The following is a 50,308-nucleotide window of genomic DNA, read 5'->3' on the forward strand; positions in this document are numbered from 1 at the left end:
GACTCACAAGCATCACGCACCTTGTCGATTGCAACGGTAATGCCCAGGGATGGATTTGCTTTCTTCCAGGTGGATGGGTCCGTCCAATCGTCACCCTCATCTGCACCATAGATAACGGGATAAAAGGTGTGGTCGATTTTCCTGCCCTCGATGATATCCTTGGCTTTCTGGTGAATCTCATAGCAGATGGATTTGGTATCGTTGCCCGCAGTCGTAATAAGGAAGTAAAGTGGTTGCGTACGGGCATCACCGGAACCTTTGGTCATAACATCAAACAGCTTTCGGTTCGGCTGTGTGTGCAACTCATCAAAAACTACTCCGTGGGTGTTAAAGCCGTGCTTGTTGCCAACATCTGCGGAAAGTACCTGGTAGATACTGCCGGTCGGCAAGTAGATAAGACGCTTTTGTGAATCGAGGATTTTGACCCTCTTGGCAAGAGCCGGACACATACGCACCATATCTGCGGCAACATTGAAAACGATGGATGCCTGCTGTCGGTCAGCAGCACAGCCATAAACCTCGGCACGTTCTTCCCCATCACCGCAGGTCAGTAAAAGTGCAACGGCAGCAGCAAGTTCCGATTTGCCTTGTTTTTTTGGGATTTCGATGTATGCGGTATTGAACTGGCGGTACCCGTTTGGCTTGAGTGTTCCGAAAATGTCTCGGATAATCTGCTCCTGCCAGTCGATTAGTTCAAAGGGCTTTCTTGCCCAGGTGCCTTTGGTGTGACAAAGGCATTCAATGAACCCCACCGCATAGTCCGCTGCGTCCTTATCGTAGTAAGAACCTTTCGCCATGAACTTAGTCGGTTTATACTTTTTCAGCTTTCTTATATGCGGTCACCTCCTCAAAAAGGGTATAAAAAATAGCCGTCACCGTAATCGGTGCGACCGTTATATACGAGGAACAGAGCCTCTCGGCTCAGTTCCAGGACTATTTAATCAGTGTGGGAATTTTATGTAGGTATAACCTCTCCCGTAAGGATGAAATGTACATATTCGGAGCGGTGTTCTTCCAAGTAAACCACCAATTCATAGAACTGCATCTCGCTTGCGATGTACTGAACCATCGGAATGTCAAACATATTAGTGCATCCGGTTTTGCGGATGGTAAGGATCTGATTTTTGATTTTTTCACTCATTGCCATCTGCCACCTTTCGACAAATATCAACACCGTAGACTATGTTCAAACCGCAGCCGTTATCCCAGGAAACCAGAATGCTGCCAGTGTCATCCACACCGCAAACAGTACCTTTTGTCCCGATGGGCGGTGCCTGGAAGTCATCCATCTGCACCAGTTCCACGCGGGTGCCCCTCGGAAAGCGTTCACGAAGAGTTTTTAAGGCTTCTTTCGATATCATTCGCATACTGCCGCCTCCTTCTTTTGACCGCTTCTGAAGGCAGAACTGCCCTCCAGGTTGCGGAGAAGAATTTTGCGAGTTTCCTTATACTCGTTGCCGATGAAGCCAAGGCGCAGAAGGAAGCAGCGGAATGCGTATTTTTCGTTGTCGACTTCCTTTTCCTTTACGCTGACACGCTTCTGGTTGCGGGCCATTTCACATAGCTTGCAGATGAATGAATTATAAGCATGAAGTTCTTCCGGGGTAGGCTTGCCTGTGAACCAAGAAAATGAAACCTTTGTGTCGCTTACCTCAATGGGAAGTTCTTCTGCACCGAGTGCCTTTTTGATAAGACTACCCTTGGCAGCAACGATTAATTTGAGGTTTTCCAGGCTGCTGTCGGTAAAAAGACTGCGAGGCATGGAAATGCAGACACCGCTGATTTCTTCTGGCTCATCCTTGATGTGTCTCTGGTCGATGTCAAAACCTTCATCGTAAATATGCTGCAGGAGTCTTTCAACAACCTCGCTGTCGGCACGGTCATCAAAGGTAAGACTTCCATTCTTTTCGATGGTGAAGTAATCCACCTGGTAGGCGCAGGAAGGAACTCTGAGGTACTTGGCATCGCAGCCGAGCCATTTGGAAATGGTTTGTACCAAGCGCTTGCGTTCAGCGCCGGTTGCGTTGATTGTAATCGTCATGTGCATGACCTCCTTGTTTTTGGTATGCACATATTACCTCTGAAAAGCGATTATATCCAGTCATTTCGATACATTTACAGTAGAATATGTGCCGATTTATTCGCTCCCAGATTGTGTATAGTACACGATGCCAGAAAGGACGAAAACCACGCAAGGGAGTGCTACACCGTTGCCCCACATCTTATATTCGGCGGCATCGGAATGTGGATTGTACAGCCATTTTGCAATCTGTTTCAGCGTTTTGGGCTTAGTAGAGTTTCCGACAATTTTGCGGTGAGTTTCAAACACATCGTACCAATAGCGGAGGTCATCCATCGTAGGTTCTTCCGTGCCGAGGTTATCGCACCACCAGTCTGGGAAACCTTGCAGTCTTGCACACTCGGTGGGTGTCAGCCTGCGGACGGTATATCCGCTTTGAACTGCACCGGGGCCTTTGGCAACCATCGTAGGCTGTACTTCTTCAGAGAAGCACGGAGAGAACTTTGCGTTCTTACCTTGGTTGAAAGTATCCCTACCGATGCCGTAGCAAACAGCAGTAGGGTCTTTATAATCCCTGGCAAGAACCGTGGGAGCCTTATCCTCAGCAACTTGGGCGAAGCTGCCAGTAGTCATGGTATAAACGGCATGGCGGTCAACCGTATTGAGGGTGAAACTAACATCTTCATTTATGCCGTCACCTTGGGGACCGTTCTTTTCGTTTCTGCCAATCATAGAGCCTTGGATTGCATAGCTTTCCACTACGGCAATGCCGCCTTGATTACATCCGGGATTGCCACCATTTCCATCAAGGGTGCGCGATGTATCTGCTTTATAGATACCGCTGTGGGGATTGTCGGACTTCCTGGAGTTACTGTCCTTTGAGCAAATACCATAAGCCTCGCTCACATAGTTGAAGTGGTTTTTATCTGGCATACACTGATTGCAACCAGTATTGTGCGCCGTAGGTGTGGGAGCGACCTTCTGACCATCCCAATTACAAGGCTCAAATAAAGTCTGGTCATTGTTGCAGGAAAGCGTAGCAGACTTGTTTTCCTGGATAAGTGCGCCTTTGCCTCCACCCTCGCAACCGGAACGAATCTTCATAACGAGAGGTACATTGTTTCCGCCTGTTCCCATGCGGGAAGTGAGAGTCTGTACCTTGCCGTCATCGGCAATTTTCACACGGCTGTCGGTCGGATGGTTTTCAATGGCAACAGCGGCAGGGATACTACCGGCACGAAGTGTGGGAGAGATTTCTTCCTCGTATCCGATACTGCGACTCTGGGCGGAATGTTCTGTACAGAAGCCTGCAGATTCCAGAACGCAAGGTGGATGATGTGCCTCTGCACGCAGTGTAGCGGTAATCTCATCGGTGATATCCATACGATTGCCGCCCTGGTCATTGAGTACAACGCCATTTCTACCGGTACTCATACCGCAGTTCACTCCGAGGGTCGAGGAAATATCCCCCGTCAGTTCTCCGTTGTATCCGTCAAAGCCTGTTGCTCCAAGGCGATTCTCAACACAGCAGGCAGTTCTTTGCCACGTGCGAAAGCCCTGCGCAGAATACCCTGACAAGCCTTCGGACTTAAAAAGTATGTCGAAGGCACGCCTGCCTGTAAAATCTGCGACAAGGTAGATGCGTTTTCTTCGTTGGGGGACTCCCCAGTATTGAGCGTCAAGAACTCGGTAAGCAACGCTCCATTTGTCTCCCATGTAGCAGTCAGCATAGGGCCATCGGTTTTTCTCAGGCATAGGCACCTGGATGTCCGGCTCTGTGATGCCGATGATTGCTTCGAGGACTGCTTTGAAGTCTTCGCCACTGTTTGAGGAGAAAGCGCCGGGGACATTCTCCCAGACACAGTATCGTGGATATTTGCCATTAGTGGCACACCTCATTTCCTTAATAATTCGGATGGCTTGATAAAATAGGACAGATTGCCGCCCATCCAATCCGGCCCGTTTGCCTGCCACCGACATATCCGTGCAAGGTGAGCCAAAAGTGATAATATCAACAGGTTCAATCTTCCCTCCATCCATTTGGGAGATATCACCGTAATGTTTCATAAAGGGTAGACGCTTGGTGGTGACGCGAATAGGAAAAGGCTCGATCTCCGATGCCCACACAGGGGTCACACCGGAAATCAAGCCTCCTAAAGGAAAGCCGCCGGAACCGTCAAACAGACTGCCCAGGGTTAAATTGTTCATTTCGTACCTCCATTTCGGAATAGCGGTTATGCCAATTCGGAGTATTTGTAGGTTAAACCATCACGCTGAACAGAAACACCATCGGAACTGCCAACCTGCTCGATGTAGCGTTTTACGATAACATCGCAGAATTTTTCGTCCAATTCAATGGTGTGGCAGATACGCTCGGACTGCTCACAGGCGATGAGCGTAGAGCCGGAACCGCCGAATGGGTCAAGCACCACAGCGTTACTCATGGATGAGTTCATAATGGGATACGCAAGCAGAGGGATGGGTTTCATCGTAGGATGATCACCATTCTTTTTCGGTTTGTCAAACTCCCATATGGTTGTTTCCTTGCGTCCGGTGTACCACTGGTGCTTACCGTTTTTCTTCCAACCGTAGAGACAAGGTTCATGCTGCCACTGGTAAGGAGAACGACCCAGCACAAGGGACTGCTTCTTCCAAATGCAACAGCCAGACAAATAAAAACCCGCATCGGCAAAAGCCCTGCGGAAGTTCAAACCCTCAGTATCTGCGTGGAACACATAGATGGAAGCGTCATCTGCCATTGCGGAGTGCATCTGCGTGTATGCCGCCAACAGGAAGTTATAAAAGGCTTCATCAGCCATGTTGTCATTCTTGATTTTTCCTGCACTGCCTTCGTAGTTGACATTGTACGGAGGGTCGGTAACCACAAGATTTGCTTTGACCCCGTTCATCAAGATCTCAAAAGTTTCAGTCTTGGTGCTGTCACCGCAGACCAGGCGGTGGCGGCCTAGGGTCCACACATCACCGAGTTTGGTGATGGTGGGATTCTTTAGTTCAGCCTCTACATCGAAATCGTCATCCTTAATGCCATCTTTAATGGTGTCCTTGAACAGAGCGTCAATTTCGGCAGGCTCAAAGCCGGTAAGAGATACATCAAAATCCTCGCCCTGCAAATCGGCAATGAGTAGAGCCAGTTTATCCGTATCCCAATCACCGCTGATTTTGTTGAGGGCAACATTCAGAGCCTTTTCCTTGGACTCATCCATTTCCACCACAACACATTCTACTTCGGTGATGCCTATATCGATGAGAACCTTCAGACGCTGATGGCCGCCCACAACCCTGCCCGTGGTCTTATTCCAGATAACAGGTTCTACATAGCCGAACTGCTCAATGGAGCGTTTCAGCTTCTCATATTCCGTATCACCGGGTTTTAAGTCTTTACGAGGATTATAGTCAGCGGGAAGTAAATCGGCCGTGTTCTTTCTTTCAACTACCATTAGTACAACCCCCATTCAGCGAATTTTTCAAAGCCACCGATGGAGTCAATATATTCCCTGGCAATGGCAACAACCTGCGCATAAGGAATATCATCAATGACTTCATCGCCGATGGCGCAGCACAGTTCCACAGGGAAACCGCACTCTTGAGCCTTGAGGAAGGCATAAATATTGACAGAAACATCAGCCTTGGAGAGGTCTTTGCCGTGTAAGCCCCCGCCGGTTACGGAGTCAGCCATATCACTGCCAAGTTTACGGTTGGTCGCACCAGTGTCCACATCTGTGCCACCCGTCCAGTCACCAAGAGGATTGACCTCGGAACCTGCGTAGCGTTCCTTGAGTTCTGCCGCGGGAGCATTGCTCTGGCAGATGATGAGACGGTTGCCATCCTTGATGTACTTGCCGTCATAGGGATAGTCGGCATAAATCTCACGGGCAATTCTGGCGAGTTCTTTCTGTTCACCCGTCAGAGGTATCCCCTTGAAGATACCGTTGTCACCACAGCGAATACCGTCTGCCTGGTTCTCAGTCAAATGAGCATCCTGGGGAATAATGACAATGTCGGTGTCTAGCTTTCCAGCAATGCGATGCACCGCATCAATGATGTCTGCTTTGCAAAGAGTAGCAGTTGTTTCAACGATAATGTGGCACACACCGTGGCCGATGAGAACTTCCGCAGCCACTTTGGGGTTTGTATCAATTGCATAAGCCAGGTCTACCACGGCTCCGGCAATTCTGTCCGCCACCTTATCCGGGTGGCATGGATTTACTTTTTCAATCATAAGTTAGCTTCCTTTCCTTGCACGAAGCAATCTTTCCATCACATCATCCTGGGGATTTGCACCGCTGTATTCTCCAGTGCAGTTCTCACGGATGATTTGGTAAATTTCAGACCACAGACGGTTCGCCTGGGTCATGTACTTATCTGCAATCGCAACATAGGGAGATTGGATAGCAGCACCAGTGGTAGGATGCTTTGCCAAAAAGCCGAGTTCGCTTGTAACGGACTCACACTGAATCCATCTGGCACTTGCCATCGCATAACGCTCGATAAGTTGCGGTGATATAATTGCGGCACATCCTCGCTCGGAGAGCCACCGCCATGTGTTTTCATAAATTTCTGCGGCACAGAGTGTAGAACCGTCTTTCTGCTTTGCGGACAAATAATCCGAAGGCTTCGGCATCGCTTGACCTTCCAAATCGGCCACGCTGTCTTTAAAGTTAATGACAGTTAGTGGTCTTTTGCCTGGATTGCCATCCGAAATCTTATCCGCCAGTGGCTTTTTCGGCCTGCCACCCGTACCGGGTTTAGGTCCTCGTTGGCCCATTTTTTACACCTCAAATCGGTCTGGGGGTATTCCCCTAAAAACTTTTGCGAATTTGCACACGCGACCCCGGCACCGTTACCCAGGCATAAGGTCACAGAGATTCGACCCGCCCCTACGGGTCAGTGGTTATGCCACCTATCACCACGCTCCGCATGGATTTTGCTGTGACAGGACTTGCACAAGGCTATGAGGTTGTCCCTTGCATGAGTTCCACCCTCAGACAGCGGTGTCTTGTGGTGTATCTCTTCGGTGGGAACGAGCCTGCCTTCCTGTTGGCACAACTCACAGAGAGGATGCTGTGCTGCATAGCTGTCGCGGATGCGTTTCCAGGCGCGTCCGTATCTACGGCGTACAGCATGGTTTCTGTCATACTTCTCGTAGCGTTTGGCTTCTTGCTTTGTGTGTTCCTCACAGAACCTTCCGTCAGTCAGCTTGGGGCATCCGGGGTGGGAACACGGTCGTTTAGGTTTTCTTGGCATTGAAGCACCTCCTTTTGGGTATAAGAAAAGCCCCACAGGATTTCTCCTGCGAGGCCACTTCCCTATTCTCTTTCGCCATTGTAATGATACCACTAATGCATAGTGTGAAATAGTGCCATTTACTGCACGGAGAAATATTTTTCAGGAATTTTTATTGCAGCAAGCGCTTCATCATGCAACTTATACAGGTGGCGCATCTTGTAACCTAAATCCACGGCAATTTCAGGCCAGGACTTATCACTGATATAACGCTTCTCCAAAATAAGCTGATACTCGATGCATTCTACAGCTTTAATGGTGGTGATGATTTCTGCCTTCAATTCCACAAGCCGTTCCATGTCCTTGGCAATTTCGTTCTCAAGGTCGATGATTTTGAGAACGGCATCAGCTATACGGGACCCGCCACAGTTAGGGCTTCTGGGCATCCCCGTCAATGTGGCGGAGCAGTCGGTAGCAAGGTCATTCAGCGAAGCAATCTGCTCTTGCTTACTACGGATACGCTGATCCAGACGGTATGCCTGGCAGAGATACTCCTTTGCGGTCATGCAGTCACCTCCTTACAAACCATAGCACGGATACGGTTCTTGAGATATTCGCCGTCAAGGTCGGTGAGCATTTCGCACCAACCGGAACGAAAGAAACCCTCCAAAGATTTAACTTCATCGGTATATTCCGTCTTGTCCGGGTGGGTATAATGACATTTCAAAGCCGTCTTGTAGTCTCTTACAGCGGTTTCGATAATTGCGTTGGCTAATGCTTGGTAAGGGTTCATATTCGTACCTCCGTATTCTGTGATTTCTCGGATTGGCACGGATTGTCAAGTAGATTGTCTCAGATTTTCAAATCGGCTTTAACCGCATCGATAAGGGCATTCTGTGTACGCTCCTTAGTATGTAAAGCCTTCATAATACGCTCGTCAATGGTGTCCTTGGTGATAATATGCTGAACCACCACAGTTTTTGAGGTCTGCCCCTGTCGCCATAAACGAGCCACGGTCTGCTGGTAGAGTTCCAGACTCCAGGTAAGGCCGAACCATACGAGGGTGGAACCACCGGACTGAAGGTTGAGTCCGTGACCGGCAGAAGCGGGATGAATCAAAGCCACAGGGATTTCCCCGTTATTCCATCTGCGGATACTGTCGGAGGTGTCCAACTTGGAATAAAGAATATGGCACTTTTTCAACCTGTCGGTAATACGGTCAAGGTCATGCTTAAACCAGTAAGCCACAAGGATGGGATTGCCGTTTGCGGATTCGATAATGTCCTCTAGAGCATCCAACTTTCTGTCATGGATGTTATGGACATCACCGTCATCGTCATAAATGGCTCCGTTTGCAAGCTGACTCAGCTTACCGGAAAGGGATGCAGCGTTGGCAGCTGTGATTTCACCCTCCGGAATATTCAGCACCAACTCACGCTTCATATCTTCATAATCGGCCTGCTCGGAATCGGAAAGGCGCACGGTGTATTCGCTGTTTATCAGTTCCGGCATCTGCAGGTGGTCGGTGGACTTCATGGAAATGGTGATGTCACCAATTTTCTTGTAGATGGCATCCTCTGCATACGGCAGCGGTTTGTAGGAGTAGATGATTTGTCCGTTGCGCTTGTCCGGCATAAAGTAGTTATTGCGATATTGGGTAATGAATCTGCCAAGGCGCTGCCCCATATCAAGCAGACGGAACTCCGCCCACAAATCCATTAAGCCATTGGAGGCAGGAGTGCCAGTAAGTCCTACGATGCGTTTAACATAGGGTCTGACTTTCATAAGAGCCTTGAAGCGTTTTGTGCTGTGGTTTTTAAAAGAAGACAGTTCATCGATGACCACCATATCGTAGTCAAACTTGATGCCACTTTCCTCAATGAGCCATTGGATGTTCTCACGGTTGATGATGTAGATATCAGCAGGACGCATGAGTGCCGCTTTTCGTTCTACTTCGGTGCCCACAGCCACGGAACAGATGAGACTCTGTAGGTGATCCCATTTATTAACTTCAGCCGTCCATGTGTCCCGTGCTACACGCAGCGGTGCAACGACAAGGACTTTATGGACCTCGAAGCTGTCAAACAGGAGATTGAAGATTGCCGTCAAGGTGATGCTCGTTTTGCCAAGGCCCATATCAAGCAGGACTGCGGCAATGGTGTGGGTTTCAATATAGTTCACAGCAAATTGCTGATAATCATGCGGTTTGTATCTCATCAAGGATGTCTCCAATCTGCGACTCATCATCCAGTACATAAACCGGGAAACCGAGTCTGCGTAATAACTTGTGCCTTGAAAGCTGAAGCGGGCGGGGCTTTTCTCCGGGAGCCTTTACTTCCACAAAGGCAAAATGGCAACCCGGCAGAAGAACAATCCGGTCGGGCATCCCATCATATCCGGGAGACACGAACTTCGGACAGATGCCGCCCTGCTTTTTTACCATCCGCACTAATTTTTGCTCGATTGCTTTTTCTCTCATAATGATTTCTCCATTCCAGCTGAGTGCAAGGTGTATCAATGTCTTTTACTAAACTTTTTCTTATGTAATTTTTTTGTTTTTTTACCCTAAGAAAACTTTTATATATGACCTTGATACACCTTGTCATTGCCACGGTTAGTTCAGAAAATCCTCGTCCTCGGACTTAAGGCAGAGGCCTTTAAAGTAACGCTTGCGGTTCACCACTAAGCGCTCGAAACCTGCGTTCTCCAGTGCCAGATAGAAGTCAGCGGTGTTACGCACATACTCGTTGCAGTCCAGGCAGTAGTTGCGGTATGCCTGATACAACGCACTGGAACTTTCCTTCAGGCCGTCACCAACATCGCATTTTTCTGCCAGGAAGTTTCCGAACCAGTCATTCTGATTGCGATAGTCGTCAATGGCTTTCTGCACGATAGCGGGAACGGCAAATTTGTATTCCAGGTCAATGACCTTTTTGGCACCCTCGATAATCCAGGCAAGAATGCTCTCCCCCGCATTTTGGTAAAGATAATCGCCGTAGTTCTTAATATCGCTCTTGCCCTCAATCTTGGCATTGAACGGAATTACAATGAGTCGACGCCAGGTACCATCGTCGGATGCACTGACTTTCGGCAGATGATTTGTATACAGCACCAAGCTGTGACTTGGAGAGAAACTGAAGGGGTCTTTGTACTTCTTTTCCGCAAAAATATCATCCACGGAGCAGAGCTGCTTGACCGTGGAATCGTTCAAACGAGCGCCTTCCTGCATCTCGGCGGCAATGAGCAGACGCTTGCCTTTAACCTCGGCCATTTCCGGCTTCACATTGCGGCGGCATCCAAAAGTGAGGGTATCGGCAGAGATATTGCCGCTGTACAGCCCCAAGACACGGGACACAGAGTTCCAGAAGGTGGACTTACCGTTTCGTCCGCAACCATATGCAATGATGAGGGCTTCCACCTCCACCTTACCGACAGCAGCAAGGCCGCAGATCATCTGTACATAGTCGATGAGTTCCTGGTCACCGCAGAAAAGCGTATCCAGGCAGTCGAGCCAGATTTGCTTGCCACGATTTCCGGGTGATACAGTGGTAGTTTTGGTGATAAAGTCCTCCGGCGAATGCTCCCTGGCACCTGCTAACCCTAAGCGAAGATCATAGGTAGCATCTGGGGTGCAAAGCAAGTACGGGTTAGCGTCCAAATCCTGGGGCGTTATTTCCAGCATTGGCCGGGACTCCTTCAGTGTGGCAGTAATGTTCTTGGATGCACGGCGCTGAATTACAAAGGACTGGTATGCCTTGGCGGCAAGGAATGCTTGGTATGTCTCCATCTGCTCCTCGTTCATCATGCCTTCGGCCTTGGCCTTACTGTTGCTATCTAAAAGGTCCTTGGCACCGCAAGTCTTGAGGGCGGAAAGAGCCTCTATCATATCCCTGGATGCCTCTCTCAACTGACGACGAGTCAGTTCATGGGCAACAGCCTGTGAACCAGGTTCGGTTTCCTGCCAGTACCGACCGTTGTAACGGATGTAGTGGGTAGCTGGAGAATAGCGCAATTCCCCGGAGAAGTACTTTGCCAGAACTTCAGCTTGTCCCACATCGGAGAAATCCTCCGGTTTATAAGAGTTGCCATCGTTATACACTTCCGGTGGGATATAGTCGTCCTGCTGCTGAACTTTGGCATAGAATCTTTGGGCGCTGTGCCAGATAGTCATGAGTTCCTGTTGTTCCAGAGGTGGAGAGCATTTGTCTGCTTCTTCCATGAAGCATTTGAAGGCAGTGTCATTGTCCCCGTACTTTTTGATGACGCGACCGGCAAATCGGGACATGGTGGCATTGCGGCTGCCTTGGGGAATCACCTGGTTTCCGCCGTGCGAACCGGCACTCATATTCGCATCAAAGTCTTCTGCAGACAGATATTCGCTCAAGGTCATCTCGCTGGGGAAAATCTCCACCTGGGGGTTCGATGTACCGAAGAAAAACCGGGCAGCATCCAAAGCCTTGGTGTCGAAATACGGAAAGATGGTATTTACCAGCTTTTTCATTTCGCTGTATGCTGTGGGATCGGTCATGTGCTCGATGGGAAATAGCACATGGAATTTAGGGCGAGCGGCTTTGCCGTTCTTCTCGCGCATATGGAAACGACTGTAATGTACGGCAAAGGTAATGCCGGGAAACGCAAACTGGACATCCGTTGGAGTAACCCAATCCTCTGGATTCTCGGAGTGATCATTGTCACAGTCCACAGGCAGGCAGTCTGAACCGAGGAAATTATCCCCACTGCGGTAATTGTTCTGATATTCCGCACAGACATAGTCGCGGCTGACAGCGGAAGCAAAATCTGCTGTGTCCATTACTGCTATTTTATGTGGATAGGAACAGTTGCCAGGTGCATTGATAAAATCGGCACTGTAAAGGGTAAACATGATTTATACCTCCTCGCAATAATCGGTGAAGTACCGCAAGCGGTAGTTTTTCCACTTGGCTCTGCAAATTTCAGATTCCATACCAGGTGAGATGTGGTCACCAAAAACCCAAACCTCACTGCACTTGCTCATCAGTGCGTTGCCAAATAATAGGCCCAGCTGGCGCTCTCTGGGATTGCGGTCATTAAGAAACTGTGGGAACAGCAGATGCGGTGCGATGGGTATGTAGCCCTGGTCTACAGCAAATCGGCTGTAAATCTGTGCCGCAGCTACATTCTTTTCCACATCTCCGGAATAGGGAGAGCAGATATACACCATTGGACGGAAGGCGGATCGTGCCCGTTCTTCCTTCTCTATGGCGGTCATTGCCTCATAAGCGGTGGGGTCGTAATACCCTTCGCTGTTAAATTTGTTGATACTCATGGAATTTACCTCGTTAGTCTTTCTTGTAGAAATCAGTCTCATAGCCATCGGCACGAAGCTGCAAGCCTTTTGCCCAAGGCGGGGTTCTGCCCATCTGATCGCAGATCGCCTGCAAGGACATCGTGCGGTCAGCTTCAATGACCACTTCATCGTGGATGTGCATCACGATGGAACAGCAGCGAAGTGTCTGCATCACATAGCAGAGGATGTCCCTTGCTGTTGCCTGCACGATGTTTTCCACAAACTTGGGTCCGTAGCTGTCAATCCGCTCCCACTTTTTCGTACTGCCGACACCCTCATAGGTGATGCAGTCACCGCCAAATTTATTGGTGCCGATTTTAGGCTTTACATAGGCAAGCTGTCTACCGGATGGGAGTGTAATAAACAGCATTCCGCTTTTGCAGCAGAAGGTGATGCCGTGTGTCTTATTGGTGTGTTTGAAGCGGACAGCCTCCATAACGGCACGGTCAACATCCCACCACAGCTTTGTGATGTTGGGGTTAGCTTGTCTCCAGGCATCCACCAGGGACGGCAGTTCCCCTTCGGTCAGCCCCATCTCCAAAGCACCCATTGCTTTCAATGCGCCGATTGATCCGCCATAACCCAATGCCAATTCTGCGATTTTGCCTTTCTGGCGGAGGTGTCCGTTGACACCGTGCTTTTCCACCGGAACTCCAAACATCTGGGAAGCAGAGGCACAGTAGATGTCCTTGCCCTCTGCAAAAACCTTTTGTCGCCATTTCTCTCCAGCAAGCCAAGCAATAACACGGGCTTCGATAGCCGAGAAGTCAGCAACGATAAGTTTGCGGTTATCCTGGGGAACGAATGCTGTACGGATAAGCTGTGACAGGGTGTCCGGAACATCCTCATAGAGCATTTTCAAGGCATCAAAGTCACCACAACGGACAAGACCACGGGCTTCAGCAAGGTCTGGAAGATGGTTCTGTGGAAGATTTTGCATTTGGATAATTCTCCCCGCCGCCCGCCCTGTACGATTGGCACCGTAGAACTGAAACATCCCTCTGGCTCTGCCGTCAGCACAGACGGCTGTCTCCATGGCTTGGTACTTTTTCACCGAGGATTTGGCAAGCTGCTGGCGGAGGGTCAGTACGGTTTGTAATTCTGGAGGTGCAGTCTTCAGCATTTCAGCCACAGCCTTTTTGCCGAGAGTATCGGTTTCTATGCCATTGAGGGACAGCCATCCCTTCATCTGCTGCACGGAATTTGGATTTTCCAATGCGGTCAGTTCCTTCATTGCTTGTGTCAGTTCCGAGCGGGAGCGCCCGTCCATCTGAATGGCCTGTCGCACCAGTTCCATATCCAAGGCAACACCACGGTCATTGATTTCTTGATCCATGTGGTATTCATTCCACACGCTATCCGGCACAGGATATTTGACAAGCCGAGCCTGGATGGACATCTCCGTTTCCACATCGCGGATATTGTACTTTTTGAAAGCTAGCCACTTTTCTGGGGCATGAGCCGGAAGGTTGCGAGTGCGCTGCCCATTGGCTTTGGTCGGTGTACATGGCTGACAGAAATACTTAATGAGGTCCTTGCCATCGGTCAGCTTCTGTTTTTCCAGACCAAGCACGGCTCCAACACCCTCCAGGGAGAGAGGAAGCCCCATCGTGGCAGCCCAGACCATAGAGCAGTGCCAGGATTTCGGGTCAAGATAATCCCCGGTAGAATACCCCAGATGTCGGGACAGGCAGATTCGTTCAAAGTTGGCATTGAAGGCCCATTTGATAACAGAATTGTCTGTTAAGGCAGATAAAACCTGGTCTGGAATCTCCTCGCCGCAGGCAAGGTCCACAAGCTGAACCGTGCCTCCGTCAATGCTGTAAGAAAATAAAAGAATTTGAAATACGGGAGACTCCACATAGCGGTATACCCCGCACTTGGCGAGGTTCTGATCACTGTAAGTCTCGATATCGATTGAGAGTGTTTTCATAATCACCGGTCCTTTCTCCATACCCAATAGGGTGGCAGATTAGTCCGCCATCCTGGGATGAGATGCTTACTTGTTCAGCAAGCTCTCCATGCGCTTGTCATGGTATTCCTTGTCGCGTTCAGCCTGGGCCAGTTCGCGCTTTTCTCTCTTGCGGTAATAGAGGAAGGACTGGATGGAAGTTACCAGAAAGCTGATGCTAATGCACAGCCAGACAAACAGAAGTACGGTGAGGAGAATAGTCTGAATCATTTCCATAATGTTTTACCTCCTTTGGCTTAGTTCAAAAAATCATCGTCGGCATCGGTTGCAAAATCGGACTCAGCACTCGCCTTGCCACCCAAAGGTTCACCGGCACGGATCAGCTGAAGATTATTTAAGCCGCAGGCAATGCCTTTGTTGCCGTTGCTGTTGAACGCATAGAAGTTGATGCTGGCACGGCCGTACACGCCAGAGTATACCGCGGAGCGGGTTAGCACAGGATTACAGTCAGCATCAACGATGCCGGGTGCGGTAGCGGAGTTGGCGTTAACGAAATAAGCATTGGCGTAGGCGGAATCATCCGGGCGCTCCACATCACCATCGCGAAGAGGATTCTTTATGGCAGCGAGAGGAGGAACGGAACGACCGTTGCCTTTCAGCTTGGCCTGACCCTCTTGGTAGGCAGCTTCGATAGCCGCTTTGATTTTGGTCACCGTCTTGGTGTCTGACTTGGGAATGATGAGGCTGATACTGAACTTAGGAGTGCCACCGTTAATGGACTTTGGTTCCCATACGTTGGCATATGACCAACGAGTATCGGGACCGGTGATAACCTTCATAGGGTTGTTGACTCTGTTTGTGTTGTTAGACATATCAAAATTCCTCCATAAAATCATTTTTTGCGGTATTAATTGCCGGTCGCTTATCACTGTCCGGCACGAGCGTGGGTTTGCCTTGTGGCTTTTCAATATAAGGGGCAAGAAGTTCTTCAAAGCGGGATTTGCCAAGCAGTTTCTGCATGGCGGTCACACCGAGAAGCTTTTTCTCATAAGGGTCGAAGCCTGCGCTCTCAACGGTGGCGGCAACAACAGCTTCACTGGTGTACTTACGGTTAGAGCGACCCTCGACCAGCTTCCAGCCGGACCATTCCCTTCCGCTAACTGCCTGCTGGAGAGCGTATTCCTTGACATCGTTGGCCCAAGCGGTCAGTGCATCGACCTTGCCCAGGATGTCGGCAATCTCATCGTCCTCTAGGAGCGCAGGAGCTTCAAACTCATAACGAGCCATTTCCAGATTGGCGGCAGCGCGTTCTCTGCACTCGGCTTTTGCTTTGCAGAAGCGGCACCATTCGCCGCAGTGGAAATCGCCTTGACCCTCATAGGCCAACTTTGCCTTTTCGGAAAGATCTCCGTCAGCCCATTCAAGCAGAGCGTCTTTTTCGATAAGGTCTGTGCTGATGTTGCCTTTCCGAGGCTGGAAGATGGTCATACAGACCTGGTCGATGTCGTAGATACCATCAAAAATCTCCAAAGCCCCCAGTGCATAAAGTCTCATCTGTGGATTGCCTACTGCGGAGACTTCGACCCCTTTGCCGTGCTTGTAGTCCACGATGTTGAGAACGCCATCGGCAATGAGAATGCAGTCGGCTGTACCGAAACCATCCTGCACCCAGCGGGAAAAATCCACTCGCTGCTCGATCAAGACCACTGGGTCGGAGCAGGTCTGCTTTACAGACTCCAAGAGTTCCATCACATAGGCGGCATACTCTTGGGCACAGTCTTCCATCTCGGTGTCATACCAGGACAGGTTTTCGATGGGATCTTCGGTGGGTATCCCCAGAGCCTGCTTCAGCCGGGCTTCTGCTAATGTGTGAACATAAGTGCCCTCGGCGGCATATTCGCTACCCTTATCCTCGTAGGCTTCGCAGAGCCTTGCGGAGGGTGGGCAGTTCAGCCAGCGTTCGGAAGATGATGCCGAGAGCGTGGCGTGTGCTTTAGGTGGCATCCGTCAGTACCTCCGCATCATGAAGCAAGGCTTCGTAGTGGGCAGAATCGATGCCAGACAACTTGGATGCACCATACTTTTGCAGCAGATTTCGAATCTCTGCGGTGAAGCCCTGTCGGGACTTGTCCGCAAGAACGGCTCTGACCCGTTCCAGCGTCAGTGCGGGTTCGGCAGGGGCAACGACATCATCAGTCGTAGTGTTGGCCATCTCTGCCAGAGTGTTTGCCACTTCATTAATAGTGGCTGCGGCACTGCGCAGTTCCTTGATTGCCAGATCCAATTCGTTGATTTTCCCCATTGATAATGTCTCCTTCCTTGATTTGCTTCTGCTTGATGGCACGGCTGACTTTCTTTGCCAGGTTGGCGGATACGATGATGAAGTCCAGAAGGATATCAACCAATTCCTCTTCCGGTGTCATCACAGTTTTTTCGAATTCGTACATTCTTTTTCACCTCCTGTAAGACGCGGTCTCGTTGTTGCTCCTTACACTGCCAAATGGAAACGAGACCTCCGTTTCGGAAAAAATCCCAGAAACTTTTTTATAAAAATTCCGGAAATTCTTTTTTGAGCATCTCCGCAGCCTTTTTAATGCGGTAAGCGAAGGTCTTTCTGCCTGTGCCGATTTCGGCGGCAATAGCATCCTCGCTCAAACCAAGCTGACGGAGTCGGCCAATTTCAATAGCCTGTGGCATGACCTCACACAGACGAGCAAGAAGCTGACGCATATAAAGGGTATCGGCCACAAAATCCTCGTTGGATGGGACTTGAAGGTCAGGCATCTTTTCTTGCAAATAGTCGAGCCAGTTCATTTCCTTTCCCTCGTCATCGGTGTGACCAGCATCAAGTGAACTCAGATCTCCCGGTGTGCGGTAAGGGCAAGTCCAACAATCCATGTCGCACATCAACCTTTTGGAAGCTGGGCATACACAGCGCCCGTGATTTTGCTGAGTGCGTCGGTATGCGTTGATGTCGCGGTAGTAGTCATCAAACTGCTCTTTGGTGCATGGTATCCACTGCTTGGTGGCGCGAAGATAAATGGAATACCGGTTTTCATTCTTTTGCATTGCTTGTCCTTTCCCGCTTTGGGAATGGAGGCGGCAGATACAATTAAAGCCGGTGCATCAGATGACACACCGGCTTTGCACACTCGTGAGAGGGCATGACAAATCAACGGTGGTACAGCGGATGGCTGACGGATGATCCGTCTCTGGTTCCGTATGTATCCACCGCTTCGTTAATGGCCACTCACAAAGCGGAGTAAAATTTATTTCGAAGGGGCTACCCTCGATGGCGATATTTTACTCCGGAATAATAAATAAAAAAATTTACATAAAAACACCCCTTACCTCGTTGCACGAAGTAAGGGGTTATATATCGTAATTCTATTATTTTTATGCTATAATTTATAGAAAACCCATGAAATAGTCGGTGGCACACAGATAAAAATAAAGGGTTATATCATTTTTTCGCGAAAGGACAGCGGTCTTTTGAGCCGATTTGGATGGAATTATGGCAAAAAAATTATCTGAAATTTTGATGAGCAGCTTTTTCAGCTGTGAAAACCTAGTTTGTAACTGCCAGAAGGATACTGTTAATGTTGCCCCTGGAGCCGATCCGCAAACAACACTTAAAATCTGCGGTATTGTGCAGCAACCGCTGAAGTTTTCTTATATGCCGCAAAAGGGTCTGAACCTCTCTGGTAACGCTGGCGGGGTTATCCAGTCAAATGTACTGGGTAAGTTGCTCGCCATCAAAGACGGAGACATTGATTCTCATATACAGTTTTTTCATCAATTTGGTTTTCTTGTTCCCATCAGCATTGAAGCGTATGAATCCGTTGATACCACCCAGATTATGGAATTTGTCAATCGTATCAAAGCAACAGTCAAACTGATGAATGCTATTGCCGGACAGATAAATTATAAAAACATTGTTATTATGGCAGCATATTTGCTGTTTTCTGACCCTATCGAAATTGCACTTTCAAGCGGGAATCTTACCTCTTGTCCACACCTTTTCACGCAGTATCTCCGTGAATATAATAGTTTTCCAGATATAAACCGTAACCGAGAAGTATTTAACACAGGAAAATTCTCTGTGGATGATACTCTTATGGGCGGTGCTAACACTGTTGAAATCTCATTTTTTAATGCAGTGAGGAGTGGTTCTGGGCTACCGACCATGCCCGGCAGCAACAGCCAGCCATTTAAGCATTTGGTGGCAATGTACACAGGACTAAATGACGGCGCTTCCGATCTTAGGCTCATTATCGATTTCTTCTATCATTATCAGCTTCAGCGTGGCATCATAAACGATGTATTCTACAACAGGGTGACCTACTATTCCAAGAATGATAATTTTGAACTTTCGGAGGAAATGAAGGTTGCCTTGGTTCGGATCGCACGGATTGTCGTAAGTGCAGAAATCAATCATTTTATTTCCACCATTCGCCCAACTATTGCCCCTGAAACACTTGAGCCGGAATGGAGGCTTGATAGCCTTTTGGAGGCAATTTACTTCTCCATTTTCTACATGAAACCCGGTGTTGAAATATATAGGGAGTGTCAAAACCCAAGCTGCAAGCGTGAAGTATACTTCCTGGTCAATGCGACCGCAACAAACAAGAAATATTGCTGTCCTGCATGTGGAAACGCAGCAGCACAGCGGAGATCGCGTAAGAGAAAAATGAACAAATAAAAAAGACCGCCGGTCAATAGCGAATTTGCTATCAGACGGCGGTTATAGTTTTATCTTATATGTGGTGCAGAAACAAGGCCCTTGGAAAGAACTTGCTCAATACACTCTGCAAGTTCTTTTTTCTGCTGTTCCGGGGTTCCGATATAGTTGTACATGAGATACCTCGTATCCATGACAATGCCTTGGATACGTTCGTAGTTCTTCATTTTCGGATTGTTGGGATCATATCGCCAATCTCCGACTGCTTCGCCGATATTAGCAATAGTACCAGTAATTCCGAAGGGGTTGTCTGCCTGGTTAAATGGCATAATAAAGCAGTTGAACAATCTCTCGTTTGGAATGCTATGCGCCCGCTCTATGTACTCGCCATATGTAATCTGCTTGTTGATGTCCGTGCTATTCGGAAGATGATCTGTGGTACCAGTCCATCCGTAGCGGTAGCATTTTGCATCAAGTACATAATAGTGGTCGCCATAAATCATTATGGAATCGGGATGAAGCGGATTTTTCTCGCGATCCTGTCCATAGTGTAGCAACCACCTTGTTCGTGGGAAATAACGCTCTTTACCCTCAATACCAAAGGCTCGGTCAATCATTTTTTCCCACACAACATCAAACCGGTCAGTACCGAAGAAGTACTGCGTGTCTGCGCTGTGCTTGTCCATATATTCAAGCATAGAACGCATCGCACCAAACAACTTTTGTTCGTTGTCATTGTTGGTTGTGCTGAGTTTCTTGGTCAGAATAGCAATGGAGGCTTTTATAGTTGGATGATTTCCGGGTTGTTCAGGCATGAATGGCACATACAGCCATCCCATTTTTTCGAAGGCCTCATAGACACAGTATTTGTGAATTTGAGTAATTTCCTTATTGGTGTTTGGCGTAGATGACCGCACGGTCATACTGGTGAAAATCAGCGAACCGTTCTTTTGAACCAAGGGACGTTGCTCCCGGATTGTTCTTGCCCAAGAGGCTCTTCCTTTGGTGTCCGTTTTGTAAATTGGATCCGTTTCTGTGTAATAGCGAGCATTGTGAAGAAAATCGCGTATGACAGTCAGATATGCGTGGATGGGAAAATCGACTGTTTGCGGGGCTTCAAATTTTGATGCCTCAATAACACGGTCTTCTTTCACAAAAGCCGCCAGCACACCGAAAAGGTTGTTGATATCAACACGCAGGTCATCGTCATTATCCGGCAACTGATACCCAATAGGAAAGTATATAACGGCATCATCGGTATCTGCTTTTACACCAACAAATGAATCACCATCTTCGTTGGTATTTACATGACAACGCTGACGAAGATTTTTCGTTAAGTCCATCGATGACCAGCTCCTTTTACGGTGTCTAAATTACTGCTGAGTAGGGTACAGCTTTTGCTGCACGGAAGACCTGAAAATCTTAAAACGCTCGCGACCTTGGCTGAGTACAAATGTACGGATTACCTTTTCCAGGCTATCCATATTGTCAGTATCAAATAGCGCCTCTGGGTTAAATTTAAAGGCATCGTCCCAAAGGTATTTGATTACTTTTTCCGGGAAGATGCGAATCTGCATAAGGGCTTCACGCACTTCGGCCAGTCGAGCAGCTTCTTCTGGCGTGCCGTTCATCATTTCAGCTTTCAGAAGTTCATTGTACTCCAAAGCAAAAACTGTATGTGGCGGTTTTGCAACGGCTCTATCATCAAACTTCAGCTCATTCTCATGAACGAAATAGACACCGAGGCGTTTGTCTTCCGCAGATGCAATTTTTGCTTTATTTCCGATGATAATTTCATTGACTGTTTCGCAGAATCTTCTCCAAGTTACCCCTGTATCGAGAATTTCGGCTTGAGCAAGAGAAGTGCGGACATTAAAGAAATCATTCTCAATGAGGCGCATTCTCCATCTACGCTGAAATGCTGTATCGAGGGTAAATACATTCTGGTCAGATGTATTCATAGTACCCAAGATAGACAGATTGGATGGAATACGAACCTTGTGGGTTTCGTCACCGTATACAACCTTTGCTACATTTCCGTTTGTAATACCGTATTCACTGGTTCCAGCAGAATAAGTAATTCCATCGGAGGTTTTAGTGGATACGGTTCTGTCGAGTAGCTGGAACACATCACCAAAAATTGCAGGAGCATTACCGCGGTTGATTTCTTCGATAACAAGAACATATCTCTGATGAGGATTTATATACGCAGCACGGAGAATATTAGTAAAGGGACCCGGAGTAAACTCGTAAGTCACCTGCTTGTCAACCGGATCTACAACAGGCAAAATTTGTCCGACAAAGTCAGCGTTGGAGTAATCCGGGTGGAATACCAAACGCTCAACATTGGTTCCTGGTTTGCAGTATTCATGTTCAATGGTCCAGCTTTTACCGCAGCCAGGAACACCGTAGAGCAAAATATTAGTGCCACTGGAAACGCGAGACTCTTCGTCAATTTCAACAACAGCATCAATATCGATATCATCTAGATCAAGGGTGCTGATTTCGATACGAGAGAGAATTTCGCCCACAGTTTTGATGGCAGGATTATGATTTGCTGCCAGCGAAAAACCGATGAGTCGTTCCAAACCAATGAAAGAACTGTAAAATCCTTTTGCACCCACAACTCCGAGGGAGTATAACATATTGGCAAAGGTAGAGGTAGTGTTTGTGAAAATAAATTTGTCGATAATGGCGTCGTCGATAGCGTCAAATAAGAACGCTTGCAGAGCCTTTCCCTCATTTTCGTAAGGCAATATATCGCCATGCGAATTGTTAAGTGGGAGGACAGGAAAGTATTTTAATATGCCAGAGTTGATTTTACCATTCAATGTGGTAAGAGGCTGTCCGTATGCATCGAGAATCCAATCTGCCAGACCTTGGTTTGCAACAGAAAGCGAACGGTCGGAATTTCTTTTCAAAATACCAGCCTGAACTAACATTTTCGCCCACACATCAAAGCCGATACTTCTTTCATTTACAACAGGAATTTGGCCGAGGCGGATAGATAGCAGGTCATCAATAAATCCACTGTTTACATCCTCCATGGAAGTACAATCAACAATTCTAGAAAAATCGTACGCAGAAATATATGCGTGTTGAGCACCTTGGTCTGCCAATTGCTTAAGACAAGAGAGAATTAATCTTGTAGGGTAGTATTCCGAATGGTTATCTTTGTAAATGTAGTTGACTATATAGTAAAAAGAAAACTCCTGAATTGAGAGGCTTCCGTCAGCATATAAGCGCCCAATGTCCGTCAGGTGTTCGTTTGCATCTAGGCAGTGATATGCTTTGAAATAAGTAAACAACGCACGGCGAACACGCCCCCTTGCAGCCTCAAAATCCTTATATACACCAGCAGCCGCCAAGTCACGCTCAACAGCCTCTATTTCTTCTGCTTCAGATTCAGATGAAATGTTGTGGTCGGACATAATCTTAAGGGCAGTCCTTGTGATTTCGCTAATATATTTATGTGTGTCCATTGACCATTTCATAATTTACATCTCCATGCATTTTATGATTTCCTTGATAAGTCCCATTAACACATCTACAGCTACGGAGTTTCCTGCCTGTTTATACATAGGGGTGTCGGCAACTTCGATTTTAAAGTCGTCTGTGAATCCCATAAGGCGAAGGCATTCTCTTGGTGCAAGGCGTCTAATTTTGCCATTCGTAGTCACATAGTTATCTTCGCCGGCCCTATGCATTTTGTGCATTGTACTCATGAGCGGGCGGGCAATTTTAAGGTCGATTTCCGGCTTCATAGAGAAACCACCGGTGCCTTCACACATAATGCCAGGGAGAATTCGTTCGGATAAGAAATATTTGTCAGGAACTTCTTGTCCGCCAGGTTTTACTACAATTTTCCCTTTATTTGCAGTTACATGACCATCAGCAGCATTTTCAAGTAAAAAATCCTGCATTGTGAAATTAAGTGGAACTGTGCTGGGAAATTTAAATTTCTCCCCGCCATACTTAAAGCCAACTACAAATATACGTCTACGCTTTTGGGGGAGCCCATATTCCGCAGCGTCCAGTACGGAAGAGTGCAATTTGTAGCCCAAAGAGTCGAATACTCGCTGAACAACTTCCCATGTCTGACCTTTATTATGTTTAATGAGTCCTTGGACATTTTCGTAAATGAATACTTTGGGTTGAATTTCGTCTACCAAACGAGCAAATTCGTAGAAGAGAGTACCTCTTGCTTCTTCGAGGCCTTTTTGGTAACCCAGCAAAGTAAAACTTTGACAAGGGCTGCCTCCAACGAAAAGATCGACTTTTCCTCGATACTCAGAACCCTCCAAAAAACGCACATTATGGTAGTAGTGACTTTCATCCATATCATAGTTTGCGAGGTAGGATTTTTTGACAGAGTTAACTCGTCTTGGAGGAACAAGGGAACGCACATACGCCTTGCGTTCTTCTAAAGCAGGGATATTCTTCAGTTCTTCGGCAATTTCCTCATCTGGTTTTAGTAAATCGATTTCTCCGTTATCGCAAGCAAAGACGACATCGTGCGGAATGCCAAGTCTACGCAAAGCAAACTCTGGAGCGCCAATGCCGCTGAATACAGTTGCGACTTGAAGTCTGTTTTCTTTGTTCATGACGGTTCTTCCTTTTCAAACACACCGGTTAATCTGATCTGTCTGACGACCTCCATCAACACATTAACCGCAATGGAATTCCCCACCTGTCTGTACATATGGGGATCCGGAACATTAATCTTAAAGCTGTCAGAAAAGCCCATAAGACGCAGGCATTCACGAGGAGTAAGGCAACGAGCTACTCCTCGAACACCGTTATACTCACCCTTAAACACACGCTCGTCCTCTTCAAGCCGTTGAGGTATCTCTGTCTCAAATCTCATGTCGCCAAACCAGTTGAATTGTTGACAAGCCACCTGGCAACGAGCGATTTTTCCGTTAAGTGCGACGTGCTTTTTCTGATTGGGGTCAATAACCCTTTTAAACCCCTTTTCTGGCAGGTAATATTTGTTGGGAATAAACTCTTCCAGATGTGCGGTCATATCCTCACGCAGCTTTACTTTCTGGGGGTCATTTATGCGATTAAAGTATTTAGCAAGATCCTTTCTGAACCCAACAACAAATATTCTTCGTCTGTTCTGCGGGAGACCAAAATCGGTCGCATTTAAAACCAAATATTTCCATTTGTAGCCGAGAGTATTGAAAATATTTGAAACGACTTCCCAGGTTCGCCCTCCATCATGGTTTAACATACCTGTTACATTTTCATAAATGAAAACTTTGGGACGAATTTCATCTACGAGGCGTGCATATTCGTAGAAGAGCGTGCCTCGAGCTTCTTCAAGACCACCACGCTTACCCATAATCGAAAAACTCTGGCATGGGCTTCCGCCAACGAATAAATCTACAAAATCTCTAAATTCGTGCCCATCAAGAAGTTTGACATCCTGATAGAAATTTGCATCTTCAATGTGGTAATTTGCCTTATATGTTTGCTCCACATAATTAACGCCTGATTCGGAATTGTACAATGCGGTGACATACTTGTTTTTTTCCGAATTACTCATTCCCTCAGTAGCGGCAAAAATAGCATCATAACTGGTTTTGAGTCGGCGCTCACCATTGTCGCACGCGAAGGCGATTTCATATGGAACTCCTAAGCGATCTAATGCGTGTTCAACTGCTCCGATGCCGCTGAACACGCTACCTAATCTTAACATAATTGACTCCTTGATTAACCAGTGGTTATTTTTTACCTTTTTCGCTATCAACCCATTTATCGATTTCAAAACGCTTGAATTTCCACAGCTTTCCACCAATCTTATGTGCAGGCATATCTTTCGTTTTTATCCAAGTGCGAATTGTGGACGGTTTGACGCCTAAATATTCTGCAGCTTCTTCAATGCTGATATAATTTTCATTGTTTTGGACATTCATAGAGGCCTCCATTTCTGATAAGCACAATAATATTTGTGTAGCATAGCACAATTTCCTGCATTTTTCAATAGTTTTTTGTGGTTTTATAAATTTTTCTTTATTATAAAGAAGTATTTTATAGTTTTATGCCATATTTCTACATTTGTATTAATACGACAATGTATATATGTGTGATGACCAAAAGGAGAACTATTTTCTAAACATATTTTCCAAGTCCATCTTGTATTTTTACATAAAATGCTATAATAAATTGTACTGTTAGTGCAATTTATTGGACTCCTAAAGAGAAGGATGATGCATATAAAATTTTGAGAGCATAAATACTACAGGCATAAATCTGACAGCAGCCGATTTAATTATAAATTTCCTTCTTATGAATTTGGACAGCAATACGCAAGACAAGTTCTATGCGCAATATCGAAGAAAAATCGAAGAAAACTTTTCTATGGACTCCAAGGATCTAGAAATGTTCTTTCGTATGCATTTGGCAATAAGAATATACACCTTGGTTCCAAAAAACAGTGTGTACCGTAGTTTCGTCGATTGGGTGGAAAACAAAAAGATTATTACCGATGTATTGTTTAAGGAGCTGCTGGATTATGCGAAAGTCTACAATACCGTAAATAATGCACCATTGCATCGTTGGACAAGGCATTACGTATGCCGATTACCGATTTCAGAAAAACAAAATCGGATTTGCCGATTCAGCTTGTAGAAAAACCTGCTGTGGCAATCAAACCAAAGCAGGTTTTTGGTTTGTAAACGGGAAGAAAGATGGAAAAAGCAACGAAATGTCCGATGCATTTTGGGGCAATCTGGTGCGCCTTGGGCCATCCGGTACCGGATGGCGGTCATTCCATTTCCAGGTGGCCAGTTTTTTTAAATTCATGGCAATAAATTTAAGCTGCACCCAGTTTGTCACCTGGGCCAAGCCTCTGTACTGTATGTAACGCATACTGTGCTTTTCCTTCGCATCGGCAAACACACGCTCAATTTTCTCTTTTCGTAGCCGGTACAGTTCTTTGTACACCGCCATGTGCCAGATATGCTCTGCCATCCCCACATAGTTCTGCCAAATGCGTCGCTCACAGTGGAAAAATGCGACACTGCTTTGTTCAGCGTATATCTAATAAACCACCGATATGCAAGGTTCACGCTCACTTCTTCCATGGTTCGGCGAAGGGATGGGATTCCGTAGATATGCTGAATCAGCACAATCTTGAACAGCGCAACCGGGTCTACGCTCGGCCTGCCGTTGTCCTCGCAGTACAGATTCTCTACAAATTCGTAGATATTCTTAAAATTGATTGCTCCGGAAGCATGTTCTCCAAACTTACAAATTCCAGCTATCATCGATTTTCTGTGTTCTTTACCAGCATTTTTATCACTCTCCACCATTATACTGCATTCTCTTCCATGATACGAGAAAAAGGCCGGCTTTTGGGCACATAGTTTTATTTACCTTGAGTGTATGGAATTTTATCTGGGGATAAGTCAAGGTTGAGCAATTCCCGTAAAAGATGAATTGAGGTCGAAACAATCGATAATTTTTTGAGCACTGTATGTTGACATTATATAGTAGCCGCCTTGCGATATTGACTTGTTCCCATTGACAAGCGAGGTTTAGAAAGTAGAATAGATAATAGATTTATTTCGGTTTCGATATATTTCCGAGAACGCCCTGAAAATTATTGCTGAAACCGCAAATCCACGACATCAATCAGAGCCTCTCGTGCCATGTGGAGACGGTAGTCTTACTTTCCAAGCGAAACATAAATTTTTAGTTCCCAATCAAGGGAGTAACAAACATGGATTTATTAAAAATATACAATGAAGTAGATGCGGTATTAAAAACCGTTGATTTCAGTGCCCTATTTGCTGGCTTTCATCCCTATAACTATGCCCTATACAATAACAAGGAAATCTGTTTAGTCGGGGAAATACTGCCCTATCAAGAGGACTTTAAAGGAAATACTGCAATAGAACACAATGGTGAATACATAGCTATCTGGAACATGGAATTAGACCCTGTTAATGACATGGAAAAGCTTGCATATTTGCTTGTACATGAAATGTTTCACTGCCATCAAAGAGCCAATGGCGAAAAGCGGTATCCTTCTGATCTGGTTCTTTTAAGATATCCCAATGATATAGAGAACTTTGAAAAAAAGTACAACGAAAACCTTTATCTGGCTAAATCCTATGAAACACACGATTTGAACGCATTGCAAAAATTTGCACAAATCCGAACCATGCGGATGAAAGCATATCCGGACATGGTTCGGCAGGAATTAAAAGTAGAAACCTTGGAAGGTGCAGCCGAGTATGTGGGCTTAAAAGCGCTGCACAGGATAAATCCTGACAAGTTTACGGATGTTATAAACGAGTATCTCTGTAACCTGCGCAAGCAGGACAGTTTGTTGTTCGATGTGCGTCGAATCTCTTATTACAGCGGTGTTCTTTATTGTCTGTGCTGTGATGCCCATAAAATGATGATGCACAATTATTTTGCAGGTGAACAAACACTGTATGAACAAAATCCCATTGCTTTTGACGACAGCCCCGTTGCAATAAAACACTACGATTTTATTCCCAATCGATATGGCGAGATGATCAGAGCAAGAGAAAAACTGGTTGCAGAATCCATTGAAAAATGGGAATATACCCCTTGCAATGCTTTTATATGCGGGTATGACCCGATGAATATGTTTCGTGTTGGAGCTTTTATTTATTGCAAATATTTTATCTGCCTGAATCGTAACGGAGTCGTTCAGAATATTAACACTTCGGTTATTCTGGAATTGGATAAAAATTCTGACCAAACTATCGTTGGCTATTACTGCGCAAAGCAGCACAGGTAGAGCGCACCCAAGATAAAATTGAAAAACGATACCAAAAAGCAGCAGTCAGTGCAACACTCTAATTCACCCAGGCTGCACGCAAACCATCCTTGAAGTCTGGGCCAATGCCTGTTATACTTTTATCCCAATGCGATGCCAAGCAGTATAGCAAGGCAACTTTCAATCCCGAACCGTGAGATTTCGCTATCTGCTAAAGCGATTTAACCTATACAGAAATATTGAGTAATAGCAACAACATGAAGTATAAAATTGCAATTTGTGATGATTCTAACGCCGACAGGCAGTATATTTCAGATTTAACCACCAGGTGGGCCGCCGAGACCGGCCATACCGTGCAGATAACCACATTTTCTTCTGCTGAAAATTTTTTGTTCCACTATGCCCAGGAATGTGACTATGACATTCTGCTTCTGGACATTGAAATGGGTTCTATGGATGGTGTCACCATGGCAAAACAATTGCGGCAAACCAACGACACCATTCAGATTGTGTTTATTGCAGGATATGCCGATTACATAGCCGAAGGATATGAGGTAGCTGCACTGCATTATTTGGTGAAGCCAGTGAAAGAAGAAAAGCTTTTTACGGTTTTGAGCCGTGCCGTGGAAAAGGCCACCAAAAACGAAAAGGTTTTTCATTTTGAAATTGGTTCCGAAATGGTTCGTGTACCCATCTACCAGATCCGCTATGCCGATGTAATGGGAAATTATGTAACCATCCATGCCCTTACAGATGTTACAATAAAAATGACCCTGGCAGAATTGGCAAAGAATCTGAATGAACGGTTCTGCCGAGTAGGACGGTCTGTTGTTGTAAATCTGACCAAAATTAGCCGGGTTACAAAAACCGAAATAACGCTTAGCGATGGAACAAGCATTCCCCTTCCTCGTGGAGCCTACGAAAGCATTAACCGGGCAATTATTAATATGGGGTGAGTATATGGGGATATTATCCAAAAAAAATTGATCGACGGATTGCCTCCTATCAGCAGGAGCTGATTGAAACCCACTACCAGGAAGTGGAGAATATGTACCGGCAGATTCGTGGCTGGCGGCATGACTACCGCAATCACATCCAGACCATGAAAGCCTATGCCACCTCTGGAGATTTGGAGGCCATCCGGGAGTATCTTAACCTGCTGGACAAGGATTTGACCGCCGTTGATACCTCCATCAAAACAGGCAATCCCATGACCGATGCCATTTTAAATTCCAAAATCTCACTGGCAAGGGCAAAGCACATTCAGGTAATTGCAGATGCCCATATTCCCTTAAAGCTGAAAACCTCGGAAATTGATTTGTGCTGTATTATTGGCAATTTGTTTGACAATGCCATTGAAGCCAGCCTGAAACTGCCGGAGGAACAACGGGTCATCCGGCTGTGTATGGATATGAAAAACACCCAGCTGTACATCTCCTTTACAAACTTTACTGCCGGCAAAAAACTAAAAAAGATAGGAACCCGCTTTCTCAGTACCAAGGGCAAGAACCACGGCTTTGGGCTTGTTCGCATTGATGCCATTGTAGAGCGGCTGGAGGGATACATCAGCCGCAACAGTGAGGATGGGGCTTTTACCACGGAGATATTGTTGCCACAAGTGTAAAAATTTGCAATTCATCCTCCAAAAACAACGATTCGTCCCCGGATTTTTTCGGGGGCATTTTTTATGGTAGGATTGTCTTCGGAAAATCATTCGAAAGGTTGGTGAGCTTTTATGACGCAAAAAAGCAAGAAGCGTCTTCTTCAAAAAAGCCGCAATACAGTATGTTCAGCAATGTTTGGTTTATGATAAAACTTGCATGGACATCTGGCGAAAAAAAGGTGCTGGCATTAAGTTTAATTACTGCACTATTGGCAGTTTGCCTCAACATGATTAATCTATATATCTCTCCCGCTATACTTTCCGCTTTGGAGCAACACCTCTCCTTTGGCAAGCTGATTGGCACTATCACCTTGTTTTCGGCAGCATTAATGGTTGTTTCTGCTGCCTCGACCTATGTGAAGGCCAATACCATGTTTGGCAGACTGAGTGTTCGCCTGGAAGTGACAAATATGCTGAATCACAAAGCTGCTACTACCTCCTACCCCAATCTGCACAACGACATATTCGATAAAATTTTAACCAAAGCGTTGGAGTGCATTGGCAACGACGATAGTCCCGGCGAAGCAATCTGGGACACCCTGACCAACCTGATTACAAATGGTCTTGGATTTATCATTTACATCCAGCTGCTGAATCGCATTCAGCCTGTTTTGATTTTTGTAATTTTAATCACGACGGCTGCCAGTTATTATGTAACCTATCGTACCAACGGATACGCTTATCGGCATCGGGACGAAGAGGCGGAATATGTGCGGCAGATACGGTATTTGTGCAGCAACGGCCAAATTCCAGAAGGCACTAAGGATATGTATATTTTTGGATTACGCCCCTGGCTGGAGGATTTGTATCGCAAATCGCTGGCTGCCTATAGAGCTTTCCAGCACAAGGCTGAAAGTGTTTACATCTGGGGCCGTATTGCCGATGTTGTGGCCGCTTTTCTTCGCAACGGCATTGCCTATTGGTATCTGATTGATCTGGTGTTAGGCCAGGAGCTCTCGATTGCTCAATTTTTGCTGGTATTTACTGCGGTAGGCGGCTTTTCCCAATGGGTTACTGGTATTTTACAAGAATTAAGCAAGCTGCATCAGCAATCGCTTTCTATTGCCACTGTGCGGGAATGTTTGGATTTTCCGGAACCGTTTCAACTCACAGGAGGCCAGCCCATCTCGCCTGCTCAATCCTATCGGATTGATTTAGAATCCGTCTCCTTTCGCTACCCCGGTGCCGATGCATACACCTTGCAGGATATCAATCTTACCCTGCATCCAAACGAAAACCTTGCTGTGGTTGGGCTGAACGGCGCTGGCAAAACCACCCTGATTAAGTTGATTTGCGGATTTTTAGATCCAACAGAAGGGCGGGTACTGCTCAACGGCACGGACATCCGAACCTTTAACCGAAAAGAGTACTACACTTTATTTTCTGCGGTATTTCAAAATTTTTCTCTTTTGGCAGATACCGTTGCTGTCAATGTGAGCCAAAGCCATGATGAAATTGACCTGGAGCGGGTAAAAGCTTGTGTTTTTAAGGCAGGATTATCCGAAAAAATTGATTCGCTCCCGCAAGGATACCAAACCAATCTGAACCGAAAAATTTACGAGGATGCCGTGGAGCTTTCGGGTGGAGAAACCCAGCGGCTTATGCTGGCTCGAGCACTGTACAAGGACGCACCGTTTATTATATTGGATGAGCCTACAGCAGCACTGGACTCCATCGCAGAGGCTGATATTTACCAAAAATACCACGAAATGACCCAGGGCAAAACCTCTGTTTACATTTCTCATCGCCTTGCCTCCACTCGATTCTGTGATCGAATTATCCTGATTGACCAGGGTAAAATCGCCGAAGAAGGTACCCATGACCAGCTGATTCTTGCAGGGGGCCGCTACGCCAGCCTGTACAAGGTTCAGAGCAAATACTACAACGAAGGAGATGATTGCCATGAAAATCCTTAAAAAAGGCAAACTTTTGAAAGAGGTCTTTGCACTAAATTTTCGTGGTATTTCGATTCTTTACAAAAACGACCCAGCTATGATACTCTCCCGTATGCTCCACATTGTATGGACCTCCTTAACGCCTTACATCCCCATCTATCTCTCCGCTTTAATCATCGAAGAAATTTCCACAGGAAATAATCCCCGGCGGCTTAAACACTTGGTTGTGCTAACGCTGGGTTGCTCTGTGTTCATTGGGGTAATTGACGCCCTTCTGGCGCGCTGGAAAAACACTAAAAACCGGGGACTGTACCTTTATCTGGAGCATATCTTTTGGCAAAAACTCTTGAATATGGATTATGTGGATTTAGATGATTCTAAAACAAACGAACTGCTTTCTTCCATACGCCAAAACCCAAACGGTGCTGGCTGGGGTATGCCGCGCCTGATGCAAAACTTCGACTCGTTTTGTTCTTCCGTTCTTACTCTGGTTGGCAGCATGGCATTAACCATTTCTTTGTTCGCCACTCCTGTCCCGGCAAGCGAGGGGCGGCACGCTCTGCTGAACAGCCCTGTCTTTTCCATTGCTGTGGTTGGCCTTATGCTGGCCTGCGTCTGCCTTTCCGCAGCGATGGCAACCAAATCAGAGACCTATTGGGCTCGCAGTCTGGACTCTCAAAACCTTTTAAACCGAATCCTGAGTTTTTTTGCTTTACTTGGTTATCGCAAGGAAATTGCTACCGATGTAAGAACCTATTCCCAGGATCAATTATGTGCGAAATATATTGCCAACAAAACCCTCAATCCCTTTTCTTCCCAAGGTATATTCGCCCGTTTGAGTCGTGGGCCTATCGGCTTGTATTGGGCTACATCCTCTGCCGCATCGGTGGGAACAACCGGAATTGCCTATGCATTTGTATGCTTAAAATCCTGGGCAGGCGCATTTGGATTGGGTTCTGTTACGCAATATGTGATATCCCTTACCAAGGCATCCGAAGCGCTCACCTCCCTCATGACCTGTCTGGGTGAAATGGAAAACAACACGCCCTTTTTAAAGCAGATTTTTACCCTTTTGGATTTTCCCAATCGTATGTACCAGGGCAGCTTAACCGTAGAAAAACGCCGAGACCGGAACTATGAAGTGGAATTTCGCAATGTATCCTTTCAATATCCTGGCAGCGAAAGCTATGCCCTTCGCAATGTATCCATGAAATTTCAAATCGGAAAGCGTTTATCAGTTGTGGGTGTGAACGGAAGCGGCAAAAGCACTTTTATCAAGCTTTTATGCAGATTGTATGACCCCACAGAGGGAGAAATCCTTTTAAACGGAATCAACATTCGCAAATACAATTACAGCGATTATATGAATCTATTCTCGGTTGTATTTCAGGATTTTCATCTTTTTCCCTGCCTTTAGGGGAAAATGTAGCCGGTAAATCAGACTACGACCACCAGCTTGTGCACCGCTGCTTACAACAGGCCGGCCTGAATGAGCAGGCCCCCCAATTTTCGCAAGGCATCAACACATTTCTTTACAAAAACTTTTCTAAAAACGGAGTGGATGTCTCCGGCGGCGAAGCGCAAAAAATTGCCATTGCCAGAGCCTTGTATAAAAATGCTCCCTTTATCATTCTTGACGAGCCTACCGCAGCCCTTGACCCCATTGCCGAGGCCGAGATTTACGAAAAATTTAATCACATTATCCAGGATAAGACTGCGGTTTACATCAGTCATCGCTTGTCTTCCTGCAAGTTCTGTGATGAGATTGTGGTATTCCACGAGGGCAGTGTTATCCAGCAGGGAACCCACGATTCTCTTGTGGCGGATAAAAACGGAAAATACCATGAGCTATGGCAGGCGCAGGCACAGTATTACACAGTTTAACCTCCTTTCTATCATACTACCGCATCAAATCAAAAACACGGATGCTTGCCTTGCAAGCATCCGTGTTTTTAGTTCAGCAAAAGGCAGCCTTGCTGAAAGGCGGCTTCGTAAAAGGAACCGTTCGGGAGATGGTATTCGTAAAAATTCCGTTTTGGCAGGGCAAACTGTTCCAAAATACTCATAATAACACCGCCATGCACCACAAAGGCCACCGTAGTATCATCGGCAATACTGGGCAGCAGCTTTAAAAACGCTGTACAGCAGCGCTGCTTAAAAGCAGAAGGTGTTTCCCCCTCCGGAATGGGGCCAAGGCACATGGAGTCCACCCATTGCTGGTACTGGGTATTGCAGGCAAGCTCCCGGGCTGTTTTGCCTTCAAAGAGGCCAAAGTCTATTTCCCGGAAGTCCTCCACAATTTGCTGAGGGATATCTGCAAACAGAAGCTGCGCTGTTTGCCGTGTGCGAAGCATGGGGCTTACAAACACCTGGTTTGCATCCCAAGAACGAGCCATGGATAACTGTTCTATCTGGGCGATTCCTTCGGGGCAGAGGAGCTCATCGGTACGGCCAATGTAGCGTTTTTGCAGGTTCCCTGCGGTTGCTCCATGGCGAACAAACAGCATTCGGATCATGCAATCATTCCCCCTATAAGACCGCCTGCCAGGCCGACCAGTTCGCACAGCTGCAGCAAAAAGCCGGATGTGTCCCCTGTTACACCGCCAAATTGCTTGAGTGCCATTTGTTTGTAAAAAAGCACGGCACAGAGGGTTGCTGCCACTGCACCCCCGCCCACAGCCGGCGAGAGCAGCAGCAAGCCGCCACAAGTTAAAACGGCAAGAATTGCCAGTGTGCTGTTTGCAATTTTGCGGTCTGTGTTTTTGGTATAGGCACAGAGCATTCCGTTTTTTCGGGCATTGGGCAAATTTACAGCACACAGGGCAGTGAGCGCTCTGGAAAGCACAAACAGCAGACACAGAGGCCCAATCCACCCTCTTTGATGCAGTTCATGCACCAAACCAAGCTGCAACAGCAGATAAACCCCACAGTACAGCACTGCAAAAGCACCACAGTTGGGGTCTTTCATGATTTCCAGCATCCGCTCTCTGGACTGGTGGGAGCTCAAGGCGTCCATAGTGTCCATATAACCATCCATGTGAATGCCGCCGGTCATGAGCAAGGGAATGCAGACGGCCACCGCCGCAAACAGCACTCCACTTAGGTGCAGGGCATCTGCCAGAACAGTCCATGCCCAGAGGGCTCCGCCACAAAGGGCTCCCACTGCGGGCAGCCAGCAGATGGCGTATTTCATGGGACGCTCGGTCCATTCAAATTGAGGTACCGGAACTGCACTGTAAGTGGAAAGCGCAATCCAGAGTGGTTCAAAGCAACGCATGGAGTTCTCCTTTTTTGCAAACAGGCTGCCCATTGTGTAGTTCAATCACCCCATCTGCTTGCTGCGCCAGGGCTTGGTTCAACTGATTCAGGGCATGGATGTAGGCGGCTGTTTCCTGCTGATATTCATCGGCACAAAGGTCGGATATGGTAACCGCCACCAGCAGCTTGCAGCGGGCCTGCAATGCCCGGATTTCCTCCAGCGCCTGCTGGGGTGTGCCATTGTGTTCAAACAGCAAATTCCCCAGCAGGTTGGAAACATCCTCCAACAATACCACCGCTGCTTGCGGCAGGCGGGCATTTTGCAAACCGCAGGGCAGCTCCAGTGTATGGAAGGCCAAGCCCTGGCGCTGTAAGCGGTGCTTTGCAATCCGCTGGTGATTTTCTGGGGTTTGGGGCTGCATGGTAGCTATATAATACCGTTCTCCGGTGGTGCGGGAAAGCAGCAGCTCTGCATACCGGCTTTTGCCGCTGCCATTGGCGCCGCTTATTAAAATCAGCTTGCCCATTGGGCACCTCCCCTCCCCTTAGCAGGGGGTAAATTTATCGCCCTGGCGGATCTCCTCCAGGTAATCATCCTCAATCCCGGCTTGCTCAAAGGTAGCCATATCGTTGATGATGGCACAGGCTGCTTCCAGCACCTGAAAGGCCAGCGGGCAGCCGCTGCCCTCTCCCAGTCGCATTCCCAGCGAAAAAATCGGCTTTAAATCCATTGCGTCCATCACCAGCTTATAGCCAATTTCGTAGGATTGATGGCTGGGCACCAGATAGCCCCGCACCGCCGGGCAGAGCCGCACGGCGCAAAGTGCAGCCACAGCCGAAATAAGCCCATCGATTACAACCGGCTTGCGGGCCAGGGCTGCCCCCAAGAAGGCACCGCACATGGCGGCAAGGTCAAATCCCCCCACCTTTGCCAGAACATCCACTGGGTCCTGGGCGTTGGGCTGGTTCAGGGCAATGGCCTGCCGAATGACCGCTTTCTTTTTTAAAAAGGCTTCGTCGGTAAGGCCGGCTCCCCGCCCCACCACTTCGTTTACATCCACATTAAGGAGTACAGCCGCCACGGCGGAGGAAGTGGTGGTATTGCCAATGCCCATTTCCCCAATTCCCAGCACATCTGCAAAAGAATTTTGGGCCAGTTCCAGGCCGGTAAGAATCCCTTGCAGAGCCTGCTCTCTGGTCATGGCTGGGCCTTGGGCGATATTCTGGGTTCCATAAGCAATTTTGCGGTTTAAAATGGCCGGTGTTGATACCTCTGCATCAATGCCCATATCGCACACCGTAACCTGGCAGCCAAACTGCTTTGCCAACACCGAAGCGCCTGTTTTGGCCCGGGTAAGATTGATGCTCTGCTGCAAGGTAACGGATTTTGGTGTGCTGGATACACCTTCGCACACCACGCCGTTATCCGCCGCAAACACAAGCAGATGTTTGCGGCAAATGTGGTTGTGCACATGGCCGGTGATGCCTGCCAACTGGATGGAAAGCTCCTCCAGCATACCCAGGCTGCCAGGGGGTTTTGCCAGCTGCGCCTGCCGCTTTTGTGCTTGATGCATTGCCTCTGCATCCAGCGGCAATACGGCGGAGATAAGGTTGTTTAAATGTTGCTGCATCGTGTTGATCCTTTTTGATGAGTTGCAAAGACTGGTTGGCCGCCGGCAAGGTGCAGCCCCGTAATGGGGTCGGTTCCATGGTCGGAAACCACCGCGACCCCATGGCCCGACTTGAGGAGATTGGCCAGTACCTCCCGATCCACCCGTTTTAAAAACGCTCTCTTTTCCTGGGGATTTTTTCTGTGGGATGCTTCATCCGCTCCGTTGATATGCAAAAGTACAAATGGATAGTGCCGGGCCGCAGCCAGCGCTGCCGCTGCTTTTGCTGCAAGATTTGTGTCGGTATCCCCTGTTGCCCCCTGTACAGGCACTAAATCCATGCCAAGGGCTTTTGCAATGCCTTTCACAAGGCCTTTTCCGCACACCGCAGCCCCACGCTGGGGAAAGGGAGCCAGGGCGGTTGGGATGGACTGGCCCCACAATACCAGAAACCGGTGGTCAGACATACACTGCAAAAAAGCATTTTTTAGTGGGATGGGCCCCTTTGGCATAAACTCCATGGCGGTTGCCCCGTTCAGGCTGCTTGGCAAACAAGTAGCTACCTCACAGATTCTATCCGCCATATGGGGAAAAACCAGCAGGCTTTTGTACCCACCCAGGTGATGATAACGAAAAGCAGTGGAATGAATCATCCGGGGGCCAGCACAAGGAACCGAGCAGCCCCCTGTTTCATCCAGCCGGTACCAGCTGCCCCGCAGAATCAAATCATCCGGGTAAACTGCTATGCCGCTGCCCAAGGCCTCCAGATAACCTCGCAGATTATTTGGGATATGCTCCACTCCAAGGAGGCTGAGAACGCAGCCCATGGTTTCCGGCTCTCTTCCTTGGGTATTATCTCGGTCTGGCAGCCGGTGCATGGAGGAAAGCTGGGGCAGGTCTTGCACGCAGAAATAGGGGTCGGTCATTCCGTCAATGATGCAAAGAATTTGACCCATCTGCTTTGGCCCCTTTCCCCTGTTTGATGCGGCGAGCTTCCCCCAGTATTTTTGGGATTTATTCATGGGGTGTCTGCCGCTTTGCAAGTGCTGCAATTGCCGGAAATTTAGACAGAATATAGTCATAGCCACCGGCACTGTGGGGAATCAGGCAGTTGCTGCAATCCTTGATGCCGCTTTCTGTGTAGGCAAACTTGCCGTCACATTGTTCTCCCAGGGCATACAGGGGGCAGTAACAGAACAGACAGTTAAAATCCTCCTGCTGGGTTTTATGGCAGGGAAAATATCTGCACTCCCGATTCTCAAAAAAAGTATGGTCGTTCTGTTTCATCTGCTCTATCTCCCTTATTGTTTTCTATGCACCCTTTAACCGCTTAGTTTTGCCGGTTAAGAATGCGGTAGATTAATTCCATATCCAAACCGCTGCGCACTGCATCTGCCAGTAAATCGTATTGGCGTTCCTTATGCTTTTTCAGGTCAAAGGTACCCAAATCAGCAAAGCGGACACCCTTGTGGGCGCAAATTGCCTGTAAAATCCGGTCACTGATGCCAGGTTCATCAAAAACGCCGTGGATATAGGTTCCATAGATGGTTCCATGGCCCTGCACAGGCGGCAATTCATTCTGACTGCGTCCCATATGAATTTCGTAGCCTGTGTAGGAGCAGCCATTCAAAGTTGACAGCCGCCCTTCTATCCCCGCAAAAGTTCCCGCTGTTTGTCTTTGAATTTTTTGGCCCTCAAACAGGGTATCCATCGCCAGCAGACCCATGCCGTTGATTTGTGTAACCCCGGCAGCTTCCACCTGCTGTGGGTCATAAATGCTGTTGCCCATCATCTGGTACCCACCGCACACACCAAAAATCAGCGTTCCGGCCGATGCTGCTTTTTGAATGCAGGCTTCCAGCCCACACTGACGAAGCCATTGCAAATCGGCTATGGTGCTTTTGGTGCCAGGAATAAAAATCAAATCCGGCTTGCCCAGTTCCGCCACCGACTCCACATAGCGCAGCGAAACATTGGGGTATTGCTCGAAGGGTGCAAAATCCGTGAAATTGGAGATGCGGGGCAGCCGAATTACCGCAATGTCAATGAGTTTTTGCTGGTTGCTCCGTTCAAAGCGCTGGGTAAGGCTGTCCTCATCGTCTATATCCAGATGGGTATAGGGAACCACGCCTGCCACCGGAACACCGCACAGCTGCTCCAAAGTCTGAATGCCCGGCTCCAGAATGGCCCGGTCTCCCCGGAACTTATTCACCACCGTCGCCTTTACCCGGCTCCGCTCAGATTCTTCCAAAAGAGCTATGGTACCATACAGCTGGGCAAACACGCCGCCCCGGTCGATGTCCCCCACCAGCAATACGGGGGCATCCACCAGTTCGGCCATTCCCATATTGACAATATCCTGCTGTTTCAGATTGATTTCAGCCGGGCTGCCTGCGCCTTCGATTACAATAATATCGTATTCCTGTGCCAAGCTGTTGTAGGCATCCAGAATGGCAGGAATGTACTCCCGTTTTTTGCGGTAATACTCCATAGCTTTCATGTTGTCCTGTACCTGACCTGCCACAATCACCTGGCTGCCCACATCGGTAGTGGGTTTAAGCAGAATAGGGTTCATGCGGACATCCGGCTCAATCCCGGCAGCTTCTGCCTGTACCACCTGTGCCCGGCCCATCTCCCCGCCATCTTTTGTAATAAAGGAATTAAGGGCCATGTTCTGGCTTTTGAAGGGTGCCACCCGGTAGCCGTCCTGTTTAAAAATACGGCATAGCGCTGCGGTCAGCAAGCTTTTGCCCACATTGGACATGGTGCCCTGAATCATAATGTTTTTTGCCATGGTTGCTCCTTTTTCAATACCAAACCTATTGCGTGAATCAGCCGCTCATTCTCGCTGTGCTGCCGCACTGCAATGCGGTACCACCCCTGGCCAAGACCGTGGTAGTTAGCGCAGCTGCGTATGGCAATGCCGTATGCCTTTAACCGCTGATGCAGATTCTCCGGCCCTTGAAACAAAAGGTAGTTGACCTGGGAGGGGCAAACCCAGAACCCCAGGTTCTCCAGCTGTTTTTGCAGCCACGGGCGCTCTACAGCAATCAGGGAGCGAGTATTTTGGAGAAAGCTCTCCTGCTGCAAGGCAGCCACACCTGCCGCCTGGGCCAGAAGCGACACATTCCAGGGCTGTACCGTTTGGGCCATTTTTTGCAGCAGCTCTGCCTGTGCGCAAAGGCAGTAGCCCAGCCGTACCCCTGCCATACCGTAACTTTTTGTAAACGCCTTCAACAGCAACAACTGGGGATATTGTTCCAGGTGCTTTTTCAGGCTATCAGATTTGTCTGCCAAGTCTAAAAAACATTCATCCACAAACAGATGAATGTTTTTGCGCTGGCATACTGCAAGTATTTTTTGAAGCAGCGATGGCGGCAGAAGTTGGCCGGTGGGATTGTTTGGATTGCAAAGAAACAGTACATCGGGGCAGCTTTGCTCCAGCACTGCCAAAAAGTCCTCATCCAACGCAAACTGCCGGCACTGCTTCAGCTGGTACCGCTGCACCTGGCAGCCCACCTGCTCCAGCGCCAGAGAGTATTCCGAAAAAGTAGGCGCAAGCTCCATAGCCCGCCGGGGCTGCAAGGCCCGGCAGTATGCATAAATCAGCTCTGCCGCTCCATTTCCGCAAAGAATCCATTCCCTTGGCACAGCCTCAAAGGTTTCAATAGCGGTGATCAGCTGACGGCAGTAGGGGTCTGGGTAGCAGTGCAGCTGGGGCAATGCAGCGGATATGGCTTGCAGTACCGCCGGGGGTGTGCCAAAGGGATTGGTATTAGCGGAGAAATCCAGGTGGATATCCCCCTGGTAGATGTCTCCCCCGTGGGGGTTTTTTGTGTAGTAAAGCATGGTGTTTTTCCTCAGTGCATCATGCAGGCCCGAACCAATAAACCCAGCAGCAGGGCAAAAACTGCGGTCAGGTACAGCAGACGGCAGGCCGCCGGAATATCTTCATGCCGGATTTCACGGTGGGCATCTCCAATGTGGGGTTTGCGGTGCAGAACCCCGTGATACCAGGCATCTCCCGCCAGCTGCACCCCCAGCAAACCGGCACAGACCGATTCCGTCTGTGCCGAATTGGGGCTTGCGTGGTTTCGGCGATCCCGCCGGAATATCTTCCAGCCGTTTTTTACATCCATCCCCCCAAAAAAGCCAGCTGCCAGCATAAGCAATGCCGCAATCCGGGAAGGAATAAAATTGGCCACATCGTCCATTTTTGCCGGAACCAGCCCGATGTTTTTATAAGGCGGCTCTTTGTAGCCCAGCATGGAATCCATGGTATTAATGGCTTTGTAACAAAATCCCAGGGGCGCTCCGCCCAGCAGAAGAAAAAACAGGGGCGCTATTACTCCGTCGGAGGTGTTTTCTGCCACAGTTTCCACCGCAGCCCGGGTAACGCCAGCATCGTCCAAACGGGTGGTATCCCGGCCTACAATCATGGAAACAGCGGTCCGGGACTGGTTCAAATCTCCTGTTTTCAGGGCTTTGTACACCTTCATGCTTTCGTCTTTCAGGCATTTGGTGGCCAGAATTTGCCAGCACATAATGCTTTCCACCGCCAAACGCAGCCACGGACTGATGAGAGCACACAAAAGCAAAACCAGATACGGCAAGACCGTACAAACCGAAACCACCGCAATCCACAAAACAGCTCCGGCTGCTATCTCCCCTTTTTCTGTTTTGGGAAACAGCTTTCGTAGCATCTGCTCCAATGCAGCAATCAGTTTTCCCATTGCTACAACAGGATGTGGAATGCTGTGTGGGTCCCCAATCAGCAAATCAATTATAAACCCTGCAACCAACGAAAACGCCGACCATTCCACCAACAACTCACTCCGCAACTAAACTGGAAAATTCTGTCGTGTCCGGTATCCTGGGCTGATTGCTGCCTTGCAATTTTAACCATGGCTCCCAAGGTGATTTGCTGCACTAGGCACAGAAAAGGCCATTCCACAAAAGCTTGTCCGCTTTACCGCTATGGCCCGCAAACTTGTTTAAAAAAGCACCGCAGATAGGAACAAATGCCACAGCAAAGATACCAGACACTTATCTTGCTATTATACCATGCAACCATGTTTTTTTCCAGATTCGTTTGCCAAAAGCCCAAAGCAAGCCGGATTGACACAAAAAAGGCACAGCCCGCAAGTCCCCTTTCGCTGAAGAAATTCACGGTGAATTTCTTCAGCAGAGACCTGCGAGCCATGCCTAGCAGACCAAGTTCTTGTATAGCAAGCAAACCCAGCATCAAGCAAAAAGCTGCATCGGTTCAGCGGGCAGCTGCTGCCAGAGTTTTATTGTTGGTCTGAGTATTTTCCTGCTTTAAAAACTCCAATGCAGCTTGCTTGGGCAGCGGCTTGGAGAAGTAATAGCCCTGAATCTGGTCCACGCCGAACGACAAAACCTTATCCAGCTGTTCTTTGGTTTCCACACCTTCTGCAACCACCTGGAGATCCAGCGAGTGAAATGCCGTAATCATACCTTGAATCATACCGGAAGCCTTTTGGTCTTCCATGGCTTTGTGAACCAGGCTTTTATCCATTTTAATGGCATGGAACGGAATGCTCATAACGGTGGATATATTGGAATAGCCCGTACCAAAATCGTCCAGACCCATCTTGATGCCGTACTCTTTCATCTTTTGAGAGAAGGCAATCACCACATTGGTGCTTTCAGCAATGGCGCTTTCGGTGAACTCGATTTTGATTTTATCGCTTGGAATTTCATATTCCCTGATAATTTCCATGACTCGCTCCGCTAAATCAGGCTGAGAAAATTGCAGGGGCGAAAAATTCACATGCACGCACTGGAAGGGAATTTCTATGGCCAGGGCTTCTTTTACAAACCTGCACACCTTTTCCAAAATCACATAGGTTAGTTCGATAATGATACCGGACTCCTCTGCAATGGGAATGAACTCGTTTGGATAAATAGGCCCAATCGGAGTATCATTCATGCGGATTAGCGACTCAACATAGGCAAAATTGCCATATTGCACCGAATAAATTGGCTGATAGTGCATTTCAAATTTGCCGTCGGTCAGCTTTGTTTTTAAAATTTCCACAATCTGCTTTTTGCGTTCCATCTTCAAAAACATCGTTTCGTCGTACACACAGATGTTGTTGGAGGCCATCTTTTTTGCCTCAATAACGGCATACTCGATGGACTGGATGATGGTATCCGCATTTTTATAGTTGGGCGAGTAAGTCACCCCGCCAAGGGCAAAGGACAGATAGCAGCTTACATTGCCAACCGTCCACATTCTATCCATGCTTTGCTTGAGGGCATCCATCTGCTGCTGCACATGCGTTTCTTTCGGCAGCAGAATGGCAAACTCGTCGCCGTTGAATCGGTATACTGTACCTGTTGGATAGGATTTTACCAGCTGATTGCTCATTGCCTGCAAAAAAGCATCGCCAACCTGCTGGCCGTACCGGTCGTTGATAACCTTAAATTCTTTGACGGAAAGAACCACCAGCGAAAAAGGACTCACCTTGCTTTGCTCGATCAAGTGTTCCAGCATCTTCAGCAGTTCCCATCGGTTGGGAAGTTTTGTTAAATAGTCCATATAGATTTGGCGGTTCTGGATGTACAAATAGGCAACGAGCAACGCTGAACTTGCTGCAAAGCCCGTGAGCACAATTTCTGGATGAATTTGCTGAAAAACAATAATGCCGATAGCAAGCATGGGAAACAGCAACAGAACACGGCGATTTTTGTTGCCTAACTTTTTGAAATTGAGCATTACAATGCAAACAGAGAGAATGCAGTACAGATAGAATACAAGATAAGTCAAGAAAATATAGTCACCACGGACATACACATGTTCCGGTGTGATATCAAAGATGTACTTTGTTTTTGCATTGCTAAAAAGCAGCAACGCAAAAGCAATAGCAGGTACGCTTACCCTCAGAATCGTTCGCTTAACTTTGTCTGTTCCCTCGTACACGATCGATGCGATATAGCTAAAATAGACCAATCCCATAATGGGGGTAAACAAAAAATACAAGGTTGTAACAAACCTGGTCAAAGCAATGGGAGAGATAGACAGATTTTCTATCATGGCAGTGGAGATAATATTGCTCCCGATAGAAAGAAGCGTAACAATCAGACAGCCCCGAAAGATTCTATTTTTAAAACTCGGAATACTGCTGCCCTTATCTTCGTAGGCGAGGATAATAATAAGAATCATCAGCGCACAGTATTCTGAAACCATATCCCATGTCACAATGTAGTTACTCCTTGTCAGTTCATGATCTGAAACATTGGCAGTAAGCTCCCGTTTCCGCACTTTCACTGGATTTCGAAACCGAGCTTGCCACATAATTCTAAATAGGGGGCAATGCAGCTTTGCTGCTGTGTAAGACAGATTTTTTCATTCCTGCTCCGTCGTCACAGATTAAGCATTTTGTATTTAAGGATATCACAAATCATGACCAATGGCAATAACTCATACCATGTTTTCCCGCCAAAAACAAAAAAACTTCCGAATTTCCGGGCTGATAAATCAATCCTCAAAGCTGTATGCCCAGCTTTGGCAGACACAGTCTTTGGGATTTCTGCTTTTATGATTGAAACAAAACAGCACTGCCCCTTCTTCCTGTTGGAAAAAAGGATGCAGTGCTGCTTTGTTTCGAGTTTCAAAATTTGCTGTGCGGTATTACAAAAGCGCAGTGGCCTTGTTACTGATCTTGCTGTACCAGCGGTTGCTCTGCCTGGTGTGTGCACTCCCCTTTCCAGTTGGAAAGACGGTAGTAGATGGTAAAGGCAATGGAGCTAAGGCCCCAGGTAAGCGGATACACCCAGTACACCATCTGGATGCTGTGGGTAATTGGAATTGTAATGCTAAGAAATGTTACCCGAACCACACACCAGAACACCAGCATAATCATCATGGAAACCATGGCCTTGCCTGCCCCTCGCAACACCGATGCAATGGAATGGGCATAGGCCAGCAGGCAGTAAAACAGCGCTGCGGTGCGGGCTTTTTCGATGCCAAACTGCACCACTTCCGGGTTGGGATCAAAGGCAGAAATAAAGTAGGGCGCACACAAAAACACCACCACGCCAATGAGCTCGGCCAAAATTACCGCCACGCTGGCACCAAATTTTACGCCCTTGCTGACCCGGTCGTATTTTTTAGCCCCCAGATTTTGGCCCACAAAGGTTGTGAGGGCCAGCGTAAAACTGTTGATGGGCAAAAAGGCAAAGCCTTCCACCTTAGAGTAGGCGCCGTACCCTGCCATAGCCATTTCGCCAAAGGAGTTTACATTGGATTGCACCACCACATTGGCAAAGGCAATGACCGAGTTCTGAAAACCGGAGGGCAGACCAATGCGTATAATTTCCCAAAGCAGTTTTCCGTCAAAGGCAATTTTGCGGATATGCAGCTTATATACATCCTGCGTTTGGGTCAGCTGCCAAAAGCAAAGTGCTGCGCTGAACATCTGGGAAATAACGGTGGCCAAGGCCGCACCTGCCACGCCGGTATGAACAAACCGAATAAACACAATATCCAGAACCAGGTTAATGATTGAGGATGCAATCAAATAATACAGCGGATACTTACTGTTGCCCACCGCTTGCAGGATGCCTACCATGATATTGTACATTACCGAAAACAGCGAGCCCCAAAAATATACACGCAGGTAGGCCACCGACTCCACCATAACGCTGGCAGGAGTGCCCATCCAGGTTAGAATATAGGGCGACAGCCAAACCCCCAGAGCTGTCATTGCTGTGCCTGCCACCAAACCAAACGCTACGATTGTATGTACGGCCTTTTGCAGGTTTGGAATATCCCGTGCACCAAACAGCCGGGCCACCACCACACCTGCACCAGATGAAATGCCCCCCAGAAAGCCAATGAGCATAAAAATCAAACTGCCGGAGGAGCTTACCGCTGCCAGAGAGCTGCTGCCCAGGTAGTTGCCCACAATGAGCGAGTCCACTGTGTTGTACATTTGCTGAAAGAGATTGCCAATAAAAACCGGAACTGCAAAAAAGGTCATTGACTTCCAAATGGAGCCGCTGGTCATTGATTTTGTGGCGCTTGCCATAGTTCATCATCCTTTTGATGTTTGTTTTTTGTTTTTAGTTAAAATGCAACCATCTTTAACTGATTATACTCTTGCTAAAGCTTTAGCGCAATGCTAAATCAAATTCATTCCGCAAAATTCCGGCTTACCGTTATGCAGGGGTGTTTCTTTTGCTGTTAGCACCCGTTTTCAGAACTTTGTTTTTGCCCATTCTTTCTGTTCTTCTTTTTGCTTGGTGTGGTTGATGTACACTGCAAACAATGGTAGAATAACTGGGTATCAAAATTCAACCGGCTTGTTGGTGCCGCAGTGCTTGCCTTGCAAAAATGGGAGTTACAAGGGGCTCATTCTTTCTTGTTTCTGCGGTTGCGCTAGGCAAAACCACCAGCCACCCCAACGCTTTAATCGTGTAATGATTATTTTAAATGTGAGGGCTATTGCTATGAAGCAACGAAATTACGGTTTGGACCTTTTGCGGTTAGTTCTAATGTACATGGTGTGTGTGCTGCATACCCTGGGCCAGGGTGGGGTTTTAAATGCCTCTGCCGGAACGGCTTATTCGATTTTTTGGGGCCTGGAAATCTTCTGCTATTGTGCCGTTGATTCCTTTGCGCTAATGAGCGGTTATACCGCCAGCAATAAACCCCGAACATTTGAAAAGCTTGCTGAAATGTGGTTTCAGGTGTTCTTTTACTCTTTTGTTCTAACCGGCATCCTTACCGTATTCGTTTTGCGTGAGCAGTGGACTACGCAGGATATGCTGCGCTGCGCTATGCCTGTTATATACGGTAAATTCTGGTATTTTTCTGCGTTTTTCGCTTTGTACTTTGCCATGCCGGTTTTGAACAAATTTTTGTTCAGTTTATCTGCTGAACAGGCCAAAAAAGCTTTGCTTGTTGTATTTATCGGTTTTTCGGTTATGGAAACCCTCACCGGTGTTTTTTACACAAACAAAGGTTACTCCACTGTCTGGCTGATGGCACTGTACGCAATGGGTCTGCTGGCAAAGCAATCGCATCTGTTCGAAAACAAGTCAACCGGTTTTCTGTTTATTCTTTGGATGGGGTGCATTGCCGCTACCTGGATTTCTAAAATAAAGCTGCACATTAGCCTGGCTGTTGTCTCCTATACTTCACCCACTATTTTGTTAAGCGGTATTCTTATGGTTCTGCTGTTTGCACGCATTCCTTTAAAGGGTACCATCATCGCAAAACTATCACCTCTGGCATTTGGTATTTACCTATTCCACACCAATCAGGTAATTTGGTCTGCTTGGCTGAAGGGGCGATTTATTTTTGCTTCCAGCGAGCCCCTTTATCTGGGCGTGCTTTTGGTGCTTTGTATCGCCTTTGCCATTTTTATTTCCGGCTTGCTGGTAGAAACACTCCGCTTTTATCTTGCAAAATGGCTTCGCATTCCTGCGCTCAGCAAAAAAGTTGTGCAGCTTGTTGAATACATCTTTGCCAAAGCCTCTCTGCTGCTTGGCTAGGTGCCAACACCCAAAAGCCATTGCTGCTTATTGGCCTATTGTTTTATCGCTGCGCTTTAAAAGGTGCATCTCTTTCGTCCCATACGGAATGGCAGACCCAGTCCCTCTTTACTTTTTCGCCATTTCGCCGTATGATAATAGTAACATCCATCATCGCCTGGAGGGCTATCCCTTTACCAGGCGATTTTTAAAAGGAGCGTTGTTTTTATGAATGAACAACCAATTGTCTTTTGCAAAGGCGGCGGATGCACTGCCAAACTTGGCCCTGGGGCTCTATCCCGTGTGCTAAGCAAGCTGCCTAAATTCCAGGACCCCAATCTGCTGGTGGGGTACGACCATTCTGACGATGCAGCAGTCTACCAGCTGCGGGATGATTTGGCACTGGTACAGACGCTGGACTTTTTCCCCCCCATGGTGGAAGACCCGTACATCTTTGGCCAGATTGCAGCCGCCAATGCCCTGAGCGATGTATGGGCCATGGGCGGCACCGTAAAAACAGCCTTGAACATTGTTTGCTTTCCGGAACAGATGGATTTGAACATTCTGGGGCGCATTCTCCAGGGTGGTGCCGAGAAGGTGCGGGAAGCTGGCGGCGTACTGGCAGGGGGTCATTCCATTGCGGATGCGGATGTAAAGTACGGTCTTTCGGTTACTGGCATCGTAGACCCACGGCGCATTCTAACCAACATGGCCTGCCAGGCAGGAGATGTGCTTTTGCTGAGCAAGCCGCTGGGTGTAGGCATTGTGTGCACTGCCGCCCGTGTACAGCAGGCCAGTGCCGATGCATTGGATGCAGCCATTGCCAGCATGACCACCCTGAACAAATACGCCTGCGAAGCAATGGCCCAGTTTGATGTGCACGGCTGCACGGATGTAACTGGTTTTGGACTGCTGGGACACCTGAACGAGATGCTGGCAGGCAAGCTGGGCGCCCAGGTGGAAACTTCCGGCATCCCCTATATCCCCCAGGCGCTGGACTACGCCGACGAATTTTTGCTTACCGCTGCGGCCCAGCGAAACCGGAATCATCTGGAGGGTATTGTACAGTTCCGGGATGTGCCCTTTGCCATGCAGGAGCTGTTGTTTGATCCCCAGACCTCCGGCGGCCTGCTGTTCAGCTTGCCCGCTCACCAGGCAGAACAGGCACTGGAACAGTTGCAGACCTTGGGGCTCGCCTGCGGTGTGGTGGGTAAAATTACAGCAGAACATCCTGGCATTATTCAGGTTTTGTAATTTTTTGCGTAGCATCAAGCAATTACATTAAAGGAGCTGTTAAAAAAATGAATCATCTGGTTGATGTACGGGGTAAGCAATGCCCCATTCCCGTGGTGGAGACAAAAAAAGTGTTGGCAACCATCTCCAGTGATGATACCATCACTGTTTGGGTGGATAATGAAATCGCTGTACAAAACCTGTGCAAGATGGCCCAGCAAAAACAGCTTTCTGCCACCACCAGCACCCTGGGTGCTAACCACTATCAAGTGGTTTTGGCCCTAAATGAACAAGCCCTGAGCCAGGCTCCTGCCAATGCTCCCGCCGCCTTGGCCGCCTGCCCCACCGGCTGCGGCAAAACGGTGGTGGTGCTGAGCAGCAATACCATGGGCAGCGGAGACAATACCCTGGGTGCTGCGTTGATGAAAGCCTTTGTGTATGCACTCACCGAGCAGGATATTCTGCCGGATGTTGTGCTGCTGTACAATGGCGGCGCTCATCTTTCGGTGGAGGGTGCTCCCACCCTTCAGGATTTGAAACTGCTGGAGGAGCAGGGTGTGGAGATTCTCACCTGCGGAACCTGCCTGAACCACTATGGCATTGCCGATAAACTGGGCGTCGGCTCTGTGACCAATATGTACACCATTGCAGAGCATTTGATGCAGGCCAGCAAGATAATTCGCCCCTGATTGCTGGCCATTGCTCCCTTTTATGAACAGTACTCCAGGAGGGATACCATGCGTCCAAAACAATTGAAATTGGTGGTTGCTTTTGATTCCACCGCCGGAGCCATCGCTTTTGAGACCGCAGCCCCACAAAACAGTCTCACTGGTCGGCTTTTTCCGGTTCCCACCAGTATTACTGCTGGCTGTGGTCTTGCCTGGCAGGAGGAAATCGCCCACCGTGAACAGGTAGAAGCTCTATTGCAATCTGGCACTTTCGGCCAGGCTCGCTGCTTTGAGCTTGTTGTATAAACAACACAAACGCCCCCTGCCCTTTGCAGGACGGCGTTTTGTTTTTCTATAAATTATCCGCTGTGCATCCTCCCTCGCCGTTGTGAATGAAAGCTATACAATTGAATTTGTTTTTGCTATACTAAAAAACAGCTGTTATTTGACCCTGAATGAACCAAGGAGGATGTAGAAATATGGTGCGAGACATTTGCAGGGATGTATTGTTTTTGGCTCAAAAAGCCGAACCTGCTGGCCCGGAGGATCTGCCGGTGGCCACCGATTTGTTGGATACTCTCCATGCCAACGCCGAAGGCTGTGTGGGATTGGCCGCCAACATGATTGGTGTAAACAAGCGAATTATTGTGGTGGACGACGAAGGCAGCGATTTGGTAATGTTCAACCCGGTTATTCTTAAAAAATCCGGCCCCTATCGGGCAGAGGAAGGCTGCCTTTCTCACGAAGGCACACGGCCTACGCGCCGTTGGAATTCCATTAAAGTGGAGTACCAGAATGTTGCATTTCAAACACGCATCAAAACCTTTACCGGTTGGACTGCACAAATTATTCAGCATGAAATTGACCATTGCGACGGCATTTTGATTTAACAGCCATGGAGCGATGGCTGTTTAGCCCCTAAAGCGACCAATTGAATCTTCACCCCATTGGTTCCATGCTCCGGTTCTGTTGTCTCTGCCGTTAAAGTTTTCCGTTGTCCCCATAGTATGCAAAAAGACTGAACTGTCTCCCTCCAACAGGGGGATAGTTCAGTCTTTTTTTGCCCGGTTACAGCATAACGCCTTTAATCAGCAGAGAAATGGTACCATCCGGTGCATTGATAAATTCCACAAAATCATTTTCGCCATACAGCAGCGTGGTGGGAATCTTCATTTCAATCCCGCTGGCCGTTTTAATGGACTGGTATTCCATCCGCTTGATTTTGGCCGCTGGCACTGTAACAGTTTCCTCCATAGGAAGGCTTGCTGTCTCCAGTTGAGCGGTAAAGCCCTCCACTGCCATAGGAAATTCTTCCTGAATGCGCTCCTTCACCCTTTGCACTTCCAGGTTTCCGTCCCCTGCTGCTGCCTCCTGGCACAAGATGGTAGCAACATGGGATTCCAGGGCCAGCTCGTCTTCTGCATAGGCTTCCAGTACAGCCTGCTGTGCTGCTTTGTGTACCGCCTGCAACTTTGCACGCTCAGGCTGAGCCTGGCTGGAACGCAGGATACGGCTGGAGATATAAAACTCCTTT

53 protein-coding genes are annotated in these 50,308 nt (G+C 47.8%); 12 read left to right on the forward strand and 41 right to left on the reverse strand.

Annotated features, from left to right (window positions below; all coding sequences use genetic code 11):
* The 22 genes from ACH2EM_RS09355 to ACH2EM_RS09460 form a co-directional block, all read right to left on the reverse strand.
* A partial coding sequence (locus tag ACH2EM_RS09355) for a terminase large subunit domain-containing protein (protein WP_395152271.1) occupies positions 1 to 833 on the reverse strand: 833 nt, incomplete at its 3' end.
* Between the two features lie 122 nt (positions 834 to 955).
* Positions 956 to 1,141: a DUF5049 domain-containing protein gene (locus ACH2EM_RS09360; RefSeq protein ID WP_395152169.1), complete on the reverse strand. Its 186-nt coding sequence runs from the start codon at positions 1,139 to 1,141 to the stop codon at positions 956 to 958.
* Positions 1,134 to 1,367 (reverse strand): DUF4314 domain-containing protein, encoded by a 234-nt coding sequence (locus ACH2EM_RS09365; protein ID WP_395152171.1) that lies wholly within the window; start codon positions 1,365 to 1,367, stop codon positions 1,134 to 1,136. The genes ACH2EM_RS09360 and ACH2EM_RS09365 overlap by 8 nt, the downstream gene beginning before the upstream one ends.
* Positions 1,358 to 2,041: a virulence protein gene (locus ACH2EM_RS09370; RefSeq protein WP_395152173.1), complete on the reverse strand. Its 684-nt coding sequence runs from the start codon at positions 2,039 to 2,041 to the stop codon at positions 1,358 to 1,360. The genes ACH2EM_RS09365 and ACH2EM_RS09370 overlap by 10 nt, the downstream gene beginning before the upstream one ends.
* A 96-nt stretch (positions 2,042 to 2,137) precedes the next feature.
* Positions 2,138 to 4,228: a DNA cytosine methyltransferase gene (locus ACH2EM_RS09375; RefSeq protein ID WP_395152175.1), complete on the reverse strand. Its 2,091-nt coding sequence runs from the start codon at positions 4,226 to 4,228 to the stop codon at positions 2,138 to 2,140.
* Between the two features lie 26 nt (positions 4,229 to 4,254).
* On the reverse strand, positions 4,255 to 5,478 hold the full coding sequence (locus tag ACH2EM_RS09380; protein ID WP_395152177.1) for a site-specific DNA-methyltransferase: 1,224 nt from the start codon (positions 5,476 to 5,478) through the stop codon (positions 4,255 to 4,257).
* The gene (locus tag ACH2EM_RS09385; protein ID WP_395152179.1) at positions 5,478 to 6,260 is read right to left on the reverse strand and encodes an S-adenosylmethionine synthetase N-terminal domain-containing protein; all 783 of its coding nucleotides are present in this window, start codon (positions 6,258 to 6,260) and stop codon (positions 5,478 to 5,480) included. The genes ACH2EM_RS09380 and ACH2EM_RS09385 overlap by 1 nt, the downstream gene beginning before the upstream one ends.
* Before the next feature lie 3 nt (positions 6,261 to 6,263).
* A complete protein-coding gene (locus ACH2EM_RS09390; protein WP_395152181.1) occupies positions 6,264 to 6,806 on the reverse strand; it encodes a P27 family phage terminase small subunit in 543 nt (180 codons plus the stop codon).
* Between the two features lie 119 nt (positions 6,807 to 6,925).
* Complete coding sequence (locus tag ACH2EM_RS09395; protein WP_395152183.1) at positions 6,926 to 7,285, reverse strand: HNH endonuclease; 360 nt, start codon at positions 7,283 to 7,285, stop codon at positions 6,926 to 6,928.
* A 119-nt stretch (positions 7,286 to 7,404) separates the two neighbouring features.
* Positions 7,405 to 7,830: a hypothetical protein gene (locus tag ACH2EM_RS09400; protein ID WP_395152185.1), complete on the reverse strand. Its 426-nt coding sequence runs from the start codon at positions 7,828 to 7,830 to the stop codon at positions 7,405 to 7,407.
* Positions 7,827 to 8,057 carry a hypothetical protein gene (locus tag ACH2EM_RS09405; protein ID WP_395152187.1) on the reverse strand — a complete coding sequence of 77 codons (231 nt, stop codon included), beginning with the start codon at positions 8,055 to 8,057 and terminating at the stop codon, positions 7,827 to 7,829. Before ACH2EM_RS09405 ends, ACH2EM_RS09400 begins: the two co-directional genes overlap by 4 nt.
* A gap of 59 nt (positions 8,058 to 8,116) precedes the next feature.
* Complete coding sequence (locus ACH2EM_RS09410) at positions 8,117 to 9,481, reverse strand: DEAD/DEAH box helicase (protein ID WP_395152189.1); 1,365 nt, start codon at positions 9,479 to 9,481, stop codon at positions 8,117 to 8,119.
* Entirely contained in the window at positions 9,462 to 9,743 is a 282-nt protein-coding gene (locus ACH2EM_RS09415; protein WP_395152191.1) for a VRR-NUC domain-containing protein, read from the reverse strand. Before ACH2EM_RS09415 ends, ACH2EM_RS09410 begins: the two co-directional genes overlap by 20 nt.
* 135 nt (positions 9,744 to 9,878) lie before the next feature.
* Complete coding sequence (locus tag ACH2EM_RS09420) at positions 9,879 to 12,146, reverse strand: phage/plasmid primase, P4 family (protein WP_395152193.1); 2,268 nt, start codon at positions 12,144 to 12,146, stop codon at positions 9,879 to 9,881.
* A 3-nt stretch (positions 12,147 to 12,149) separates the two neighbouring features.
* Positions 12,150 to 12,569, reverse strand: coding sequence for a hypothetical protein (locus tag ACH2EM_RS09425; RefSeq protein ID WP_395152195.1), 420 nt, complete (start codon positions 12,567 to 12,569; stop codon positions 12,150 to 12,152).
* A 13-nt stretch (positions 12,570 to 12,582) separates the two neighbouring features.
* On the reverse strand, positions 12,583 to 14,523 hold the full coding sequence (locus tag ACH2EM_RS09430; protein ID WP_395152273.1) for a DNA polymerase: 1,941 nt from the start codon (positions 14,521 to 14,523) through the stop codon (positions 12,583 to 12,585).
* A 66-nt stretch (positions 14,524 to 14,589) separates the two neighbouring features.
* Positions 14,590 to 14,778, reverse strand: a complete 189-nt coding sequence (locus tag ACH2EM_RS09435; protein ID WP_395152197.1) for a hypothetical protein — start codon at positions 14,776 to 14,778, stop codon at positions 14,590 to 14,592.
* Positions 14,779 to 14,798: 20 nt separating this feature from the next.
* Positions 14,799 to 15,374 carry a DUF2815 family protein gene (locus tag ACH2EM_RS09440; protein WP_395152199.1) on the reverse strand — a complete coding sequence of 192 codons (576 nt, stop codon included), beginning with the start codon at positions 15,372 to 15,374 and terminating at the stop codon, positions 14,799 to 14,801.
* Between the two features lies 1 nt (position 15,375).
* Entirely contained in the window at positions 15,376 to 16,506 is a 1,131-nt protein-coding gene (locus ACH2EM_RS09445) for a DUF2800 domain-containing protein (RefSeq protein ID WP_395152201.1), read from the reverse strand.
* A complete protein-coding gene (locus ACH2EM_RS09450; RefSeq protein ID WP_395152203.1) occupies positions 16,496 to 16,804 on the reverse strand; it encodes a DNA ligase in 309 nt (102 codons plus the stop codon). Before ACH2EM_RS09450 ends, ACH2EM_RS09445 begins: the two co-directional genes overlap by 11 nt.
* The gene (locus tag ACH2EM_RS09455; protein WP_395152205.1) at positions 16,740 to 16,949 is read right to left on the reverse strand and encodes a hypothetical protein; all 210 of its coding nucleotides are present in this window, start codon (positions 16,947 to 16,949) and stop codon (positions 16,740 to 16,742) included. Before ACH2EM_RS09455 ends, ACH2EM_RS09450 begins: the two co-directional genes overlap by 65 nt.
* Positions 16,950 to 17,046: 97 nt before the next feature.
* Positions 17,047 to 17,571 (reverse strand): hypothetical protein, encoded by a 525-nt coding sequence (locus tag ACH2EM_RS09460; RefSeq protein ID WP_395152207.1) that lies wholly within the window; start codon positions 17,569 to 17,571, stop codon positions 17,047 to 17,049.
* Positions 17,572 to 18,016: 445 nt separating this feature from the next.
* On the opposite strand from ACH2EM_RS09460, the gene ACH2EM_RS09465 reads away from it, so the two are divergent.
* The gene (locus tag ACH2EM_RS09465; RefSeq protein ID WP_395152209.1) at positions 18,017 to 19,204 is read left to right on the forward strand and encodes a hypothetical protein; all 1,188 of its coding nucleotides are present in this window, start codon (positions 18,017 to 18,019) and stop codon (positions 19,202 to 19,204) included.
* A gap of 50 nt (positions 19,205 to 19,254) precedes the next feature.
* Here the strand turns inward: ACH2EM_RS09465 and ACH2EM_RS09470 are convergent, their stop codons facing one another.
* From ACH2EM_RS09470 to ACH2EM_RS09500, 7 genes are all read right to left on the reverse strand, one after another.
* A complete protein-coding gene (locus tag ACH2EM_RS09470) occupies positions 19,255 to 20,526 on the reverse strand; it encodes an LlaJI family restriction endonuclease (RefSeq protein ID WP_395152211.1) in 1,272 nt (423 codons plus the stop codon).
* A 30-nt stretch (positions 20,527 to 20,556) separates the two neighbouring features.
* A complete protein-coding gene (locus ACH2EM_RS09475; protein WP_395152213.1) occupies positions 20,557 to 22,677 on the reverse strand; it encodes an AAA family ATPase in 2,121 nt (706 codons plus the stop codon).
* 3 nt (positions 22,678 to 22,680) lie between these two features.
* Positions 22,681 to 23,787: a DNA cytosine methyltransferase gene (locus tag ACH2EM_RS09480; protein ID WP_395152215.1), complete on the reverse strand. Its 1,107-nt coding sequence runs from the start codon at positions 23,785 to 23,787 to the stop codon at positions 22,681 to 22,683.
* Complete coding sequence (locus ACH2EM_RS09485; protein WP_395152217.1) at positions 23,784 to 24,887, reverse strand: DNA cytosine methyltransferase; 1,104 nt, start codon at positions 24,885 to 24,887, stop codon at positions 23,784 to 23,786. Before ACH2EM_RS09485 ends, ACH2EM_RS09480 begins: the two co-directional genes overlap by 4 nt.
* A gap of 25 nt (positions 24,888 to 24,912) precedes the next feature.
* Positions 24,913 to 25,104 (reverse strand): helix-turn-helix domain-containing protein, encoded by a 192-nt coding sequence (locus tag ACH2EM_RS09490; protein ID WP_395152219.1) that lies wholly within the window; start codon positions 25,102 to 25,104, stop codon positions 24,913 to 24,915.
* A gap of 733 nt (positions 25,105 to 25,837) precedes the next feature.
* Positions 25,838 to 26,140 (reverse strand): transposase, encoded by a 303-nt coding sequence (locus ACH2EM_RS09495; protein WP_395152221.1) that lies wholly within the window; start codon positions 26,138 to 26,140, stop codon positions 25,838 to 25,840.
* Positions 26,023 to 26,502 carry a transposase gene (locus ACH2EM_RS09500; protein ID WP_395152223.1) on the reverse strand — a complete coding sequence of 160 codons (480 nt, stop codon included), beginning with the start codon at positions 26,500 to 26,502 and terminating at the stop codon, positions 26,023 to 26,025. Before ACH2EM_RS09500 ends, ACH2EM_RS09495 begins: the two co-directional genes overlap by 118 nt.
* Before the next feature lie 410 nt (positions 26,503 to 26,912).
* Between ACH2EM_RS09500 and ACH2EM_RS09505 the strand changes: the two genes are divergently transcribed.
* The 6 genes from ACH2EM_RS09505 to ACH2EM_RS09530 all read left to right on the forward strand — a co-directional run bounded on the left by ACH2EM_RS09505 (position 26,913) and on the right by ACH2EM_RS09530 (position 33,386).
* On the forward strand, positions 26,913 to 27,965 hold the full coding sequence (locus ACH2EM_RS09505; RefSeq protein ID WP_395152225.1) for a hypothetical protein: 1,053 nt from the start codon (positions 26,913 to 26,915) through the stop codon (positions 27,963 to 27,965).
* Positions 27,966 to 28,201: 236 nt separating this feature from the next.
* Positions 28,202 to 28,900, forward strand: a complete 699-nt coding sequence (locus tag ACH2EM_RS09510) for a LytR/AlgR family response regulator transcription factor (RefSeq protein WP_395152227.1) — start codon at positions 28,202 to 28,204, stop codon at positions 28,898 to 28,900.
* Between the two features lie 92 nt (positions 28,901 to 28,992).
* Positions 28,993 to 29,568 carry a sensor histidine kinase gene (locus ACH2EM_RS09515; RefSeq protein ID WP_395152229.1) on the forward strand — a complete coding sequence of 192 codons (576 nt, stop codon included), beginning with the start codon at positions 28,993 to 28,995 and terminating at the stop codon, positions 29,566 to 29,568.
* Between the two features lie 266 nt (positions 29,569 to 29,834).
* The gene (locus ACH2EM_RS09520) at positions 29,835 to 31,523 is read left to right on the forward strand and encodes an ABC transporter ATP-binding protein (protein ID WP_395152231.1); all 1,689 of its coding nucleotides are present in this window, start codon (positions 29,835 to 29,837) and stop codon (positions 31,521 to 31,523) included.
* The gene (locus ACH2EM_RS09525) at positions 31,510 to 32,919 is read left to right on the forward strand and encodes an ATP-binding cassette domain-containing protein (protein WP_395152233.1); all 1,410 of its coding nucleotides are present in this window, start codon (positions 31,510 to 31,512) and stop codon (positions 32,917 to 32,919) included. Before ACH2EM_RS09520 ends, ACH2EM_RS09525 begins: the two co-directional genes overlap by 14 nt.
* Positions 32,920 to 32,960: 41 nt before the next feature.
* Complete coding sequence (locus tag ACH2EM_RS09530) at positions 32,961 to 33,386, forward strand: ATP-binding cassette domain-containing protein (RefSeq protein WP_395152235.1); 426 nt, start codon at positions 32,961 to 32,963, stop codon at positions 33,384 to 33,386.
* 68 nt (positions 33,387 to 33,454) lie between these two features.
* Here ACH2EM_RS09530 and ACH2EM_RS09535 read toward each other — a convergent pair whose 3' ends face one another.
* The 11 genes from ACH2EM_RS09535 to ACH2EM_RS09585 form a co-directional block, all read right to left on the reverse strand.
* Positions 33,455 to 34,018, reverse strand: coding sequence for a histidine phosphatase family protein (locus ACH2EM_RS09535; protein WP_395152237.1), 564 nt, complete (start codon positions 34,016 to 34,018; stop codon positions 33,455 to 33,457).
* The gene (gene cobS / locus ACH2EM_RS09540) at positions 34,015 to 34,779 is read right to left on the reverse strand and encodes an adenosylcobinamide-GDP ribazoletransferase (RefSeq protein WP_395152239.1); all 765 of its coding nucleotides are present in this window, start codon (positions 34,777 to 34,779) and stop codon (positions 34,015 to 34,017) included. The genes ACH2EM_RS09535 and cobS overlap by 4 nt, the downstream gene beginning before the upstream one ends.
* On the reverse strand, positions 34,766 to 35,287 hold the full coding sequence (locus tag ACH2EM_RS09545) for a bifunctional adenosylcobinamide kinase/adenosylcobinamide-phosphate guanylyltransferase (RefSeq protein WP_395152241.1): 522 nt from the start codon (positions 35,285 to 35,287) through the stop codon (positions 34,766 to 34,768). Before ACH2EM_RS09545 ends, cobS begins: the two co-directional genes overlap by 14 nt.
* 18 nt (positions 35,288 to 35,305) lie before the next feature.
* On the reverse strand, positions 35,306 to 36,391 hold the full coding sequence (cobT, locus tag ACH2EM_RS09550) for a nicotinate-nucleotide--dimethylbenzimidazole phosphoribosyltransferase (protein ID WP_395152243.1): 1,086 nt from the start codon (positions 36,389 to 36,391) through the stop codon (positions 35,306 to 35,308).
* The gene (locus ACH2EM_RS09555; protein WP_395152245.1) at positions 36,376 to 37,326 is read right to left on the reverse strand and encodes a hypothetical protein; all 951 of its coding nucleotides are present in this window, start codon (positions 37,324 to 37,326) and stop codon (positions 36,376 to 36,378) included. Before ACH2EM_RS09555 ends, cobT begins: the two co-directional genes overlap by 16 nt.
* Positions 37,327 to 37,384: 58 nt before the next feature.
* On the reverse strand, positions 37,385 to 37,657 hold the full coding sequence (locus ACH2EM_RS09560) for a cysteine-rich small domain-containing protein (RefSeq protein WP_395152247.1): 273 nt from the start codon (positions 37,655 to 37,657) through the stop codon (positions 37,385 to 37,387).
* A 43-nt stretch (positions 37,658 to 37,700) separates the two neighbouring features.
* Positions 37,701 to 39,164 carry a cobyric acid synthase gene (locus tag ACH2EM_RS09565; RefSeq protein WP_395152249.1) on the reverse strand — a complete coding sequence of 488 codons (1,464 nt, stop codon included), beginning with the start codon at positions 39,162 to 39,164 and terminating at the stop codon, positions 37,701 to 37,703.
* Positions 39,146 to 40,219, reverse strand: a complete 1,074-nt coding sequence (locus ACH2EM_RS09570; protein ID WP_395152251.1) for a pyridoxal phosphate-dependent aminotransferase — start codon at positions 40,217 to 40,219, stop codon at positions 39,146 to 39,148. The genes ACH2EM_RS09565 and ACH2EM_RS09570 overlap by 19 nt, the downstream gene beginning before the upstream one ends.
* An 11-nt stretch (positions 40,220 to 40,230) precedes the next feature.
* A complete protein-coding gene (gene cbiB / locus ACH2EM_RS09575) occupies positions 40,231 to 41,193 on the reverse strand; it encodes an adenosylcobinamide-phosphate synthase CbiB (RefSeq protein WP_395152253.1) in 963 nt (320 codons plus the stop codon).
* Between the two features lie 443 nt (positions 41,194 to 41,636).
* Entirely contained in the window at positions 41,637 to 43,595 is a 1,959-nt protein-coding gene (locus ACH2EM_RS09580; RefSeq protein ID WP_395152255.1) for a putative bifunctional diguanylate cyclase/phosphodiesterase, read from the reverse strand.
* A gap of 454 nt (positions 43,596 to 44,049) precedes the next feature.
* On the reverse strand, positions 44,050 to 45,426 hold the full coding sequence (locus ACH2EM_RS09585; protein ID WP_395152257.1) for an MATE family efflux transporter: 1,377 nt from the start codon (positions 45,424 to 45,426) through the stop codon (positions 44,050 to 44,052).
* A 391-nt stretch (positions 45,427 to 45,817) separates the two neighbouring features.
* On the opposite strand from ACH2EM_RS09585, the gene ACH2EM_RS09590 reads away from it, so the two are divergent.
* The 5 genes from ACH2EM_RS09590 to ACH2EM_RS09610 all read left to right on the forward strand — a co-directional run bounded on the left by ACH2EM_RS09590 (position 45,818) and on the right by ACH2EM_RS09610 (position 49,664).
* Positions 45,818 to 46,894 (forward strand): acyltransferase family protein, encoded by a 1,077-nt coding sequence (locus ACH2EM_RS09590; protein ID WP_395152259.1) that lies wholly within the window; start codon positions 45,818 to 45,820, stop codon positions 46,892 to 46,894.
* 207 nt (positions 46,895 to 47,101) lie between these two features.
* Complete coding sequence (selD, locus tag ACH2EM_RS09595) at positions 47,102 to 48,127, forward strand: selenide, water dikinase SelD (RefSeq protein ID WP_395152261.1); 1,026 nt, start codon at positions 47,102 to 47,104, stop codon at positions 48,125 to 48,127.
* Between the two features lie 47 nt (positions 48,128 to 48,174).
* The gene (yedF, locus tag ACH2EM_RS09600) at positions 48,175 to 48,795 is read left to right on the forward strand and encodes a sulfurtransferase-like selenium metabolism protein YedF (protein WP_395152263.1); all 621 of its coding nucleotides are present in this window, start codon (positions 48,175 to 48,177) and stop codon (positions 48,793 to 48,795) included.
* A gap of 48 nt (positions 48,796 to 48,843) precedes the next feature.
* Positions 48,844 to 49,080 (forward strand): DUF3343 domain-containing protein, encoded by a 237-nt coding sequence (locus ACH2EM_RS09605; protein ID WP_395152265.1) that lies wholly within the window; start codon positions 48,844 to 48,846, stop codon positions 49,078 to 49,080.
* A gap of 173 nt (positions 49,081 to 49,253) precedes the next feature.
* A complete protein-coding gene (locus ACH2EM_RS09610; RefSeq protein ID WP_395152267.1) occupies positions 49,254 to 49,664 on the forward strand; it encodes a peptide deformylase in 411 nt (136 codons plus the stop codon).
* Positions 49,665 to 49,842: 178 nt separating this feature from the next.
* Here ACH2EM_RS09610 and ACH2EM_RS09615 read toward each other — a convergent pair.
* Positions 49,843 to 50,308, reverse strand: a 466-nt coding sequence (locus ACH2EM_RS09615) for a nucleoid-associated protein (protein WP_395152269.1), incomplete at its 5' end; no start/stop codon positions are given.

The sequence above is a fragment of the uncultured Allofournierella sp. genome, assembly GCA_944382705.1.
Classification (GTDB): domain Bacteria; phylum Bacillota; class Clostridia; order Oscillospirales; family Ruminococcaceae; genus Allofournierella.

Coding starts and splice junctions, on each gene's coding strand:
- ACH2EM_RS09360 (WP_395152169.1), bottom strand. CDS start 1,141: ATGAGTGAAAAAATCAAAAATCAGATCCTTACCATCCGCAAAACCGGA.
- ACH2EM_RS09365 (WP_395152171.1), bottom strand. CDS start 1,367: ATGCGAATGATATCGAAAGAAGCCTTAAAAACTCTTCGTGAACGCTTT.
- ACH2EM_RS09370 (WP_395152173.1), bottom strand. CDS start 2,041: ATGACGATTACAATCAACGCAACCGGCGCTGAACGCAAGCGCTTGGTA.
- ACH2EM_RS09375 (WP_395152175.1), bottom strand. CDS start 4,228: ATGAACAATTTAACCCTGGGCAGTCTGTTTGACGGTTCCGGCGGCTTT.
- ACH2EM_RS09380 (WP_395152177.1), bottom strand. CDS start 5,478: ATGGTAGTTGAAAGAAAGAACACGGCCGATTTACTTCCCGCTGACTAT.
- ACH2EM_RS09385 (WP_395152179.1), bottom strand. CDS start 6,260: ATGATTGAAAAAGTAAATCCATGCCACCCGGATAAGGTGGCGGACAGA.
- ACH2EM_RS09390 (WP_395152181.1), bottom strand. CDS start 6,806: ATGGGCCAACGAGGACCTAAACCCGGTACGGGTGGCAGGCCGAAAAAG.
- ACH2EM_RS09395 (WP_395152183.1), bottom strand. CDS start 7,285: ATGCCAAGAAAACCTAAACGACCGTGTTCCCACCCCGGATGCCCCAAG.
- ACH2EM_RS09400 (WP_395152185.1), bottom strand. CDS start 7,830: ATGACCGCAAAGGAGTATCTCTGCCAGGCATACCGTCTGGATCAGCGT.
- ACH2EM_RS09405 (WP_395152187.1), bottom strand. CDS start 8,057: ATGAACCCTTACCAAGCATTAGCCAACGCAATTATCGAAACCGCTGTA.
- ACH2EM_RS09410 (WP_395152189.1), bottom strand. CDS start 9,481: ATGAGATACAAACCGCATGATTATCAGCAATTTGCTGTGAACTATATT.
- ACH2EM_RS09415 (WP_395152191.1), bottom strand. CDS start 9,743: ATGAGAGAAAAAGCAATCGAGCAAAAATTAGTGCGGATGGTAAAAAAG.
- ACH2EM_RS09420 (WP_395152193.1), bottom strand. CDS start 12,146: ATGTTTACCCTTTACAGTGCCGATTTTATCAATGCACCTGGCAACTGT.
- ACH2EM_RS09425 (WP_395152195.1), bottom strand. CDS start 12,569: ATGAGTATCAACAAATTTAACAGCGAAGGGTATTACGACCCCACCGCT.
- ACH2EM_RS09430 (WP_395152273.1), bottom strand. CDS start 14,523: ATGAAAACACTCTCAATCGATATCGAGACTTACAGTGATCAGAACCTC.
- ACH2EM_RS09435 (WP_395152197.1), bottom strand. CDS start 14,778: ATGGAAATGATTCAGACTATTCTCCTCACCGTACTTCTGTTTGTCTGG.
- ACH2EM_RS09440 (WP_395152199.1), bottom strand. CDS start 15,374: ATGTCTAACAACACAAACAGAGTCAACAACCCTATGAAGGTTATCACC.
- ACH2EM_RS09445 (WP_395152201.1), bottom strand. CDS start 16,506: ATGCCACCTAAAGCACACGCCACGCTCTCGGCATCATCTTCCGAACGC.
- ACH2EM_RS09450 (WP_395152203.1), bottom strand. CDS start 16,804: ATGGGGAAAATCAACGAATTGGATCTGGCAATCAAGGAACTGCGCAGT.
- ACH2EM_RS09455 (WP_395152205.1), bottom strand. CDS start 16,949: ATGTACGAATTCGAAAAAACTGTGATGACACCGGAAGAGGAATTGGTT.
- ACH2EM_RS09460 (WP_395152207.1), bottom strand. CDS start 17,571: ATGCAAAAGAATGAAAACCGGTATTCCATTTATCTTCGCGCCACCAAG.
- ACH2EM_RS09465 (WP_395152209.1), top strand. CDS start 18,017: ATGGCAAAAAAATTATCTGAAATTTTGATGAGCAGCTTTTTCAGCTGT.
- ACH2EM_RS09470 (WP_395152211.1), bottom strand. CDS start 20,526: ATGGACTTAACGAAAAATCTTCGTCAGCGTTGTCATGTAAATACCAAC.
- ACH2EM_RS09475 (WP_395152213.1), bottom strand. CDS start 22,677: ATGAAATGGTCAATGGACACACATAAATATATTAGCGAAATCACAAGG.
- ACH2EM_RS09480 (WP_395152215.1), bottom strand. CDS start 23,787: ATGAACAAAGAAAACAGACTTCAAGTCGCAACTGTATTCAGCGGCATT.
- ACH2EM_RS09485 (WP_395152217.1), bottom strand. CDS start 24,887: ATGTTAAGATTAGGTAGCGTGTTCAGCGGCATCGGAGCAGTTGAACAC.
- ACH2EM_RS09490 (WP_395152219.1), bottom strand. CDS start 25,104: ATGAATGTCCAAAACAATGAAAATTATATCAGCATTGAAGAAGCTGCA.
- ACH2EM_RS09495 (WP_395152221.1), bottom strand. CDS start 26,140: ATGGCGGTGTACAAAGAACTGTACCGGCTACGAAAAGAGAAAATTGAG.
- ACH2EM_RS09500 (WP_395152223.1), bottom strand. CDS start 26,502: ATGGTGGAGAGTGATAAAAATGCTGGTAAAGAACACAGAAAATCGATG.
- ACH2EM_RS09505 (WP_395152225.1), top strand. CDS start 26,913: ATGGATTTATTAAAAATATACAATGAAGTAGATGCGGTATTAAAAACC.
- ACH2EM_RS09510 (WP_395152227.1), top strand. CDS start 28,202: ATGAAGTATAAAATTGCAATTTGTGATGATTCTAACGCCGACAGGCAG.
- ACH2EM_RS09515 (WP_395152229.1), top strand. CDS start 28,993: ATGTACCGGCAGATTCGTGGCTGGCGGCATGACTACCGCAATCACATC.
- ACH2EM_RS09520 (WP_395152231.1), top strand. CDS start 29,835: ATGATTAATCTATATATCTCTCCCGCTATACTTTCCGCTTTGGAGCAA.
- ACH2EM_RS09525 (WP_395152233.1), top strand. CDS start 31,510: ATGAAAATCCTTAAAAAAGGCAAACTTTTGAAAGAGGTCTTTGCACTA.
- ACH2EM_RS09535 (WP_395152237.1), bottom strand. CDS start 34,018: ATGATCCGAATGCTGTTTGTTCGCCATGGAGCAACCGCAGGGAACCTG.
- cobS (WP_395152239.1), bottom strand. CDS start 34,779: ATGCGTTGCTTTGAACCACTCTGGATTGCGCTTTCCACTTACAGTGCA.
- ACH2EM_RS09545 (WP_395152241.1), bottom strand. CDS start 35,287: ATGGGCAAGCTGATTTTAATAAGCGGCGCCAATGGCAGCGGCAAAAGC.
- cobT (WP_395152243.1), bottom strand. CDS start 36,391: ATGCAGCAACATTTAAACAACCTTATCTCCGCCGTATTGCCGCTGGAT.
- ACH2EM_RS09555 (WP_395152245.1), bottom strand. CDS start 37,326: ATGGGTCAAATTCTTTGCATCATTGACGGAATGACCGACCCCTATTTC.
- ACH2EM_RS09560 (WP_395152247.1), bottom strand. CDS start 37,657: ATGAAACAGAACGACCATACTTTTTTTGAGAATCGGGAGTGCAGATAT.
- ACH2EM_RS09565 (WP_395152249.1), bottom strand. CDS start 39,164: ATGGCAAAAAACATTATGATTCAGGGCACCATGTCCAATGTGGGCAAA.
- ACH2EM_RS09570 (WP_395152251.1), bottom strand. CDS start 40,219: ATGCTTTACTACACAAAAAACCCCCACGGGGGAGACATCTACCAGGGG.
- ACH2EM_RS09585 (WP_395152257.1), bottom strand. CDS start 45,426: ATGGCAAGCGCCACAAAATCAATGACCAGCGGCTCCATTTGGAAGTCA.
- ACH2EM_RS09590 (WP_395152259.1), top strand. CDS start 45,818: ATGATTATTTTAAATGTGAGGGCTATTGCTATGAAGCAACGAAATTAC.
- selD (WP_395152261.1), top strand. CDS start 47,102: ATGAATGAACAACCAATTGTCTTTTGCAAAGGCGGCGGATGCACTGCC.
- yedF (WP_395152263.1), top strand. CDS start 48,175: ATGAATCATCTGGTTGATGTACGGGGTAAGCAATGCCCCATTCCCGTG.
- ACH2EM_RS09605 (WP_395152265.1), top strand. CDS start 48,844: ATGCGTCCAAAACAATTGAAATTGGTGGTTGCTTTTGATTCCACCGCC.
- ACH2EM_RS09610 (WP_395152267.1), top strand. CDS start 49,254: ATGGTGCGAGACATTTGCAGGGATGTATTGTTTTTGGCTCAAAAAGCC.